The organism is Thalassobacter stenotrophicus (genome assembly GCF_001458315.1).
GTDB classification, from domain to species: Bacteria; Pseudomonadota; Alphaproteobacteria; order Rhodobacterales; family Rhodobacteraceae; genus Thalassobacter; species Thalassobacter stenotrophicus.
In genome coordinates this window covers 113520-170559 of the sequence record NZ_CYRX01000009.1, presented here as the reverse complement: position 1 = coordinate 170559, position 57040 = coordinate 113520, and the positions used below count along the sequence as shown (strand labels likewise).

The 57040-nt window shown below is 57.4% G+C and carries 59 protein-coding genes and 1 tRNA gene (1 of these 60 running past the window's edge); 20 read left to right on the top strand and 40 right to left on the bottom strand.

Annotated elements, in window-relative coordinates:
• The 25 genes from rplB to THS5294_RS02815 form a co-directional block, all read right to left on the bottom strand.
• On the bottom strand, window positions 1-17 hold the 5' end (the start) of the coding sequence (rplB, locus tag THS5294_RS02940) for a 50S ribosomal protein L2 (RefSeq protein WP_038008637.1). The gene continues 826 nt to the left of window position 1, outside the view; only the first 17 of its 843 coding nucleotides appear in the window; the start codon lies at window positions 15-17; the stop codon falls past the left edge of the window.
• 263 nt (window positions 18-280) lie between these two features.
• The gene (locus THS5294_RS02935; RefSeq protein ID WP_058122559.1) at window positions 281-1480 is read right to left on the bottom strand and encodes an acyltransferase family protein; all 1200 of its coding nucleotides are present in this window, start codon (window positions 1478-1480) and stop codon (window positions 281-283) included.
• Window positions 1481-1928: 448 nt separating this feature from the next.
• Window positions 1929-2225, bottom strand: coding sequence for a 50S ribosomal protein L23 (locus tag THS5294_RS02930; RefSeq protein WP_038008638.1), 297 nt, complete (start codon window positions 2223-2225; stop codon window positions 1929-1931).
• On the bottom strand, window positions 2222-2839 hold the full coding sequence (gene rplD / locus THS5294_RS02925) for a 50S ribosomal protein L4 (RefSeq protein WP_038008640.1): 618 nt from the start codon (window positions 2837-2839) through the stop codon (window positions 2222-2224). The genes THS5294_RS02930 and rplD overlap by 4 nt, the downstream gene beginning before the upstream one ends.
• Complete coding sequence (gene rplC / locus THS5294_RS02920) at window positions 2836-3564, bottom strand: 50S ribosomal protein L3 (protein ID WP_038008641.1); 729 nt, start codon at window positions 3562-3564, stop codon at window positions 2836-2838. The genes rplD and rplC overlap by 4 nt, the downstream gene beginning before the upstream one ends.
• Window positions 3564-3884: a 30S ribosomal protein S10 gene (rpsJ, locus tag THS5294_RS02915; RefSeq protein WP_038008643.1), complete on the bottom strand. Its 321-nt coding sequence runs from the start codon at window positions 3882-3884 to the stop codon at window positions 3564-3566. The genes rplC and rpsJ overlap by 1 nt, the downstream gene beginning before the upstream one ends.
• A 312-nt stretch (window positions 3885-4196) precedes the next feature.
• Window positions 4197-5372 (bottom strand): elongation factor Tu, encoded by a 1176-nt coding sequence (gene tuf, locus THS5294_RS02910; RefSeq protein WP_058122555.1) that lies wholly within the window; start codon window positions 5370-5372, stop codon window positions 4197-4199.
• Between the two features lie 89 nt (window positions 5373-5461).
• The gene (gene fusA, locus THS5294_RS02905; RefSeq protein ID WP_058122558.1) at window positions 5462-7579 is read right to left on the bottom strand and encodes an elongation factor G; all 2118 of its coding nucleotides are present in this window, start codon (window positions 7577-7579) and stop codon (window positions 5462-5464) included.
• 69 nt (window positions 7580-7648) lie between these two features.
• Window positions 7649-8119 carry a 30S ribosomal protein S7 gene (rpsG, locus tag THS5294_RS02900; protein ID WP_038008936.1) on the bottom strand — a complete coding sequence of 157 codons (471 nt, stop codon included), beginning with the start codon at window positions 8117-8119 and terminating at the stop codon, window positions 7649-7651.
• Between the two features lie 12 nt (window positions 8120-8131).
• Window positions 8132-8503 (bottom strand): 30S ribosomal protein S12, encoded by a 372-nt coding sequence (rpsL, locus tag THS5294_RS02895; protein WP_038008934.1) that lies wholly within the window; start codon window positions 8501-8503, stop codon window positions 8132-8134.
• Between the two features lie 432 nt (window positions 8504-8935).
• Window positions 8936-9805 carry a DMT family transporter gene (locus THS5294_RS02890; RefSeq protein ID WP_306434195.1) on the bottom strand — a complete coding sequence of 290 codons (870 nt, stop codon included), beginning with the start codon at window positions 9803-9805 and terminating at the stop codon, window positions 8936-8938.
• Between the two features lie 211 nt (window positions 9806-10016).
• The gene (gene rpoC / locus THS5294_RS02885; RefSeq protein ID WP_038008933.1) at window positions 10017-14240 is read right to left on the bottom strand and encodes a DNA-directed RNA polymerase subunit beta'; all 4224 of its coding nucleotides are present in this window, start codon (window positions 14238-14240) and stop codon (window positions 10017-10019) included.
• A 70-nt stretch (window positions 14241-14310) separates the two neighbouring features.
• On the bottom strand, window positions 14311-18465 hold the full coding sequence (gene rpoB / locus THS5294_RS02880) for a DNA-directed RNA polymerase subunit beta (protein WP_058122557.1): 4155 nt from the start codon (window positions 18463-18465) through the stop codon (window positions 14311-14313).
• Window positions 18466-18727: 262 nt separating this feature from the next.
• Window positions 18728-19102: a 50S ribosomal protein L7/L12 gene (gene rplL, locus THS5294_RS02875; protein WP_038008929.1), complete on the bottom strand. Its 375-nt coding sequence runs from the start codon at window positions 19100-19102 to the stop codon at window positions 18728-18730.
• Between the two features lie 72 nt (window positions 19103-19174).
• Window positions 19175-19687 carry a 50S ribosomal protein L10 gene (gene rplJ / locus THS5294_RS02870; RefSeq protein WP_038008927.1) on the bottom strand — a complete coding sequence of 171 codons (513 nt, stop codon included), beginning with the start codon at window positions 19685-19687 and terminating at the stop codon, window positions 19175-19177.
• Window positions 19688-20055: 368 nt separating this feature from the next.
• Window positions 20056-20754 (bottom strand): 50S ribosomal protein L1, encoded by a 699-nt coding sequence (rplA, locus tag THS5294_RS02865; protein ID WP_038008926.1) that lies wholly within the window; start codon window positions 20752-20754, stop codon window positions 20056-20058.
• Window position 20755: 1 nt separating this feature from the next.
• Entirely contained in the window at window positions 20756-21205 is a 450-nt protein-coding gene (rplK, locus tag THS5294_RS02860; protein WP_038008923.1) for a 50S ribosomal protein L11, read from the bottom strand.
• Between the two features lie 124 nt (window positions 21206-21329).
• Window positions 21330-21863 carry a transcription termination/antitermination protein NusG gene (nusG, locus tag THS5294_RS02855; protein WP_038008922.1) on the bottom strand — a complete coding sequence of 178 codons (534 nt, stop codon included), beginning with the start codon at window positions 21861-21863 and terminating at the stop codon, window positions 21330-21332.
• Window positions 21864-22064: 201 nt separating this feature from the next.
• On the bottom strand, window positions 22065-22259 hold the full coding sequence (secE, locus tag THS5294_RS02850) for a preprotein translocase subunit SecE (protein ID WP_038008920.1): 195 nt from the start codon (window positions 22257-22259) through the stop codon (window positions 22065-22067).
• Window positions 22260-22357: 98 nt separating this feature from the next.
• A tRNA-Trp gene (locus tag THS5294_RS02845) sits at window positions 22358-22433 on the bottom strand.
• Window positions 22434-22929: 496 nt separating this feature from the next.
• Window positions 22930-24105 carry an elongation factor Tu gene (gene tuf / locus THS5294_RS02835; protein WP_058122555.1) on the bottom strand — a complete coding sequence of 392 codons (1176 nt, stop codon included), beginning with the start codon at window positions 24103-24105 and terminating at the stop codon, window positions 22930-22932.
• A 127-nt stretch (window positions 24106-24232) separates the two neighbouring features.
• Window positions 24233-24820 (bottom strand): hypothetical protein, encoded by a 588-nt coding sequence (locus THS5294_RS02830; protein ID WP_233486389.1) that lies wholly within the window; start codon window positions 24818-24820, stop codon window positions 24233-24235.
• A gap of 66 nt (window positions 24821-24886) precedes the next feature.
• Complete coding sequence (locus tag THS5294_RS02825; protein ID WP_058122553.1) at window positions 24887-26035, bottom strand: M48 family metallopeptidase; 1149 nt, start codon at window positions 26033-26035, stop codon at window positions 24887-24889.
• Complete coding sequence (locus THS5294_RS02820; protein WP_058122552.1) at window positions 26032-27240, bottom strand: DUF898 family protein; 1209 nt, start codon at window positions 27238-27240, stop codon at window positions 26032-26034. The genes THS5294_RS02825 and THS5294_RS02820 overlap by 4 nt, the downstream gene beginning before the upstream one ends.
• A 9-nt stretch (window positions 27241-27249) precedes the next feature.
• Window positions 27250-29547 (bottom strand): DNA topoisomerase IV subunit A, encoded by a 2298-nt coding sequence (locus THS5294_RS02815; RefSeq protein WP_058122551.1) that lies wholly within the window; start codon window positions 29545-29547, stop codon window positions 27250-27252.
• A 186-nt stretch (window positions 29548-29733) separates the two neighbouring features.
• Here THS5294_RS02815 and THS5294_RS02810 point away from each other — a divergent pair, with 186 nt between their 5' ends.
• From THS5294_RS02810 to THS5294_RS02785, 6 genes are all read left to right on the top strand, one after another.
• Window positions 29734-30150: an SH3 domain-containing protein gene (locus tag THS5294_RS02810; protein WP_133244413.1), complete on the top strand. Its 417-nt coding sequence runs from the start codon at window positions 29734-29736 to the stop codon at window positions 30148-30150.
• A 57-nt stretch (window positions 30151-30207) separates the two neighbouring features.
• Entirely contained in the window at window positions 30208-31032 is an 825-nt protein-coding gene (locus THS5294_RS02805) for an SDR family NAD(P)-dependent oxidoreductase (protein WP_058122549.1), read from the top strand.
• A gap of 33 nt (window positions 31033-31065) precedes the next feature.
• Window positions 31066-31275 (top strand): HIG1 domain-containing protein, encoded by a 210-nt coding sequence (locus tag THS5294_RS02800; RefSeq protein WP_038008020.1) that lies wholly within the window; start codon window positions 31066-31068, stop codon window positions 31273-31275.
• Window positions 31275-31847: a cob(I)yrinic acid a,c-diamide adenosyltransferase gene (locus tag THS5294_RS02795; protein WP_058122548.1), complete on the top strand. Its 573-nt coding sequence runs from the start codon at window positions 31275-31277 to the stop codon at window positions 31845-31847. The genes THS5294_RS02800 and THS5294_RS02795 overlap by 1 nt, the downstream gene beginning before the upstream one ends.
• A 308-nt stretch (window positions 31848-32155) precedes the next feature.
• Window positions 32156-32917: an electron transfer flavoprotein subunit beta/FixA family protein gene (locus THS5294_RS02790; protein ID WP_038008018.1), complete on the top strand. Its 762-nt coding sequence runs from the start codon at window positions 32156-32158 to the stop codon at window positions 32915-32917.
• 1 nt (window position 32918) lies between these two features.
• On the top strand, window positions 32919-33845 hold the full coding sequence (locus THS5294_RS02785; RefSeq protein ID WP_058122547.1) for an electron transfer flavoprotein subunit alpha/FixB family protein: 927 nt from the start codon (window positions 32919-32921) through the stop codon (window positions 33843-33845).
• A 64-nt stretch (window positions 33846-33909) separates the two neighbouring features.
• Here THS5294_RS02785 and THS5294_RS02780 read toward each other — a convergent pair whose 3' ends face one another.
• Entirely contained in the window at window positions 33910-34728 is an 819-nt protein-coding gene (locus THS5294_RS02780) for a DUF6473 family protein (RefSeq protein ID WP_058122546.1), read from the bottom strand.
• Between the two features lie 164 nt (window positions 34729-34892).
• Between THS5294_RS02780 and THS5294_RS02775 the strand changes: the two genes are divergently transcribed.
• The gene (locus THS5294_RS02775; protein WP_038008015.1) at window positions 34893-35768 is read left to right on the top strand and encodes a 3-hydroxybutyryl-CoA dehydrogenase; all 876 of its coding nucleotides are present in this window, start codon (window positions 34893-34895) and stop codon (window positions 35766-35768) included.
• Here the strand turns inward: THS5294_RS02775 and THS5294_RS02770 are convergent.
• The 7 genes from THS5294_RS02770 to THS5294_RS02740 all read right to left on the bottom strand — a co-directional run bounded on the left by THS5294_RS02770 (window position 35765) and on the right by THS5294_RS02740 (window position 41211).
• Complete coding sequence (locus THS5294_RS02770; protein WP_370736564.1) at window positions 35765-36634, bottom strand: lysophospholipid acyltransferase family protein; 870 nt, start codon at window positions 36632-36634, stop codon at window positions 35765-35767. The genes THS5294_RS02775 and THS5294_RS02770 overlap by 4 nt on opposite strands.
• A 19-nt stretch (window positions 36635-36653) precedes the next feature.
• Window positions 36654-36923, bottom strand: a complete 270-nt coding sequence (locus THS5294_RS02765; protein ID WP_038008012.1) for an HPr family phosphocarrier protein — start codon at window positions 36921-36923, stop codon at window positions 36654-36656.
• Window positions 36920-37318 (bottom strand): PTS sugar transporter subunit IIA, encoded by a 399-nt coding sequence (locus tag THS5294_RS02760; protein ID WP_038008054.1) that lies wholly within the window; start codon window positions 37316-37318, stop codon window positions 36920-36922. Before THS5294_RS02760 ends, THS5294_RS02765 begins: the two co-directional genes overlap by 4 nt.
• Before the next feature lie 9 nt (window positions 37319-37327).
• Entirely contained in the window at window positions 37328-38230 is a 903-nt protein-coding gene (gene rapZ / locus THS5294_RS02755) for an RNase adapter RapZ (RefSeq protein ID WP_058122545.1), read from the bottom strand.
• A gap of 81 nt (window positions 38231-38311) precedes the next feature.
• Entirely contained in the window at window positions 38312-38785 is a 474-nt protein-coding gene (locus THS5294_RS02750) for an HPr kinase/phosphorylase (RefSeq protein WP_072936702.1), read from the bottom strand.
• Complete coding sequence (locus THS5294_RS02745) at window positions 38786-40513, bottom strand: sensor histidine kinase (protein ID WP_058122543.1); 1728 nt, start codon at window positions 40511-40513, stop codon at window positions 38786-38788.
• Entirely contained in the window at window positions 40510-41211 is a 702-nt protein-coding gene (locus THS5294_RS02740; protein ID WP_038007999.1) for a response regulator transcription factor, read from the bottom strand. The genes THS5294_RS02745 and THS5294_RS02740 overlap by 4 nt, the downstream gene beginning before the upstream one ends.
• Before the next feature lie 292 nt (window positions 41212-41503).
• On the opposite strand from THS5294_RS02740, the gene THS5294_RS02735 reads away from it, so the two are divergent.
• Complete coding sequence (locus THS5294_RS02735; RefSeq protein ID WP_058122542.1) at window positions 41504-43102, top strand: phosphoenolpyruvate carboxykinase; 1599 nt, start codon at window positions 41504-41506, stop codon at window positions 43100-43102.
• Between the two features lie 27 nt (window positions 43103-43129).
• On the opposite strand, the gene THS5294_RS02730 is transcribed toward THS5294_RS02735, so the two are convergent.
• Complete coding sequence (locus tag THS5294_RS02730) at window positions 43130-43885, bottom strand: sulfite exporter TauE/SafE family protein (protein WP_058122541.1); 756 nt, start codon at window positions 43883-43885, stop codon at window positions 43130-43132.
• Between the two features lie 198 nt (window positions 43886-44083).
• Between THS5294_RS02730 and THS5294_RS02725 the strand changes: the two genes are divergently transcribed.
• From THS5294_RS02725 to rimO, 3 genes are all read left to right on the top strand, one after another.
• Window positions 44084-45772, top strand: a complete 1689-nt coding sequence (locus THS5294_RS02725; RefSeq protein ID WP_058122540.1) for an acyl-CoA dehydrogenase family protein — start codon at window positions 44084-44086, stop codon at window positions 45770-45772.
• A gap of 107 nt (window positions 45773-45879) precedes the next feature.
• Window positions 45880-46884, top strand: coding sequence for an NAD-dependent epimerase/dehydratase family protein (locus tag THS5294_RS02720; RefSeq protein WP_058122539.1), 1005 nt, complete (start codon window positions 45880-45882; stop codon window positions 46882-46884).
• A 41-nt stretch (window positions 46885-46925) separates the two neighbouring features.
• A complete protein-coding gene (gene rimO / locus THS5294_RS02715) occupies window positions 46926-48296 on the top strand; it encodes a 30S ribosomal protein S12 methylthiotransferase RimO (protein WP_058122538.1) in 1371 nt (456 codons plus the stop codon).
• 4 nt (window positions 48297-48300) lie between these two features.
• Here the strand turns inward: rimO and THS5294_RS02710 are convergent, their stop codons facing one another.
• The 5 genes from THS5294_RS02710 to THS5294_RS02690 form a co-directional block, all read right to left on the bottom strand.
• Window positions 48301-48639, bottom strand: a complete 339-nt coding sequence (locus tag THS5294_RS02710; protein WP_369793317.1) for a YigZ family protein — start codon at window positions 48637-48639, stop codon at window positions 48301-48303.
• A gap of 5 nt (window positions 48640-48644) precedes the next feature.
• On the bottom strand, window positions 48645-49004 hold the full coding sequence (locus tag THS5294_RS02705) for a diacylglycerol kinase (protein WP_058122537.1): 360 nt from the start codon (window positions 49002-49004) through the stop codon (window positions 48645-48647).
• Window positions 49005-49063: 59 nt separating this feature from the next.
• Complete coding sequence (locus tag THS5294_RS02700; protein WP_058122536.1) at window positions 49064-49357, bottom strand: DUF6455 family protein; 294 nt, start codon at window positions 49355-49357, stop codon at window positions 49064-49066.
• A 75-nt stretch (window positions 49358-49432) separates the two neighbouring features.
• The gene (locus THS5294_RS02695; RefSeq protein WP_058122535.1) at window positions 49433-49681 is read right to left on the bottom strand and encodes a DUF6455 family protein; all 249 of its coding nucleotides are present in this window, start codon (window positions 49679-49681) and stop codon (window positions 49433-49435) included.
• A gap of 82 nt (window positions 49682-49763) precedes the next feature.
• On the bottom strand, window positions 49764-50474 hold the full coding sequence (locus THS5294_RS02690) for a M48 family metalloprotease (RefSeq protein ID WP_058122534.1): 711 nt from the start codon (window positions 50472-50474) through the stop codon (window positions 49764-49766).
• 63 nt (window positions 50475-50537) lie between these two features.
• On the opposite strand from THS5294_RS02690, the gene THS5294_RS02685 reads away from it, so the two are divergent.
• The 5 genes from THS5294_RS02685 (at window position 50538) to THS5294_RS02665 (ending at window position 53756) form a co-directional block, all read left to right on the top strand.
• Complete coding sequence (locus THS5294_RS02685) at window positions 50538-50930, top strand: thiol-disulfide oxidoreductase DCC family protein (RefSeq protein ID WP_058122533.1); 393 nt, start codon at window positions 50538-50540, stop codon at window positions 50928-50930.
• A gap of 21 nt (window positions 50931-50951) precedes the next feature.
• A complete protein-coding gene (locus THS5294_RS02680) occupies window positions 50952-51194 on the top strand; it encodes a DUF8831 family protein (RefSeq protein WP_058122532.1) in 243 nt (80 codons plus the stop codon).
• 9 nt (window positions 51195-51203) lie between these two features.
• Window positions 51204-52301 carry a histone deacetylase-like amidohydrolase gene (locus THS5294_RS02675; protein ID WP_058122531.1) on the top strand — a complete coding sequence of 366 codons (1098 nt, stop codon included), beginning with the start codon at window positions 51204-51206 and terminating at the stop codon, window positions 52299-52301.
• A 107-nt stretch (window positions 52302-52408) separates the two neighbouring features.
• Window positions 52409-53122: a CoA transferase subunit A gene (locus THS5294_RS02670; RefSeq protein ID WP_038007966.1), complete on the top strand. Its 714-nt coding sequence runs from the start codon at window positions 52409-52411 to the stop codon at window positions 53120-53122.
• A 4-nt stretch (window positions 53123-53126) separates the two neighbouring features.
• On the top strand, window positions 53127-53756 hold the full coding sequence (locus tag THS5294_RS02665; RefSeq protein WP_058122530.1) for a CoA transferase subunit B: 630 nt from the start codon (window positions 53127-53129) through the stop codon (window positions 53754-53756).
• A gap of 15 nt (window positions 53757-53771) precedes the next feature.
• On the opposite strand, the gene THS5294_RS02660 is transcribed toward THS5294_RS02665, so the two are convergent.
• A complete protein-coding gene (locus THS5294_RS02660; protein WP_058122529.1) occupies window positions 53772-54578 on the bottom strand; it encodes a lytic transglycosylase domain-containing protein in 807 nt (268 codons plus the stop codon).
• A 293-nt stretch (window positions 54579-54871) separates the two neighbouring features.
• Here THS5294_RS02660 and THS5294_RS02655 point away from each other — a divergent pair, with 293 nt between their 5' ends.
• From THS5294_RS02655 to cpaB, 4 genes are all read left to right on the top strand, one after another.
• Window positions 54872-55054 (top strand): hypothetical protein, encoded by a 183-nt coding sequence (locus THS5294_RS02655; RefSeq protein ID WP_058122528.1) that lies wholly within the window; start codon window positions 54872-54874, stop codon window positions 55052-55054.
• Between the two features lie 185 nt (window positions 55055-55239).
• Window positions 55240-55449 (top strand): hypothetical protein, encoded by a 210-nt coding sequence (locus THS5294_RS02650; RefSeq protein ID WP_038007961.1) that lies wholly within the window; start codon window positions 55240-55242, stop codon window positions 55447-55449.
• 204 nt (window positions 55450-55653) lie between these two features.
• Window positions 55654-55878: a Flp family type IVb pilin gene (locus THS5294_RS02645; protein WP_052068319.1), complete on the top strand. Its 225-nt coding sequence runs from the start codon at window positions 55654-55656 to the stop codon at window positions 55876-55878.
• A gap of 270 nt (window positions 55879-56148) precedes the next feature.
• The gene (gene cpaB / locus THS5294_RS02640) at window positions 56149-56976 is read left to right on the top strand and encodes a Flp pilus assembly protein CpaB (protein WP_058122527.1); all 828 of its coding nucleotides are present in this window, start codon (window positions 56149-56151) and stop codon (window positions 56974-56976) included.
• The last annotated feature ends 64 nt before the right edge of the window (window positions 56977-57040 follow it).

The window sequence follows — 57040 nt, the reverse complement described above, 5'->3', positions numbered from 1 at the left end:
TACGACTTTAGTGCCATGTTTACTGTCTTCCGTTGTCTGGGCGAGAGCCTGCGCTCCCGCTATGTAAAGCCCCCCGGAGGTGGCCGGCGAATGCGGAACATTGCGCTGTTGAAGGCGCTTTGTTCCGGGTCATTTTGATGCACAGTTACACACCCGTCCGACCAAACGCACAGCCCCGGACGAATCCGGGGCGTGTTGCGATGATGTCTGTTAGGAGCATTGCGCGATGGGGTCAAGCGGTTGGGATCCGAAAAGCCCTCCAAACCGCAGCCATCGTGGCCTATCGCGGAAAGGCATCAGCGCGGGGGTATTCTGGTGCCGGTCCGCCCCTACCGTGCTTGGACGCTGTCGTGCGCCGAGGAGTGGTCAAATATTGACGCATAGGCTCCTCCACGAAACGCCACATAAGATACCCCGCACCTAGAGTGATGGCTATGGTAAGAGGCCACCAAAAGAGCGGAACCGCATTGTCGGGATAGCCCCCAACCCGCTCAATACCCTTGAAGAGAGTGATCGCAACAAGCGCGTGCACCATGTACACCGAATAGCTGATCGTGCCGAGAAAGATCATCCAGCTGGGGGGCTGGAACTGTCCGATGAACAATAGCCCAACCAGCGCGGCCCCAGCGAGGACGAATGCCCAATCCTGACCAGTCAGCAGGCACAGCATCATCCCCCCTATGATCACGCCGAGCGCGAGCATCGATGTCCGCGAAGACAACCGCCCCACCCCACTGAGGCAACGGCAGACGATAAGGCCCAAAAGGAACTCAGGCAGGACACGCAGAAACGAGAAATTATACGTAAGGCTGGTCAGCTTTTGGCCACGCGGGTTGCTGGGAAAAATGTGTTCGGGCGCAAGTTCAACAGCGATGATGATCGCAAGGAAGACCGCTACACCCGCGCGAACCAAAACTTTGCGCGGCCAGACCAAGCATGGGTAGGCCAAGACCGGAAACAAAGCATAGGCGGCAATCTCGGCACTAATGGACCAGGAGGGGTAATTAAGGGTTAATTCCTCCAACACGCCAAACCCATGCAGCGCAAAGAGGTTGGCGACCAAAACCGTGCCAAGATAGTATTCAGGCGCTTGCCCCAATCCGGCAGCCGCACCGCCGTACAAAATCGCCACGGCTGCAATCAAGGTCACAAAGTGAACAGGATACAAACGGGCAAACCGCTTCCAGAGAAACAAGCGCCATGAAAAACGCTTGTCTGCCAACGCCGCTCCGTAAACGTGGAAAATGACCGCGCCCGACAGCACGAAAAACAGATCCACCGCGAGGTAGCCGTTTGCAACAAATGCCCCACCAAGCGATGTCTCAAAACGCTGGTCAAAATGAAAAAGGACCACCCATACGCACGCAAACGCGCGCAGGGCGGTCCAAGCTGAAATGTCTTGATGCAAATGGCCAGTAGACCGCAGAGGGCCCGCGCCTTGTGAGGAGTTGGAAAATTCCGAAGCGGGAGAAATGGTCATACTCAGCCTTATTTTTCAAATGCATACTCGGCCTGTCTTCACCAAAATAGGCTAGCCGATTTGTCTGTTTTGCGGCGGGATGCTTAATAATTCGTTATTGAAAACAGCAAGATACGTGCCAAAAAAGTTGATTTAACTTAAGACACATTAACCCAGCGGCAGGGCCAACAACCGGGCAACTGCTAACTCAGGCAGCCCAAAGGGTTTTCGCAGGATGCAAAGCGCATTTCGTGAATTTAGAAAGATGAAGATGCGCCGAAAACAATCGTTTTAGGTGTCAAATAATCACAAGATAGCGCTGAAATTATTCATTAGGCCACCGGAAGGTCCCCACTTTTCGCCATTCGTTAACTTCAAACGGCGCGCATAAACGACACGAAACCTCAAAAACGAAAAACCCCGGCCACTTTCGCGGCCGGGGTTTCCAATTCTAGCGAAGCTCGAAAGCTTACAGACCAGTGCTTACGTCGATCGTGTTGCCCTCTTCGAGCGTCACGTAGGCTTTCTTGACGTCTTTACGCTTGCCGAGCTGACCCCGGAAACGCTTGACCTTGCCTTTGGTGATCGTCGTGTTGACCGCCTTCACCTTCACACCAAAGAGGCTTTCAACGGCTTCTTTGATCGCAGGTTTGTTCGCATCGATGGCAACTTCAAACACGACAGCACCGTTCTCAGAAGCCATAGTGGCTTTCTCGGTGATGATCGGCTTGCGCACCACATCGTAGTGTTTTGCTTCCGTGCTCATGACAGGCGAGCCTCCAGTGCTTCGACAGCTGCTTTCGTGAGCACAAGCGTGTCACGGCGCAGGATGTCGTATACGTTTGCACCCATGCTCGGCAAAATGTCGAGCCCGGTGATGTTCGCAGCTGCGCGGGCGAAGTTTTCGTCCACAGTTGCTCCGTCGATCACCAATGCGCGCTTCCAGCCCAGCTCTTTGATCTGCTTGGCCAATGCTGCGGTTTTACCAGCAGTGGATGCGTTCTCGATCACAACCAGTTCGCCCGCTTTTGCTTTTGCGGACAGCGCGTGGCGCAGACCCAGCTTGCGGAATTTTTTGGTCAGCTCGTGGCCGTGGCTGCGGGGCGTTGGGCCCTTGTAGACACCACCACCGCGGAAGATCGGTGCCGAGCGAGCGCCGTGGCGTGCGCCACCGGTGCCTTTTTGGCGATAGATCTTCTTGGTCGAGTAGCTGACTTCCGAACGGGTCTTGACCTTGTGGGTGCCGGCTTGTGCGTTGTTACGCTGCCAACGGACCACACGGTGCAGGATGTCCGCACGGGGTTCCAGACCGAACAGGTCCTCGGAGAGTTCAACGGAACCAGCTTTGCCGCCGTCCAGATTGATCACATCAAGTTTCATGCTTCACCCCCTTCAGCGGGCGCATCAGCGACAGGCGCTTCAGCAGCAGCAGTGGATTTCAGACCAGCTGGGAAAGGCAGACCCTCAGGGGCCTTCTTTTTCACAGCGTCCTTGACCGTAACCCAACCGCCTTTTGATCCAGGGACAGCGCCCTTGATCATAACGAGGCCACGCTCAGCGTCGGTTTTCACGACTTCGAGGTTTTGGGTCGTCACGCGGGCAGCACCCATGTGACCGGCCATTTTCTTGCCTTTGAACACGCGACCTGGGTCCTGACACTGGCCCGTAGACCCGTGCGAACGGTGCGAAATCGACACACCGTGCGTGGCGCGAAGACCGCCAAAGTTGTGACGCTTCATAGCACCGGCAAAGCCTTTACCAATCGAGGTCCCGGTCACGTCGACCTTTTGACCTTGAAGGAAGTGCTCAGCCGAAAGCTCTGCACCGACTTCGATCAAGCCGTCTTCTTCAACGCGGAACTCAACCAGCTTACGCTTGGGCGCAACGTTGGCTGCGGAAAACACGCCGCGCATCGCTTTGGATGTGCGCTTTGCTTTCGCGTCACCAGCACCGAGCTGAACAGCTGTGTAGCCGTCGCGGTCCATGGTGCGTTGTGCAACGACCTGGAGGTTGTCGAGGTGGAGAACGGTCACAGGGATCTGCTTACCGTCTTCCATGAACAGCCGGGTCATGCCCAGCTTTTTGGCGAGGATACCGGCACGCATCAGCTTGTCTCCATCACGGAGATGTCCACGGCCACACCAGCTGCGAGGTCGAGCTTCATCAGCGCGTCAACGGTCTGGGGGGTGGGATCAACGATGTCCAGCATCCGCTTGTGCGTGCGGATTTCCCACTGATCGCGCGACTTCTTGTCGATGTGCGGACCACGCAGGACGGTGAATTTTTCGATCTTGTTCGGCATCGGAATCGGGCCACGTACGTTGGCGCCGGTGCGTTTGGCCGTGCTTACAATTTCTGCAGCACTTGCGTCGAGGACGCGGTAGTCAAACGCTTTCAACCGAATACGGATGTTTTGGCTCTTCATGAGGGAAGGCCTTTCGTATCAGCATTTGGGTCTGAGAGGAGGACTTCGGACCACCCGCTGCCCTCGTCGAGACCACGACAAAAAGAGGGCCACGCGAACGTGACCCAATGTCGTAACGCGCGTATAGGGGGAGTCGCATGTTGGCGCAAGTGCTGAGTGCGGGCTGGTTTCGTTTGCAGCCATGATTACGAGGCTTCCACTAGGGCGGACCACTTATGCCGCTACACTACCCTTCCCCGCACACAAAAAAGGCCGCCCAAGGTGGGCGGCCTTTTCTATTTCTGCCGTAGGGCGTTTGCGAACAAACAGGCCTTACTCAGTGATGTTCGACACCACGCCGGCGCCGACTGTGCGGCCACCTTCACGGATAGCAAAGCGCAGGCCTTGCTCCATGGCGATCGGTGCAATCAGCTCAACGTTGAACTTCAGGTTGTCGCCGGGCATCACCATTTCAGTGCCTGCGGGCAGCTCAACCGTGCCGGTCACGTCCGTTGTACGGAAGTAGAACTGGGGACGGTAGTTCGCGAAGAATGGCGTGTGACGGCCACCTTCTTCTTTGGTCAGAATGTAGGCCTCAGCTTCGAACTTCGTGTGGGGCTTCACGGACGCGGGCTTACACAGCACCTGGCCACGCTCAACGCCTTCACGGTCAACACCGCGCAGCAGGGCGCCAACGTTGTCACCAGCTTCACCACGGTCCAGCAGCTTGCGGAACATTTCAACACCGGTACAGGTTGTTTTCGATGTGTCGCGAATACCAACGATTTCGATCTCGTCGCCAACGTTCAGAACGCCACGCTCGATACGGCCCGTCACAACAGTCCCGCGGCCAGAGATCGAGAACACGTCCTCGATGGGCATCAGGAACGGCTGGTCAACAGCACGTGCAGGCGTTGGGATGTAGGCGTCAACCTCTTCCATCAGCTTGCGGATCGAGGACTCACCGATGTTCTCGTCGCGGCCTTCGAGGGCTGCAAGAGCCGAACCGGGCACAACGGGGATGTCGTCGCCGGGGTACTCATACGAGGACAGCAGCTCACGGATTTCCATTTCAACCAGCTCGAGCAGCTCTTCGTCGTCCACTTGGTCGACTTTGTTCATGTACACGACCATGTAGGGGATACCCACCTGGCGGCCGAGCAGGATGTGCTCACGTGTTTGGGGCATGGGGCCATCGGCTGCGTTCACAACCAGGATTGCGCCATCCATCTGCGCCGCACCGGTGATCATGTTTTTGACGTAGTCGGCGTGGCCGGGGCAATCAACGTGGGCGTAGTGACGGCCTTCGGTCTCATACTCAACGTGTGCAGTCGAGATCGTGATGCCGCGGGCTTTCTCTTCGGGCGCGCCGTCAATCTGGTCATACGCTTGGAAGTCGCCAAAGTACTTCGTGATCGCTGCCGTCAGGGTCGTCTTGCCGTGGTCAACGTGGCCAATCGTGCCAATGTTAACGTGCGGTTTAGAACGTTCAAACTTTTCCTTAGCCATGGGTGGCTCCTCTGTTTTCTTGTGATGCGGCGGACAAAATCCGCCCTACTGGGACGTGGTAGGGCGGGACTTGCGTCCCGCCGCACCGCTTAGGCGTATTTTTTCTGAATTTCTTCAGAGATGTTGTTTGGCACAGCTTCGTAGTGATCGAACTGCATCGAGAACTGCGCGCGTCCGGAGGACATGGAACGCAGGGTGTTGATGTAGCCGAACATGTTCGCCAGTGGCACCATGGACTCGATGGCAATCGCGTTGCCGCGGTTGTCTTGGCCCTGAACCTGCCCACGACGGGAGGTCAGATCGCCGATGATACCGCCAGTGTACTCTTCAGGCGTGATCACTTCGACTTTCATGATGGGCTCGAGCAGTTTCGCGCCAGCTTTGCGCATGCCTTCACGCATACACATACGAGCTGCGATCTCAAACGCCAGAACACTGGAGTCAACATCGTGGAACTTACCGTCGATGAGCGACACTTTGAAGTCGATCACGGGGAAGCCAGCCAGAGGACCGGAGTCCATGACCGATTTGATCCCTTTTTCCACACCGGGAATGTATTCCTTGGGTACGGAACCGCCGACGATTTTGCTCTCGAAGGAGTAGCCTTCACCGGGCTCTGTGGGTGTGATGATCAGTTTCACCTCACCGAACTGACCGGACCCACCAGATTGTTTCTTGTGGGTATAGGTGTGCTCAACCTCGTGACCGATGGTCTCACGGTAGGCAACCTGCGGCGCACCGATGTTCGCTTCGACTTTGAACTCACGCTTCATGCGGTCGACGAGAATGTCGAGGTGCAATTCGCCCATGCCCTTCATGATCGTCTGACCGGACTCGAGGTCGGTTTCGACGCGGAAGGATGGATCTTCCGCCGAAAGACGCTGCAGCGCGATGCCCATTTTCTCTTGGTCACCCTTGGTTTTGGGCTCCACGGCGATCTCGATCACCGGGTCAGGGAAGGTCATCGTTTCCAGAACAACTGGATCGCTTGCAGAGCAAAGCGTGTCACCAGTCGTGGTGTCTTTCAGACCACCAAGCGCGATGATGTCGCCAGCAAAGGCCTCATCGATCTCTTCGCGGTTGTTGGAGTGCATCATCATCATCCGGCCAACGCGCTCTTTCTTCCCCTTAGTGGAGTTGAGCATGTTGTCGCCTTTGGAGAGCGTACCGGAGTAAATCCGTGTAAACGTCAGCGAACCAACGAAGGGGTCGTTCATGATTTTGAACGCAAGGCCAGAGAACGCCATTTCATCGTCCGCACGACGCGGGATGTCACGGGTTTCAGTCTCATCGCCGGGTTTGAAGCCCATGTAGTCGACAACGTCCAGAGGGCTGGGCAGATAGTCGATCACAGCGTTGAGCAGAGGCTGCACGCCTTTGTTTTTGAACGCGGATCCACCAAGCACGGGCACGAATGCCATCGCCAGTGTACCCTTGCGCAGCAGAGCGCGCAGTGTTGGTACGTCGGGCTCATTGCCTTCGAGGTATTCCATCATGGCTTCGTCGTCCATTTCGACGGCAGCCTCGATCATTTTACCGCGCCATTCGTCAGCCATGTCCTTGAGGCTGTCACGCACAGGCACTTTGATCCAGGACGCACCCAGATCTTCGCCCTGCCAGAGCCACTCTTCCATGGTGACGAGGTCGATCAGACCTTCAAGCTCGGTTTCTGCGCCGATTGGAATACCGACGGGCACAGCGTTTGCGCCTGTACGGTCTTCGATCATGCGCACGCAGTTAAAGAAGTCTGCGCCGATTTTGTCCATTTTGTTCACGAACACCATCCGTGGAACCTTGTAGCGGTCAGCCTGACGCCACACGGTTTCGGTCTGGGGCTCAACACCAGCGTTCGCATCCAGCACGCAAACCGCGCCATCAAGAACAGCCAGCGAACGCTCAACTTCAATGGTGAAGTCAACGTGGCCGGGAGTGTCGATGATGTTCAAGCGGTGCTTGGGGCTGTCGGCTTCGGTGCCGTTTTCAGTGCGTTCCCAGAAGGTGGTGGTCGCAGCAGAGGTGATCGTAATACCACGCTCTTGTTCCTGCTCCATCCAGTCCATGGTCGCTGCACCGTCGTGCACCTCACCGATGTTGTGGGATTTGCCGGTGTAATACAGGATCCGCTCCGAACAGGTGGTTTTACCTGCGTCGATGTGGGCCATGATCCCAAAGTTACGATAGAATTCGAGGGGATAGTCGCGTGCCATTGGCTCGGTCCTCAAGAGGGAGAAGAAAAAGGAAGAAGGAGGCCCTGAGATGGGCCTCCCAATATTCGATTACCAGCGGTAGTGGCTGAACGCTTTGTTGGCGTCGGCCATTTTGTGCGTATCTTCGCGCTTTTTCACGGCGGAACCGCGCGACTGGACAGCATCAATCAGCTCACCAGCAAGACGCTCTTCCATCGTGTTCTCATTGCGGCCGCGCGATGCGGTGATGAGCCAGCGGATGGCGAGAGCTTCGCGGCGCTCGGGGCGCACTTCGACGGGCACCTGGTAGGTGGCACCACCCACACGACGCGAGCGAACCTCAACAGCAGGCTTCACGTTGTCGAGGGCTTCGTGGAAAACCTCAACGGGGGCGCGCTTGAGTTTGGCTTCGACACGGTCGAATGCACTGTAAACAATGCGCTCGGCAGTGGATTTTTTACCGTCCAGCATGAGGTTGTTCATGAACTTAGTCAGAACTGTATCACCATACTTGGCGTCGGGCAGAACGGGGCGCTTTTCAGCGGCGTGACGACGAGACATCTATAGACCCTCTTATTTAGGACGCTTGGCGCCGTATTTCGAACGACGCTGACGGCGGTCTTTGACGCCTTGCGTATCGAGCACACCACGCAGGATGTGATAGCGCACACCGGGAAGGTCTTTTACACGACCGCCACGGATCAGAACCACAGAGTGCTCCTGAAGGTTGTGGCTTTCACCAGGGATGTAGGAGATGACCTCGAAACCATTCGTCAGGCGCACCTTGGCCACTTTCCGCATAGCCGAGTTCGGCTTTTTGGGAGTGGTGGTGTAGACGCGCGTGCAGACGCCGCGTTTCTGAGGGCATTGCTCGAGGTGCTGCGACTTCGAGGTTTTACGCTTTGGCTGCCGCGGCTTGCGGATCAGCTGTTGGATTGTTGGCATTCCGGGGTCCCCGTGTTGCACCAGGTCAAATTCTCATATGGCCCCACAAGGGTGATGTGCCAAAAGCCAAAAGCCGCCTGTGCTTGACATCCGATCTAAGCACCGCGGTTGCGTTACAGAGGGTGCGCGTAACATTAACACGGACCGTGACCACACATATCTGGCAAGAGCACATGAGGAACGATAGGTCGGACCCCTGGCCAAGTGCGCGTGGTTTAGGGGGATTCACGCAAGGTGTCAACAGCCGCCTCCCGCCTATGCCAAAGGCGGCATGCACCCCCCTGCCCTAGCGCCGAATTTACCGCAATATCAGGGCGCAACGTCCGCGCAAGGGGCCGGTGCGCATCGGCTATATCTCCATATGCCTGAGGGCAGTTGGCGCAAGCCCAATAGGCAGTCACGGTCGATTCTAACTGGCCCTGATTGGAGGCTCTAGCCAGCGGGGTGCACGCGTTCCCGCCACAGAGTATAAATGCCCGTGGCAACGATGATCCCGCTGCCAAGCAACGTCAGGCCATCGGGCCATTCACCGAACACCACCCAGCCAAGAAGCAGTCCCCAGACCAAGGCAGTATAGCGGAACGGCGCGATGAAACCGATCTCACCCACACGCATCACCATTATGGAAAAGAGATAACCGCCGAGGATGAACACCGATGCGCCAACGATCTGCAGCCCCTCAAATGCGCTGACCGGAGCCCAAGGGCGGAACAGCGACCCAACAAACCCGAGACAGCAGATCGCCAAAGCAGTCCATACCGCAATCTGCAAAGAGGGCACGTCAGCGGACAACTTGCGCGTCACGACATCGCGTAACGTGATGCCTGCAACGGCGGCCAATGCAAGCAGCGCGTAAATGTTAAAACCGTCGCCTCCTGGCCGTACGATCAACAGAACACCCGCAAACCCCACAAGGATCGCGACCCAGCGGCGCCACCCGACCGCCTCTCCCAGAAATAACGCGCCAGCCAGTGTGATGGTCAGCGGAACGGCCTGCAGGATGGCTGTCACGTTCGCCAGCGGCATATGGGTCAGTGCTATGATGAAGGGGATGAATATGCAGACTTCAGCCAGGATGCGTAGGGCCACAAGACCGCGATCCGCGCGCGAAATGGGCCGGGCAAAAGCTCCCATGCGCCACGCCAACAAAGCGACCAGAACCGTAGCAGACACGCCGCGCAGGAACACCATCTGAAACAGGGGGATCGTCTCGGCCACCAGCTTAATCAGCGCATCATTGAACGTGAAGGCAGCCATGGAAGCCGCCATCAATGCAGCCCCCCGCAAGTTATCAGTCATCATTGGCAGATAGCTCCGAGCGCATCGGCGTGCAGGCTTATGCCCCATCCACTGGCGCGGGCCACTGGCGACGTACAGATCAACATGCAGGGCCCCCCTTAGGTGCATTAACCTAGCTGTAACCTACGCTTGCAATGGGGGAAAGAACCTGCGGCGCGTAACAAAAAAGGCCCCCACGAAACGTGGAGGCCTTTCTCTAATCATGTCGGACCAATTAATCGGCCGAGGGCATATCGCCGAACACAGCATCCGCTTCTGAAGCGACTGGTGCAGCCAAGGCAGCGGCAGCTTCTGCCTCTGCGCGGGCCTCTTCGATGACTACGCTGTCACGCTTTTGAGCAATGCGGCGCATCTCTTGGGTCGCGCCACCGGTACCAGCTGGGATCAGACGGCCCACGATGACGTTTTCCTTAAGACCGACGAGCTTGTCTTTCTTACCCTGCACGGAGGCCTCGGTGAGGACCCGCGTAGTCTCCTGGAAGGAGGCGGCAGAGATGAACGAACGCGTTTGCAGCGATGCCTTAGTGATCCCGAGAAGGATCGGCTCACCCTTAGCGGGACGACCGCCACGGGCTTCGGACTTCGCGTTGGCTTCAAGGAACTCGGCCTTGTCGACGTGCTCGCCCTTGAGAAGCGTGGTGTCACCGCTTTCGAGGATTTCCCACTTCTGCAGCATTTGACGCACGATCACTTCGATGTGCTTGTCGTTGATCTTCACGCCTTGCAGACGATACACGTCCTGCACTTCGTCGATCAGATACTCAGCCAGCGCCTCAATCCCGAGGATGCGGAGGATGTCATGGGGGGCTGGGTTGCCGTCCATGATGTAATCACCCTTCTGGATGAAATCGCCCTCTGCAACCGGGATGTGCTTACCTTTGGGCACCATGTATTCGATGGTGTCCATGTTCTCATCGGCAGGCACAATCGCGATGCGACGCTTGTTTTTGTAGTCGCGGCCGTATTTCACGTAACCATCGGCTTCTGCGATGATGGCGTGGTCCTTGGGGCGACGGGCTTCGAACAATTCCGCAACGCGTGGCAGACCACCCGTAATGTCCTTGGTTTTGGCGCCTTCACGCGGGATACGCGCCACAACGTCACCGGCGTCGATTTTCTGGCCATCTTCGACCGACAAAATCGCATCCACGGACATTGCGTAGCTAACAGGGTTGCCTGCGTCGTTGCGCATTGGCTCACCGTCTTCGCCCACAACGATAACCTCAGGCTTCAGCTCGTTGCCTTTGGGGGCGGAGCGCCAGTCGGTCACGATCTTCTGGGTCATGCCTGTCGCGTCATCGGTCTCATCCCGGACAGAAATGCCCGCGTAAAGATCGACGAACTTCATGGTCCCGGCTTTCTCCGCGATGATCGGCAGAGTGTAGGGATCCCATTCGAACAGCTTGTCGCCGCGGGCGATTTTCGCGCCCTCTTTGACGTGCAGCTTGGTGCCGTAGCCCAGCTTGTGGCTGGCGCGCTCTTCACCCTGTTCGTCCATGATGGCGAGGGTCATGTTACGACCCATCACGACGATTTCGCCTGCCGAGTTTTCCAGAACGAGGGCGTTGCGGAATTCGGCAACACCATCATGGCTGGCTTCCTGGAAGGACTGCTGACCACCTTGGGCAACGCCGCCGATGTGGAACGTCCGCATCGTTAGCTGTGTACCGGGCTCACCGATGGACTGTGCGGCGATGATGCCGACAGCTTCACCAAGGTTCACCTGCGTACCCCGTGCAAGGTCACGACCGTAACACGCGGCGCAAACGCCTTCTTCAGCTTCACAGGTCAGAGGCGACCGCATCCGCATCGAGGCAACACCGGCCGCCTCAATGGCGTCGGCTTTACGCTCGTCGATCAGCTCACCTGCAGACACGATGATCTCATCTGTGCCGGGCACAAACACGTCATCCGCCGATGTCCGGCCAAGAACACGCTCACCGATCGAGGCCACGACTTCACCGTCGTTAACAGCCGCAGAAGCAGTGATCGCCTTTTCAGTACCACAGTCGGGCAAACGCACGATGCAATCCTGCGCCACGTCGACCAGACGGCGTGTCAGGTAACCGGAGTTCGCTGTTTTAAGCGCCGTATCCGACAGACCCTTACGCGCACCGTGGGTGGAGTTGAAGTACTCCAACACGGTCAGACCTTCTTTAAAGTTCGAAATAATCGGGGTCTCGATGATGTCGCCGTTCGGCTTTGCCATCAGACCGCGCATCCCGCCCAGCTGTTTCATCTGTGTGACCGAGCCACGCGCACCGGAGTGGGCCATCATGTAAACCGAGTTCGGCTCGTTCTCGGCACCGTTCGCGTCGCGACCGGATTCCGAAATGGTGGTCATCATGGCTTCGGTGACTTTGTCGTTACACTTCGACCAAGCATCTACAACTTTGTTGTACTTTTCACCCTGAGTGATCAGGCCGTCCATGTACTGTTGTTCAAAGTCTTTAACCTGATCGCGGGTTTCGTCCACGATTGGCCACTTGGTGTCGGGAATCACCATGTCGTCCTTGCCGAACGAAATGCCCGCCTTGAAGGCTTCGCGGAAACCCATTCCCATGATCTGGTCACAGAAGATAACAGACTCTTTCTGACCCGAATAACGATAAACGGTGTCGATGACCCGCTGCACGTCTTTCTTCCGCAAAAGCTGGTTTACCAACTCAAACGGTGCCTTGGCGTTCAGGGGCAGCAACGCACCCAGACGCATCCGACCAGGTGTGGTCTCAAAGCGCTTCATGACCTCTTGGCCATCGTCATCGATCTGCGGAATACGCGCTTGAATTTTGGCGTGCAGGTGCACTTCGCCAGCATCCAGAGCGTGCTGCACTTCGTCCACGGAGGAGAAGACCATGCCTTCGCCCTTCATGCCTTCGCGCTCCATCGTGATGTAGTAGAGGCCGAGAATCATATCCTGCGAAGGAACAATGATCGGCGCGCCGTTTGCGGGCGACAGAACGTTGTTCGTGGACATCATCAGCACGCGTGCTTCAAGCTGGGCTTCCAGCGAGAGCGGCACGTGAACAGCCATTTGGTCACCGTCGAAGTCGGCGTTAAACGCGGAACACACGAGCGGGTGCAGCTGGATGGCCTTACCTTCAATCAGAACGGGTTCAAACGCTTGGATGCCCAAACGGTGAAGCGTCGGCGCACGGTTCAGCAGAACGGGGTGTTCGCGGATCACCTCATCGAGGATATCCCACACCTCGGGACGCTCTTTTTCGACCAGTTTCTTGGCCTGTTTCACGGTGCTGGACAGGCCTTTGGCCTCCAGACGTGAATAGATGAATGGCTTGAACAGCTCCAACGCCATCTTCTTGGGCAGACCACATTGGTGCAGCTTCAGCTCAGGACCCGTCACAATGACCGAACGACCCGAGAAGTCGACGCGCTTGCCCAAAAGGTTCTGACGGAAGCGACCTTGCTTACCCTTCAGCATGTCGGACAGCGATTTCAACGGACGCTTGTTGGCACCCGTGATGACGCGACCACGACGGCCGTTGTCGAACAGCGCATCCACGGATTCTTGCAGCATCCGCTTTTCGTTCCGCACGATGATATCGGGCGCGCGCAGCTCAATCAGGCGCTTGAGACGGTTGTTCCGGTTGATCACGCGGCGGTACAGATCGTTCAGATCCGAAGTCGCAAAACGACCACCGTCAAGCGGCACCAGTGGGCGCAGTTCCGGTGGGATCACGGGGATCACGGTCAGAACCATCCACTCGGGACGGTTGCCCGATTCAAGGAAGCTTTCGACGATTTTCAGACGCTTGATGATCTTCTTAGGCTTCAGCTCACCTGTGGCCTCTTTGAGGTCCTCACGCAGGGTCGCGGCTTCTTGCTCAAGATCGATCGCGGCCAGCATTTCGCGGATCGCTTCGGCACCGATGTTTGCTTGGAACGCGTCGGCGCCAAAGGCGTCTTGCGCATCCATGAACTCTTCTTCGGACATCAACTGACCATAGGTAAGGTCTGTGAGCCCGGGCTCAATCACGACGTAGTTCTCAAAGTAGAGAATACGCTCAAGATCGCGCAGGGTCATGTCCAACATCAGGCCGATGCGCGATGGCAGCGACTTGAGGAACCAAATGTGTGCAACGGGCGATGCCAGTTCGATGTGACCCATCCGCTCACGGCGGACCTTTTGCAGCGTAACTTCAACGCCACATTTCTCGCAGACAACACCGCGATACTTCATGCGCTTATATTTGCCGCACAGACATTCGTAGTCTTTGATCGGGCCAAAGATACGCGCACAGAACAGGCCATCACGCTCGGGCTTAAACGTCCGGTAGTTGATGGTTTCTGGCTTTTTGATCTCACCATAGGACCACGACAAGATGCGCTCGGGCGATGCGAGCGACACCTTGATTTCGTCGAACACTTTAGTGGGCGCGACGGGGTTGAATGGGTTGTTTGTAAGTTCCTGGTTCATTTTGATACCTCAATGGGGGTGGAAGGAAAAAGAGGGGGGTGGCGGGAGCAAGTCCCGCCCAATGCGCGGCTTATTCCGCCGCGATCCCGCCCTCGTCTTCCTCCGCATCCAGGAGTTCCATGTTCAAGCCAAGGCCGCGGACTTCTTTGACGAGAACGTTAAAGCTCTCTGGCACGCCGGCCTCAAAGTTGTCCTCACCCTTCACGATGCTTTCATAGACCTTGGTCCGACCCGCGACGTCATCCGACTTCACCGTCAGCATTTCCTGCAAGGTGTAGGCGGCGCCGTAAGCTTCCAGAGCCCAGACCTCCATCTCACCGAAGCGCTGACCACCGAACTGTGCCTTACCACCCAGCGGCTGCTGCGTAACAAGCGAGTACGGCCCCGTGGAACGGGCGTGGATTTTGTCGTCCACGAGGTGGTGCAGTTTCAGCAGGTATTTGACGCCGACCGTCACCTGACGCGAGAATTTCTCACCGGTACGACCATCGAAAAGATCCGACTGACCCGAAGTGTCGAAGCCCGCGCGTGTCAACGCGTCGTTCACATCAGCCTCTTTCGCGCCGTCAAAGACGGGTGTTGCGATTGGCACACCACGTGTGACGTTGCCTGCCGCTTCAAGGACCTGATCCTCATCCATGCCACCAAAGGCATCGGAATAGACCTGATCACCGTAGGCGATTTTCAGGGCATCACGGACAGGCGTCATATCGCCGGAACGTTTGTACTCACCCAAAGCATCGTCGATCTGGATCCCAAGACCGCGCGCAGCCCAACCCATGTGGGTTTCAAGGATCTGACCCACGTTCATACGCGATGGCACGCCGAGCGGGTTGAGCACGAAGTCAACGGGGGTACCGTCGCCGAGGAATGGCATGTCTTCCATGGGGACAACCTTGGAAATCACACCTTTGTTCCCGTGACGACCAGCCATTTTATCACCGGGCTGAAGCTTACGCTTCACAGCGATAAAGACTTTGACCATCTTCATCACGCCTGGGGGCAGATCATCGCCACGGCGTACTTTCTCGACTTTGTCCTCAAAGCGCGCTTCAAGCGTCCGCTTCTGGATTTCGTACTGCTCGTTGAGGGCCTCAACCTGTTGCGCATCGGCTTCTTCACCCAGCGCAAGCTGCCACCACTGACCACGGCTCAATGTGCCAAGCAGGTCTTCGGTGATTTCGGAGCCTGCTTTGATCCCTTTGGGACCTTTTACAGCTTCCTTGCCGATGATCATGCTCTTGAGACGCGCGTAGATGTTGCGGTCCAAAATGCCCATCTCATCGTCGCGGTCACGTGCAAGCCGCTCGACTTCTTCACGCTCGATCTGGAGGGCACGCTCGTCTTTTTCCACGCCATGGCGGTTAAAGACACGGACTTCCACAACGGTCCCGAAATCGCCGGGCTTCACGCGCAGAGAGGTGTCGCGCACGTCGGAGGCTTTCTCACCAAAGATGGCGCGCAGGAGTTTCTCCTCCGGCGTCATCGGGCTTTCGCCTTTTGGCGTGATTTTACCCACCAGGATATCGCCAGGTTCAACATCAGCACCGATGTAAACGATGCCCGCCTCGTCGAGGTTGCGCAGCGCTTCCTCACCGACGTTGGGGATGTCGCGGGTGATTTCCTCAGGTCCGAGCTTCGTATCACGGGCAGCGACTTCGAATTCTTCGATATGGATCGAAGTAAAGACGTCATCACGTGCGATCCGCTCGGAAATCAGGATCGAGTCTTCGTAGTTGTAGCCGTTCCAAGGCATAAACGCGACGACCACGTTTTTACCAAGCGCCAGTTCACCAAGATCGGTCGAGGGGCCATCGGCGACAACTTCGCCCTTGCCCACACGGTCGCCCACTTTCACAAGCGGACGCTGGTTGATGCAGGTGTTTTGGTTGGACCGCTGGAATTTACGCAGGCGGTAGATATCCACGCCAGCATCGCCCAATTCAAGGTCTTCGGTGGCGCGCACAACAATACGCTGGGCGTCGACTTGGTCGATCACACCACCGCGTTTCGCCATGATGGCCGCGCCAGAATCCTTGGCCACAACGCTTTCCATGCCAGTGCCCACAAACGGAGCATCGGCCTGCAACAGAGGCACAGCCTGACGTTGCATGTTCGAGCCCATCAGAGCGCGGTTAGCATCGTCATTTTCGAGGAACGGGATCAGCGCCGCAGCAACCGAAACCAACTGCTTGGGCGAAACGTCGATCAGGTCAACGTTGTCACGCGATTGCAGCATGTAGTCGCCGGCTTGACGGGTCGACACGAGGTCATTCTTGAACCGCATCTCATCATCGAGTTGCGCGTTCGCCTGCGCCACTGTGTGACGCATTTCCTCGGTCGCGGACATGTAGCTGACTTCGTCAGTCACCTGACCATCAACCACCTTCCGGTAGGGTGTTTCGATAAAGCCATACTTGTTCACGCGGGCGAACGTGGCCAGCGAGTTGATCAGACCAATGTTCGGGCCTTCCGGTGTCTCAATCGGGCACATCCGGCCGTAGTGTGTTGGATGCACGTCGCGGACTTCAAAGCCAGCACGTTCACGTGTCAAACCGCCAGGTCCAAGCGCGGAAAGGCGACGTTTGTGCGTCACTTCGGACAGCGGGTTCGTTTGGTCCATGAACTGCGACAGCTGCGAAGAGCCGAAGAATTCACGTACAGCCGCTGCTGCAGGTTTTGCGTTGATCAAATCTTGCGGCATCACCGTGTCGATTTCGACAGACGACATACGCTCTTTGATCGCGCGCTCCATGCGGAGCAGGCCGACGCGGTACTGGTTTTCCATCAGTTCGCCAACGGAGCGCACACGACGGTTCCCAAGGTGGTCAATATCGTCGATATCGCCCTTGCCGTCACGCAGCTCAACCAGCGCCTTGATGCACGATACGATGTCTTCGTGACGCAGCGTACGCATGGTGTCTTCGGCATCCAACGCCAGACGCATGTTCATTTTGACCCGGCCAACAGCGGACAGATCATAACGCTCGGAATCGAAGAACAACGTGTCGAACAGGTTGCTTGCAGATTCAACGGTGGGCGGCTCGCCCGGACGCATCACGCGGTAGATATCCATGAGCGCGGTGTCGCGGCCCATGTTTTTATCTGCCGCCATGGTGTTGCGCATGTAGGGGCCGACGTTGACGTTGTCGATATCAAGGACGGGAATGTCCGTGATGCCAGCGTCCATCAGTTCCTTCAGCGTACCACCGGACACTTCGCCTTCTTTGTCGAGTTCCCACGTCAGCTCATCACCAGCTTCGACGTAGATCGCGCCGGTGTCTTCATCGATGATATCGCGCGCAACGAACTTGCCGAGGATGTTGTCGAACGGCACCAAAAGCTCGGTGACTGTGCCTTCGTCGATCAGCTTCTTAACTGCGCGTGGGGTGATCTTTTTGCCAGCTTCCGCAACGACTTCACCTGTGGCCGCATCCACAAGGTCGTACGTTGGGCGAGTGCCGCGCACACGCTCTGGGAAGAACTTGGTCGACCAGCCTTGGCCTTTAACCAGGCTGTAATCAACTGTGTCGTAGTAGGCATCCATGATCGCCTCTTGGTCCATGCCGAGGGCATAGAGCAGGGTCGTCACGGGCAGTTTGCGGCGACGGTCGATGCGCGCAAACACAAGATCTTTGGCGTCAAACTCAAAGTCCAGCCACGAGCCGCGGTAGGGGATAATGCGGCAGGCGAACAACAGTTTGCCGGAGGAGTGGGTCTTGCCTTTGTCATGGTCAAAGAACACGCCGGGCGAGCGGTGCATCTGGGACACGATCACACGCTCGGTGCCGTTCACAACGAACGTCCCGTTTGGTGTCATCAGGGGCATGTCGCCCATAAACACGTCTTGCTCTTTGATGTCCTTAACGGACTTCGCACCTGTGTCCTCGTCCACATCAAACACGATCAAACGCAGCGTCACTTTCAGCGGCGCGGAGTAAGTCATATCGCGCTGCTGACACTCTTCAACGTCGTACTTCGGCTTTTCCAGCTCGTACTTTACGAACTCAAGGATCGCGGTTTCGTTGAAATCCTTGATCGGGAAAACCGACTGAAAAACACCCATGATACCTTCGCCGTCGAGAGGCTGCGTGGAATCACCGGACTTCAGAAAAAGATCGTAAGAAGATTTTTGAACCTCGATAAGGTTCGGCATCTGCAGAACTTCGTCAATTTTGCCGAAGTATTTACGGATACGTTTGGTGCCTGCGTGCGTTTGAGCCATGTGCGGTGCTCACCTTTCACTCGTAGTTTTCGCTGGCACGGCGTGGTTGGGGCGCCACGTCATGCCGCTTGCGAAACGAAAAGAGCCAGACAATTCTTGCGTGCCTTCCCAGGGGCTCGCTTCCGTCTGGCAACCTCTTCTTGAAAAAACCCTTCAGACCCAAAGGGGCTTTTCAAGACAGGTATGGCTGGACCCGGAATACCCGGGTCCAGCCGCATTAATTAGGGTTGATGGAGAAGGCCTTAAATCCTCCCCTCCCCAATTACTTAACTTCGATCTCTGCGCCAGCTGCTTCCAGCTTGCCTTTGATCTCTTCAGCTTCTGCAGCGTCGACGCCTTCTTTGACGGCTTTGCCACCAGCTTCAACGAGCTCTTTAGCTTCTTTGAGGCCCAGGCCAGTGATGGCGCGGACTTCTTTGATGACGTTGATTTTCTGAGCGCCAGCGGCTTTCAGGATAACGTCAAATTCGGTTTGCTCTTCAGCAGCTGCACCGGCGTCTGCTGGGCCAGCCATCATCACTGCGCCGCCAGCTGCGGGCTCGATGCCATACTCGTCTTTGAGGATGGTTTTCAGTTCTTGTGCTTCGAGAAGGGTCAGACCCACGATCTCTTCTGCAAGTTTTTTCAGATCAGCCATTGTACTGTTTCCGTTTGATTAGATGTGTTCCAACGTCTTGGAGGTATTCCCCACGACGATATGAAAAGTGCCTTATGCAGCTTTCTCTTCGATGGTCGAAAGAATGCTCGCGATGTTCGAAGCAGGCGCGCCGATGGCTCCTGCGATGTTGCTGGCTGGCGCACCGATGCAACCCACGATGGAAGCAATAAGCTCCTCGCGAGATGGCATTGCTGCGACGGCTTTCACACCGGCAAGGTCCAGTGCCGAGTCACCCATAGCACCACCAAGGATCTCCAGCTTGGAGTTTTCCTTAGCGTAGTCGTTAACCACTTTGGCAGCTGCCACAGGGTCTTCCGAATAGGCGAGTACGGTCATGCCCGTCAGATAGTTGGCGATGCTTGCGCAAGGCTTTCCATCAAGGGCGATTTTGGCGAGCTTGTTCTTGGCAACGCGCACAGACCCACCCGCTTCACGCATTTTAGCGCGCAGGTCTTGCATTTCGGCAACTGTCATACCCTCGTAGTGGCTTACCACAACGACGCCAGAGCTTTCGAAGATCTGGCCGAGTTCCTCGACCAGTTTCTCTTTCTGGGCTCTATCCACAGTTATACTCCAAGTTTGGAGGGAGACCCTCCGGCTCAAGACTTTGCCCCAACAGATGCCGGGACATGATGTCCGAACGGGTCGTCGCAAACGGATGTCCGGGTGATTTCTCACATGGACCGAATGTCTCTTCCCGTCTCAGGCAGGACTTACGGAATTGGCTTTTGGCCGCATACCACCCACCGTCTTGGACGAACAAAGACACCACATACGAATCGCACGGGGTGTCCTTAGGTGGTCGTTTAGTCGGTCTAGGCAGGAAAGAAAAGGACAAGGCCAAAGAAACATCGCCCCAGCGGCGAGCATACGCTCAAAAGCAAAAGGGCGCGCCATTGGCACGCCCCCTTGAATACCTGCAATGTGAGGGCTTAGTTGCCCGCAGCATTGTCCACATTGATCGTCACACCGGGGCCCATTGTCGAGCTGAGTGCGATTTTCTGCATGTAGGAGCCTTTGGCGCCCGTAGGCTTGGCTTTTGCAACGGCCTCAACGAAGGCACGTACGTTCTCAACCAGTTTGGCTTCGTCGAAGGACGCTTTGCCAACACCAGCGTGAACAACGCCGGCTTTTTCTGCTTTGAACTGAACCTGACCGCCTTTGGCGTCTTCAACGGCTTGTTTGACGTCCATCGTCACCGTGCCAACCTTGGGGTTGGGCATCAGGTTCCGGGGGCCAAGCACCTTACCAAGACGACCAACGATGGGCATCATGTCAGGTGTCGCGATGCAACGATCGAAGTCGATTTTGCCGGACTGAACCTGCTCCATCAGATCTTCTGCGCCGACGATGTCAGCACCGGCGGCAGTTGCTTCGTCAGCCTTGGGGCCACGTGCGAACACAGCGACGCGAACTGTTTTACCAGTGCCATTTGGCAAAGACACAACGCCACGAACCATTTGGTCCGCGTGACGAGGGTCAACGCCCAGGCACATTGCGATCTCGACGGTTTCATCGAACTTGGCGGTGGCATTGCCTTTTACCAGTGCGACGGCGTCCTCAACGGACAGGTTGTCCTTGCCGGCTGCTGCTTCGCGGGCGGCGCGGGTGCGTTTTCCGAGTTTTGCCATCTTACTTTACCTCGATGCCCATGGACTTCGCGGAGCCCAGGATAATCTGCATAGCACCTTCAACGGAGTTCGCGTTGAGGTCTTTCATTTTGGCTTCGGCGATTTCACGCACCTGAGCCACGGTCACGGAGGCAATAGTCTCACGGCCGGGGTTCTCAGCGCCACGAGGACGGTTACGCTTGCCGACGGGCTTCAGGCCAGCCGCTTTTTTCAGGTAATAAGACGCAGGCGGCGTCTTGATGTCCATCGTGAAGGACTTGTCCTGGTAATACGTGATCACGGTTGGGCACGGCGCACCGGCCTCCATTTCCTGTGTCTTGGCGTTAAACGCCTTACAGAATTCCATGATGTTGATGCCGCGCTGACCCAATGCGGGGCCAACTGGGGGCGAAGGGTTCGCTTTCCCGGCGGGAATTTGCAGCTTCATCTTGCCTGCAAGTTTCTTGGCCATGAGGCCTCTCCTTTTCCAACAAGCCTGTAACGCGTCACAGACTTCTTACAGTTGTGTGGTCTGGTCCGGCACGCGCGCGCGCCTCGCCTCCCACGAGTGATGCCGGGGCGACCCCGGCAGACAATCAGGCCGTCTTGGTGACCTGAGTGAATTTCAATTCAACGGGCGTTGCACGGCCAAAGATCGACACAGATACCTTGAGGCTCTGCGCCTCGTCGTCCACATCTTCGACCTGACCAGAGAAGCCTTCGAACGGCCCATCGGTCACGTTGACGTTTTCACCAACGTCGAAGCTGATCAGGCTGCGTGGCGCCTCTTGACCTTCTTCGACACGGTTCAGAATGCCGTTCACCTCAGCATCGCGCATCGGCATTGGGCGGCCTTGCGGGCCCAAGAAACCAGTGACGCGGTTGATCGAGTTGATCAGGTGATAGCCCTCATCGGACATCTCCATACGGACCAACACATAACCGGGCATAAAGCGACGCTCAGTGGTGACCTTCTTGCCACGGCGAATTTCGAGAACTTCTTCCGTCGGAACCAGAACCTCTTCGATTTGGTCCTGAAGCTCGTTCTCTTCTACCGCTGTTCTGATCTGCTCGGCCACGCGTTTCTCGAAGTTCGAGAGCACCGACACGGAGTACCACCGTTTTGCCATTCTGCCTTTACCCCAAACCCGGCGAGCGGGCTGAAAAGTTCCATCATCGCGGGCAACAAAGCCCCCTTCGCCCCGCCATATACTGAGCGCGGCTCGAATCGAAAGCGCTGAGATGTCGGGAGTTTGCGTGACCTACCCGCCCTGCCCCTGTCATGCAAGGGCCTCGGCGGAAAATAGACCTGTCCGTTTAGAAGGGCCGACTTAGAAGGACGTCAGAACCAGCTCAAGGATGGTCCGAATACCAAGGTCAACGAAAAAGAAAAACGTCGCCATAACAACGGCCAGGATGAACACCATGATCGTCGTTGTCGTGACTTCACGGCGACCGGGCCACGTGATCTTACCCACTTCCGAACGGACTTGCTGGACGAACTGGATCGGGTTGGTGGTGGCCATCGGGGCTATCCTTTTTGACATCTGTCGCGGAGATAGCGACCTGGGCTGCGAAATACAAGATCGCAGAGCCGCACACCTTTGTCATGTGCGATTTGATCTGGCAGGGGCATCAGGATTCGAACCCGAGGCCTGCGGATTTGGAATCCGCTGCTCTACCAACTGAGCTATACCCCTACAGATCGACGCGTACTTAGCTTGCCCTTAAGAGGCTTGCAAGCGCAATTGCCGTGGTTGTGAATAGTCTGCGCAAACCGAAGATGTTAATCTAATTCCATGAAACAGTTTACGCACTTTAGAACCCCGCTTTACGTTGCGGTCGCCTGCGCCCTGATCGCTGGGTGCGCCGCACCTCCGCCCGGCGCGCACCCCGGTCGCTATCAACTTGTCAAATCGATTGAGCCGGAATTACGGCTGCTTGGCGTCCCTACTGATGGCCTAGACACCTATCGGACCATTCGCCTTGCCCAACTCAAGGCGATTATAGATGAACGCCCGCCTGAGCACTCTGCACAGCGCACGCGCGCAATGGTGGTCATCAATAAAGCTCGCGCAGAACCTGGGTATAGTAAGTAGACCCTTCTTACACTCCCCTCCCCGCACACGAAAAAGGCCGCCCGGTGTGGGCGGCCTTTTCTATTTCTGCCATAGGGCGTTTGCGAACAAACAGGCCTTACTCAGTGATGTTCGACACCACGCCGGCGCCGACTGTGCGGCCGCCTTCACGGATAGCAAAGCGCAGGCCTTGCTCCATGGCGATCGGTGCAATCAGCTCAACGTTGAACTTCAGGTTGTCGCCGGGCATCACCATTTCAGTGCCTGCGGGCAGCTCAACCGTGCCGGTCACGTCCGTTGTACGGAAGTAGAACTGGGGACGGTAGTTCGCGAAGAATGGCGTGTGACGGCCACCTTCTTCTTTGGTCAGAATGTAGGCCTCAGCTTCGAACTTCGTGTGGGGCTTCACGGACGCGGGCTTACACAGCACCTGGCCACGCTCAACGCCTTCACGGTCAACACCGCGCAGCAGGGCGCCAACGTTGTCACCAGCTTCACCACGGTCCAGCAGCTTGCGGAACATTTCAACACCGGTACAGGTTGTTTTCGATGTGTCGCGAATACCAACGATTTCGATCTCGTCGCCAACGTTCAGAACGCCACGCTCGATACGGCCCGTCACAACAGTCCCGCGGCCAGAGATCGAGAACACGTCCTCGATGGGCATCAGGAACGGCTGGTCAACAGCACGTGCAGGCGTTGGGATGTAGGCGTCAACCTCTTCCATCAGCTTGCGGATCGAGGACTCACCGATGTTCTCGTCGCGGCCTTCGAGGGCTGCAAGAGCCGAACCGGGCACAACGGGGATGTCGTCGCCGGGGTACTCATACGAGGACAGCAGCTCACGGATTTCCATTTCAACCAGCTCGAGCAGCTCTTCGTCGTCCACTTGGTCGACTTTGTTCATGTACACGACCATGTAGGGGATACCCACCTGGCGGCCGAGCAGGATGTGCTCACGTGTTTGGGGCATGGGGCCATCGGCTGCGTTCACAACCAGGATTGCGCCATCCATCTGCGCCGCACCGGTGATCATGTTTTTGACGTAGTCGGCGTGGCCGGGGCAATCAACGTGGGCGTAGTGACGGCCTTCGGTCTCATACTCAACGTGTGCAGTCGAGATCGTGATGCCGCGGGCTTTCTCTTCGGGCGCGCCGTCAATCTGGTCATACGCTTGGAAGTCGCCAAAGTACTTCGTGATCGCTGCCGTCAGGGTCGTCTTGCCGTGGTCAACGTGGCCAATCGTGCCAATGTTAACGTGCGGTTTAGAACGTTCAAACTTTTCCTTAGCCATGGGTGGCCTCCGTATAATCGCCCGCGAGGACACATCCTCACGACAGGTGTTTCGAGAAGTGGCTGGGCCAATGCCCCCGCCCCACATCGCGCGCGGCTTAGACCCCTGGTGGGGAAAAATCAAGCGGTCATTCGAGCTGTGCTTCGACCTCTGACGTCTGAGCCGCAGGAAGTGGCGGCAGCGCCAGCCATTCGGGGTTGGTCAGGATCCAATTTTGGATGGCTCTCGCGGCATTTCGCGACAAGGCGCGCATCTGCTCTTCTTTGGTTTTTGTGAACCCCGAGCCAATGATCGTGGTCGCGTTCGCGCCCTCAAATACCGTGATACGCTCAGGCTCAGCGTGCAGTTTGCGAGCTTCGGCATCGTCCCAGACGTTCGCCGACAACACGAGAATAGATTTGGGTGCCAAAAGCACCGGAATGCCCGGAGGCGCAAGCGCGTAGCCATCCACGTTTACTGCGATATGAAAATCACGCCCCCCGGCATAACCCGAAAACCGGCGATCGATCTCAGCCCCAAGGACGTCTTGCCATTCGGCCGGTGTTGCGGAGCGCGAGGGCGGCACAAGGCGCGCGTTGTCCGCGACCACGATGTTCCACTTCATCTGAAACGACCCCATGTCGGGCTGCTGATAGATCAAGGGATCTTCTGAGGCGCAGGCCGAAACAAATAGTACGGCCAAAATCGTCAAAGTTTTGCGAAAAACGCCCATCATGCTCTCCAAAATTTAGGCCATGGGGTAGCCCACGATACCCGCCCGCGCAACGGTTGCTTGGTTCGGCTAGGGCGCGTCATCCGACACAACACTGCAAATATCGCGCAGGGCTTGCCATTCTGTGTCTGACAAAGCGGGTGCAGTCGCGGTGCCGGTGTCCGCCGCAGCGGCGGCTTGGATCCGGGCGGCCATCTCGGGGTGCGAAGACAGATGCGCCAAGACGCCTGTAACTTCCGGATGATCTTCGGACATCCGGGCAAACAAGCTGCCCAAGGCGGCGGGTGGCAGGCCCACGTCAGTCAACCGCTCCTGCGCGTAGACGTCTGCCTCTGTTTCAGCTGCACGTGAATAACCTGAACTGATGATACCAGCCCCCAAACCCGCCGCCCCTGTGAAATCACCAGACAAGAGCGAGACGATGACAAAGGTCGTCATCCGCTCCAACACGCTGGCGACAGAATGGTCCAACACGACGTGACCCAATTCATGGGCGAACACGGCCGCGACTTCATCCGGGCTCTCGGAGAGTTGGATGAGCGAATCGAAAAACGTAATGTAGCCCCCGGGCAAAGCATAGGCATTGGGGATTTGGTTGGCGCGATCATCCAAAACCGCCACCTTGAGCGGATAGGGCAAGGCAACGCCATCGGCGATACGCGCAGTGATCTTGTTCATCGCAGCCACCCCATCAGGCGCTGCACAGAACTTTAACGGCGTATTGCTGGGCGAAAACGCGCTGCGGGTCAGTTCGAAATGGGTCTCCCCCATTTTCAGCTCAGCACGCACATTGGTGAAACCCGCCAGAACGCCCGCAAGCATCGGCAACACCACCAAGATCAGAGCGGCCACGGATACAGCGCCAACTGTGGCCGCCGTGATCGCTTGCCGCCACTTTGAGGGTGGACGCAAAGGAGTGCCTAGGTTCGGGCAGGCCCGCGCCACCATCGCGCAAGCGACCGGATCCCGCAGGACCAAGCGCGCGCTGGTGTTGTCGTCTAACCCGATCGTCAGCGTGTCGTAATTCGACTGATCCGGCAGCGTGCGCACCGCAGCGCAAGGCCACAACACGACGTTCTGCCCGTCAGGCAGATCGAGGACCAGCACATCGCCGTAATCGCCATGATCTTCGCGAACGGCAACACGCTGCGCTAGCGCACGCTCACCGTCATAGTAGTCGCCGAAATGCTCATCCGAGGGGGGCTGGGACGTATTCATATGCCGCCCCCAAAATCAAAGAAGCCCGCCAGCCCATCCGCATCTGCCATGTGATGATCCGCCCCACGCCGGGTCGCGGCAATCACGCTGGCATCATGCACCAGCAGCGTTTCAGCCGCATGCCGCAACATCGGGAACGTCACAAACACATGTTTGAACTGCGCCCGCAGGACGAAAAAGCTGAAGTAGATCAGAATGGTGCTCGCGAGGATGATCCATTCTGGCAGGTTGAACAGCGCCCCCAGTGAGAATTCCTCGGTCAGGATGTCTTGGGAGGGAAGGCTCGCCCCCAAGGCCCCAAAGATCGCGAACAGCATCGCCACGAGGATCGGTACAAGGATCGAAAGAATAAGGAAGATGATCAGGTTGCCGAGTAGATGGATTTTGATGATCTTGCCCGTGCGCGGATGAATTTCGAGTTCAGTCCCGCCGGAATAAAGCGTCTCGGACATCAACATCCGAAAGCTTGCAACCCGGTAGTAAATCCACCCAAAGACCATGCCCGGCACTGTAATAAACAGCCAGCCTAGGTTACCGGGCGTTCCGTTAAAGGACGCCGCAGCGGGCAACCCAATTGTCGCCAAACCAAAGACCAAGAACGGTAGGTAGGCCGCATAAAGCATAGTGAACCGGCCACTTTGGAAAAACGGCTGATCCCCAAACCACGTGCGATCCACCATAAATTTGCGCAACCGAAACGTCGCCAGTGGCAAAAGCAAGCCGAGCGACGCAATCGCCAGCCCATAGTAAAGGAACGCCCGCCACATGTAGCCAAACGCGCCGGGTTCCATAGAAAACGTGAGCCCGCGCCATGACGTGTGGTTTACCAGATACCTTCGGCCCCGGTACTGGGCGATGAAATAAAGCGGTAGGATCAGCGCAAGGGCCGCGATAAATCCGGGCGTCGTGTCACCGGTGAGATTGAGGCTCGCGAAGAGGATGAGCATCATCACGAGGCCCACGTAGAACACCAGGAGCACAGCCGCGACAAAGAAACCGATCAGTTTTTCGAGCGGTTGGCCCGTGTATTCTAACGGCATACCGCCCGGGCGCACACTAGACCACAGCCACCGGCGCAACCGGGTCCGCGCCCAAAATGAATAAAGCCCGAGGGTCACAACCATCAAACTACCGGTCTTGAGCACCAACCCCAGCAGGTCGATCCGCGCTCCTTTTACGGCAGTTTCCAGCGTGTCATCGGCCATCTCGGTGCCTTAGGTAAAGGTGTTATCCCGCGGAAAGCCACGTGGCGCCATCCGCCCGGCCGAAGCACGTTTGGATGTCCATTCGCTTAGGTCTGTCTCGGTACGGGTCCGGCCCGCGGGATCGAGCCAGCTAAGGCCATCGGCGAGCGTGAAGGTCCGCGCATCCGTGAGGCCGCCGTCCTTATACTTTTGCAATCGGACGCCCTTGCCGCGTGCCATTTCCGGCAATTCATCAAGTGCGAAAACCAACATTTTGCGGTTTTCGCCGACGACGGCGACATGATCACCTGCCACGGGCGCACAGACGGTCGCGCGCACATCACCTCGCACGTTAAGCACCTGTTTACCCGACCGCGTTTGGGCCACCACATCGTCCTGCGCGACGACAAATCCGTCACCCGCACTTGAGGCAACCAACAGCTTACCCCCAGCGCGGTAAATCAGAATGTCCGTAATCTCGACCTCGTTGGGCAGGTCTACCATCAGGCGCAAAGGCTCACCCATGCCGCGCCCGCCGGGCAAATTCGCGGCCAGAACGGTGTAGAAACGCCCATTAGAGCCAAACACCAGCAGCTTATCCGTGGTCTCCGCATGGAACATAAAGCGGGGACCATCGCCGTCCTTGAACTTTAGCTCACGCGCAAGATCGATGTGCCCGGTCATTGACCGCACCCAAGCCATCTTGGAGCAGACGACCGTGATCGGCTCACGCTCAATCATCGCCTCAAGCGGGACTTCTGCGATCTCTAGGGCCTCTGCAAAGGTTGTGCGGCGGGCACCGCCCTCAACACCTTTGCCGAATAGTTTACGCGTTTCGCGCAATTGATCCGCGATCGCCTTCCATTGGACGTCATCATTTTCCAGCAGGTCCTCTAGACCCGCGCGCTCCTCCATCAAAGCATCACGTTCCGTGAGCAGCGCCAACTCTTCGAGCCGTCGCAAGGCGCGCAGACGCATATTGAGGATCGCTTCGGCCTGAACCTCGCTAAGGGCCTCGGACCGGTCGGTCGGCAAGGGGCTGATGTAGTCGGCTTCATCCTGCGCGCGCGCATGGCTGACGCCCCAGTCCTCGAACATCAACGCCCGCTTTGGCGCATCATCGTATCGAATAATATCAATGACGCGATCCAGATTGAGGAAGGCCACGATAAAGCCCTCAAGCACCTCAAGCCGGTGATCGATCTGAGCCAAACGGTGCCGTGAGCGGCGCTGTAGCACAACGCGGCGGTGGTCCAAAAACGCCTGCAAAACCTCACGCAAGCCGCAAACCTTTGGGGTCACACCGTCGATCAGCACGTTCATGTTCAACGAGAACCGCGTTTCCAGATCGCTGGCCCGGAACAGGGTCGACATCAAAACGTCGGGGTCCACGTTCTTGGTTTTCGGTTCAAGCACGATGCGGATGTCATCCGCGCTTTCGTCGCGCACATCCGCAAGGATCGGCACCTTTTTGGTCTGAATGACCTCGGCCAGCTTTTCGATCAGGCGGGATTTTTGCACCTGATACGGGATTTCGGTCACGACAATTTGCCATTGCCCACGGCCCAAATCCTCAACTTCCCAACGGGCGCGCAACCGGAAAGAACCACGGCCAGTCCGATACGCCTCAAGCACGTTTTCGCGCGGCTCAACCAGCACGCCACCGGTTGGAAAATCCGGGCCGGGGATCATGTCGACCAGCGTTTCATCACGAACATTGGGGGTCTTGATGAGGTGCAGACAGGCGGTGATCAACTCTTCGAGGTTATGAGGCGGAATATTGGTCGCCATCCCGACCGCGATCCCGGACGAGCCGTTTGCCAATAGGTTCGGGAACGCCGCAGGCAGCACGACGGGTTCACGCAACGTGCCATCGTAGTTGTCACGGTAATCAACGGCGTCTTCGTTGAGCCCCTCCAGCAGAGCCTCCGCCGCGGCGGTCATACGCGCCTCGGTGTACCGGCTAGCGGCGGGGTTATCGCCGTCGATGTTACCAAAGTTCCCCTGCCCGTCCACGAGCGGATAACGAACCGCGAAATCCTGCGCCAAGCGCGCCATCGCGTCGTAAATCGCAGCGTCACCATGGGGGTGATAGTTGCCCATCACGTCGCCCGAAATCTTGGCGGACTTCCGGAAGCCACCCGTCGGCGACAGACGCAATTCGCGCATCGCAAAGAGGATGCGTCGGTGAACTGGCTTCAGCCCGTCCCGCGCATCCGGCAACGCCCGGTGCATAATCGTGGACAGCGCATACGTCAGGTAGCGCTCCCCAATGGCGCGCGACAGTGGCTCTGCAATGGCTTCGGGTGTGTCGATGGGATCACTCATGTACTTGGTCTACTGTAGGCGATTTCCAGCGTAAACAGACAACGCGGCCAAAAAATGGTAAGTTAGTGTTCAAAGATTCGTAGCGCTGCCTTTTGCTGCACATTTATTTTATTTTGACCATTTACGGAGGGCTGCGTTTTGCTTCGCCTTTCTATCATATTGATTGCTACCCTTTGGGCGGGCTTCATGATTTGGGGCACGCCCAGCGACACGACACCCCAATCGGGCCAAAACCTAAGGGACAACGCCCCGCGCGCCGCGAGCGTGTCGATATATTCGGAGCCCACGATTTTGTCTGTGGATCGCCCCACGCCAACAACTGCGCGCGCCGCACCGCCCCCGGTGCTGGCCCTTCAAATCGCCACGGAACCAACGACACCAGAAAAGATAGTGCCGATGGAAGAGTTACCTCTATTTACGGTCACCGGAAGCCGCGTAAACCTACGCACCGGCCCCTCGACCCAGACAGATATTGTGATGTCCCTCTCGCTGGGGAGCGTGATCGAAGCGCTCGGCCCGGAAAAAAACGGTTGGATCGAGATCAGAGACCTAAACACGGGGCTGTCCGGCTACATGTCGGCCCAGTTTCTCGAATTGCTGTAAAGCATCCATTGACCCCACTGAGCCTGCCCTTACGTTGCCCCACGAAAAGAGGGCGCCATGCAAAAATCCATATTGATCACAGGGTGTTCCAGCGGCATCGGTCTAGACGCAGCACACACACTGCGCGACCGGGGTTGGCAGGTCTTTGCGGCCTGTCGAAAGCAAGTTGATTGCGACCGGCTCTCGGATGAAGGCTTCATCGCCCCACGGTTAGACTACGAGACCCCCGAAACCATCGAGGCAGCCCTCAAAGATGTTCTGAAGCACACCGGTGGCACGTTGACCGGGATCTTTAACAACGGAGCATATGCAATCCCCGGTTTGGTCGAAGACCTACCCACCGACGCGCTACGCCAGATTTTTGAAACTAATTTCTTTGGCTATCATACCCTGACCCGCGCCGTGATTCCGGTGATGCGCGCGCAGGGCCATGGCCGCATTGTGCAATGCTCCTCCATCCTCGGGTTCTCACCGCTGCCGTGGCGCGGGGCCTACAACGCGACCAAATTTGCACTGGAGGGGTTAACGGACACGTTGCGACTAGAAATGCGTGGCACGCAGATTTTCCCGGTTCTGATTGAGCCCGGCCCCATCACAACCAAGATCCGAGAAAATGCGATTCCCCATTTTGAAAAGTGGATCAACTGGGAAAACAGCGCCCGGGTGGATGATTACAAAGCGCTCAAACAGCGACTTTATACGTCATCTGGGCCTGACCCATTTGAGCTGCCCCCCACTGCTGTGACCAAAAAACTGATCCACGCCTTAGAGGCACCAAGGCCACGCGCACGCTATTATGTGACCTTTCCCACCTACTTGATGGGCACGCTTAAACGGCTTTTGTCGACTTCGGGCATAGATTTTGTGGCCAGCCGGTTCTAGACCGCTACGTCACGGCCAAAGAGAGGAATAAACATGTTCAGCGATCCCTTGTTCTACATAGCAGCGGCTGCATGCCTTGTTGTGGCGGGCATCTTGTTGTTCGGCATCGGTGGCTTTGGCTCCGGTGGCGGCTTTAATAAAAAACACGCCAATAAAGTCATGCGGCTCCGGCTTTATGCCCAGTTGGGGGCCGTAGCCCTGATGGTTGGTTTTCTCTTACTACGCGGCGTCGGAGGTCAATAATGGTCGTTCTATCAAAGATTTACACTAAAACGGGTGATGCAGGCGAAACTGCTCTGGGCAACGGGTCACGCGTGGCAAAGCACTCACTGCGGGTCACGGCCTATGGCACTGTGGATGAAACAAACGCCACAGTTGGCCTTGCGCGGCAGCACAGCACCGGTGAAATGGACGCCCAATTGGCCGCGATCCAGAACGATCTGTTCGACCTTGGCGCAGACCTGTGCCGCCCCGACATGGAAAAAGACGCCGAGAGCGAATATCCACCGCTGCGCGTGTCTGAAACACAGGTCCAGCGGCTCGAAGCCGAAATCGACGTTATGAACGCGGCACTTGAACCCCTGCGCAGCTTTATTCTGCCCGGCGGCAGCGCATTGGCCGCGCAACTGCATCTGTGCCGGACCGTATCGCGCCGTGCCGAACGTTTTTCGGTTGAGCTAGCGACAGTCGAAGCGATTAACCCAGCAGCAGTGAAATACCTTAACCGCTTGTCTGATTGGTTCTTTGTTGCAGGCCGCATTGCGAATGACGGTGGCAAAGATGACGTTCTTTGGGTGCCCGGCGCGAATAGATAATTGATCCCTGTGCGCATCGCTTTGACCGCGAAAAAGGCGATGCGCAAAGGACAAAATGGGACATAAAACGGCGTAAATGACCCAGACAGTGGTGTTGGCTTTGCCCTCTACATTGGCTCGCAAGCATCACGATAACTACGCCCAACATGCTACGACACACCACAGGCCTAGGGCCGGAAACATCGCCGCGTCACAGTGGCAAGTTGTAAAAATTTACTCTATGCCGCGCAGTGCACAGTGGTTATCAATGCGATGAAATTTTCGGGCAATATTTCACGAAAGCCCGAGTCGAACAGGAGAAACGCGCAATGAAGGTCCTCGTACCGGTGAAACGCGTGATCGATTATAACGTAAAAGTTCGCGTCAAAGCGGACGGAAGCGGTGTCGATCTCGCGAACGTCAAAATGTCCATGAACCCCTTTGATGAAATCGCGGTCGAAGCTGCGATCCGCCTGAAAGAAGCGGGTCAAGTAGACGAAATCGTCGTCGTTTCCGTTGGCGTTGCAAAGGCACAAGAAACGCTGCGCACCGCTTTGGCGATGGGCGCAGATCGCGCAATTTTGGTCGAGGCCACCGACGACGTTCACACCGACATCGAGCCTCTTGCCGTCGCAAAGGTCCTCAAGGCGCTGGTTGAAGAAGAGCAGCCCGGCCTCGTGATCTGCGGCAAGCAAGCCATCGATAATGATATGAACGCCACCGGTCAAATGCTCTCGGCCCTGCTAGGTTGGAGCCAAGCGACCTTCGCCTCCGAACTGGCGATTGAAGGCGAAAGCGCAACCGTGACACGCGAAGTGGACGGCGGCTTGCAGACAATCAAGGTCAAGATGCCTGCCGTTGTGACCGTGGACCTGCGCCTCAATGAGCCGCGCTACGCGTCTTTGCCCAACATCATGAAGGCAAAGAAAAAACCGCTCGACACCAAAACACCAAGTGACTTGGGCGTTGACGTAACCCCACGCCTAAGCGTTGTCACAACAACTGAACCAGCAGCGCGCGCAGCTGGCGTCAAAGTTGGTTCCGTGGACGAACTTGTTTTGAAACTCAAAGACGAAGCAGGAGTGATCTAAGATGGCTGTTCTTCTTATTGCAGAAGTCTCGGGCGGCACTTTGGCCGTGGACGCAACCGCCAAGGCACTCACTGCTGCCAAAGCAATGGGTGACGTAACCGTACTGTGTGCTTCCGCGGGATGCGGCGGCGCGGCAGAGGCGGCAGCGAAACTCGACGGTGTGAGCAAAGTTCTCTGCGCTGATGACGCAGCTTACGGCCACGACCTTGCGGAGCCTCTTGCGGATTTGGTTGTCGGCATGGCCGGTGACTACAGCCACATCGTGGCACCCGCGACAGCAACTGCTAAAAACGTGATGCCCCGCATCGCAGCCCTGCTGGATGCAATGGTGATCTCGGACGTCACGGCCGTTGTGGACGCAGACACCTTTGAGCGCCCCATCTACGCCGGTAACGCGATCCAAACGGTCAAATCGGCAGACGCTACAAAGGTTCTGACAGTTCGCACAGCGACGTTTGATGCAGCTGGTGAAGGCGGCTCGGCGTCGGTGGAAAGCATTGCAGCAGCGGCCAACTCCGGAATTTCGGAGTGGGTAGAAGACAAGGTTGCCGCGTCCGACCGGCCCGAGCTGACCTCCGCTGGGATCGTTGTCTCTGGTGGTCGCGGCGTTGGCTCCGAGGACGATTTCAAGATGATCGAAACCCTCGCGGACAAGCTGGGCGCCGCCGTTGGCGCGTCCCGCGCTGCAGTCGACTCGGGCTACGCTCCGAACGATTGGCAGGTCGGCCAGACTGGTAAAGTCGTCGCGCCCGAACTGTACGTTGCGGTCGGTATCTCGGGTGCAATTCAGCACCTTGCCGGCATGAAAGACTCCAAGGTTATCGTTGCAATCAACAAAGACGAGGAAGCGCCAATCTTCCAAGTTGCTGACTACGGTCTGGTTGCTGATCTGTTCGACGCAGTACCAGAACTTCTCGAAAAGCTCTGATTACGCTGAAAACTTTACTGGAAACGGCCCGCATCAGTGCGGGCCGTTTTCTTTTGCGCTAATCTCAAGCGAAAGCGGCAACACCCGCCAGTTTCTCCGCGATCTCTACGTGACACGCCGGGGGCAAAAGTTGCTTTGCCACGGGCACCTCCATCTCGGGTACTTTCATTCCGTGGATACCCGCATTGGCACGTGTTTGCGCAGGGTCGTACCGCAACACATCCTCAACCAATGGTCGTAAATCGTCGACCATGCGCTCAGACACAAAAAGCGGCTCTGGCCCAAGTTCCGCGCCATGTGTGGGCGGGGTTTCATCCGGCAACCACAAAAGCATTTTGCGCCCAGTAATCCGCGTCAGCAGCAAACGCATACGCGCCGTCCAGGCCGCAGACAGTTCCTGCTCAATCATCCGGAACTTATCCGGCGAACAGGCTTTTAACGTCACTAACATGTGCCGCGTGAAATGGAATTCGCTAAAATCAACGTCTTGAAACAGATTTTGCATTAGGGCTGAGGGCTTCAAGAAGCGGTCGTTGCGGCGAGGATGAACGTGATAGAAACGGTTCGACATGTTATGCGCCGGCAAAACCTGGACAATTGTCATATCCGCCTCTGAGGCCATATCCAGCACCGTCGCATCAGCCGCAAAAACATCCACGCCAGCATTCATTTGACCAAAGTTCACGCAAGGCAGGCCAATCTTATCTTCCAAAAGTTCGGAAAACGGCCGTTCCACGTAGCGACCATACGTTTCAGAACCCCCAATAACCGCGACATAGGGTGTTCGACGATCCTTCTTTGGACCCCGAAACAGTGTTTTCGATGCGCCGTAGGTGCACGGGTAATACTCAAGCGCGGGCTGCGCCATTCTTTCATAGGTCATCTACCTATTCCCACCAATGTTCGACTCACCCAAGCCCGACATTGCAGCAAAGCCGTTACCGATTGCCTAACCGAGTAATTTACCATTCTTTTTCAACAACACCGTGGCTTGTGACCCTTCGCTATCCCGCGTAATTTAACCCCACACACGGCAGGAGAGCCCGAATGGATATTCAGAAAATCGGCATCGTCGGCGCAGGCCAGATGGGCAACGGCATTGCACATGTGTGTGCATTGGCGGGTTACGATGTGATTCTAAATGATATTTCCCAAGACTCACTCGACGCCGCGATGACCACGGTTCGCAAAAACCTCGAACGCCAAGTCAGCCGTGAAAAAATCACACAAGCCGATCAGGATGCGACCCTGGGCCGGATTTCAACCACGTTGCGCCTCCCGGATTTGGGCGCGACGGACTTGGTCATTGAGGCCGCGACGGAGCGTGAAACAGTAAAGCAGGCGATTTTTGAAGACCTTCTGCCTCACCTCCAACCACACACAATCCTGACGTCTAACACGTCGTCTATCTCGATCACCCGCCTCGCGAGCCGTACAGACCGGCCTGAAAAATTCATGGGCTTTCACTTCATGAACCCGGTGCCGATCATGAAATTGGTCGAGCTGATCCGTGGGATCGCAACAGACGAACCGACCTTCTCGGCCTGTCGCAAGGTGGTTGAACGGCTGGGCAAAACCGCTGCCACTGCAGAAGACTTCCCAGCATTCATCGTTAACCGCATCTTGATGCCGATGATCAATGAGGCGGTCTATACGCTCTATGAGGGTGTCGGGAACGTTAAATCCATCGACGAATCCATGAAGCTTGGCGCGAACCACCCAATGGGGCCGCTTGAACTCGCGGACTTCATCGGGTTGGACACATGCCTTGCGATTATGAACGTGCTACATGACGGTCTAGCGGATACCAAATACCGCCCCTGCCCACTGCTCACGAAATACGTTGAGGCCGGGTGGCTTGGTCGCAAAACGGAACGTGGCTTCTACGACTATCGTCAGAATCCGCCTGTCCCAACCCGCTAATCTTTCAGGGTTTTTTCCCGCAACCAAGCGACAAACCCACGTGGGTTTGAAGCCCAACTAGCGATCTCAGATCGGTCAATGGGTGCGCGCACAATAGGGGCCTGTGGTTTGTTCAACGCATAAACCACTTCATGCAGCAGCAGACCCTGACGCAGGGTTGCCGAAAGAATATTCGCAATCTGATACCAACGCGAGTTTTGTCCCGGAAAGAACACAGGCACGACAACAGCTTCGGATTTCTGGATCATTTTCGCGGTGAACGGATTCCATTCCTTTTCAACCGCTGGTCCAAAATACGTCTCCGAGGCTGCTACGGCGCCGGATGGAAACAGGACGATCACACCGCCATTTTCCAGATGCGCATTCGAGGCTTTGCGCATCTCAAGATTTTTCTTCAACGAATTCTCTTCGTGCGGAAACGGCACCGGGATCATGAATTCTTCGATCTCGGGGATCCCAGTCAGCAAGGAACGCGTCAAGATTTTGTAATCTGTTCGCACCCGACCGATCAATTCAGCCAACACCATGCCGTCCACCAAACCATGCGGATGGTTGGCCACAACAATAACCGGGCCCGTCTTTGGGATGCGCGCGATTTGTTCCGCGGGAGTGATCAGATCAATCCCCATGACCTTGAGCGCATGCGCCCAAAACCCCTGCCCGGTTTGTACACCCTCCCGCTCAAACCGACGGATCAGGCGCAACAGTCGAATTTTGCCCGTCGTCCACTCCATCACGCGTATTGTATTGGCTTTCCACGGGTTTTCGAACGTATTGGCGTAGGAAAGGCGCTTTTTATCATAGGCCACGTAATTGGGGTCCGTGACCCCATCCGCGCCGTCTAATTCGTGCGTATTGTCCACCAAAGCTAACGGGGCTCCCGGTTCAGACGTCTTCCCCAAAGCGCGCGGCTACCAAGTCGGCCAATGCATCGGCCAAGGCATCCGCTTGTGCGCCCGAAGTTTCGACCTCAATAGTCGTTCCCTTGGATGCTGCCAACATCAAAAGCCCCATGATTGAATCGCCAGACGCCTCAAGCCCGTCTTTGCGGACCGTGGCAGAGGCATCAAAACCTTCAACACACTCAACAAACTTAGCTGAAGCCCGTGCGTGCAGGCCTTTTTGGTTCACGATGGATAGGGTTCTTGCCGTCATGCGTTGCCCGCCGTTGCATCAAAACTGTTGATGTACCGTCGTCCGGCATCGCGCGCCAAATCGACCGCCTCACCGACTGAGCGCCCACGAGACTTGGCAAGCTTAATCAGAGCCGGAAGGTTCGCGCCGTACAGAATACGCCGATCGGCGGCCATGCACGCAGGCAACGATAGGTTCGAGGGGGAGCCGCCAAACATGTCAGTGACGACCACAACACCGTCGCCGGTATCAACATCATTCGCCGCTGCACAAATTTCAGATTTTTTCACATCTCTGTCGTGATCAGGCTCTATGGCTATCGCAACAATACCGGTCTGCTGGCCAACGACATGTTCAATCGCAGCCAGGTACTCCCGTGCAAGCCCCCCGTGGGCAACGATGACGATCCCAATCACCTGTGGGTTCTACCTCTTCCCCGGGCGCCACGTCTGTCCGCTGCGCCGCTCCAATTCCCTGTGTCTTAAAGACACTCTCCAGCCGCTTTCCGCAAGGGTCGCTGCGAGGCTTTCCGCTACGGCAACGGAGCGGTGTTGCCCCCCTGTACAGCCCAACCCAATCGTAAGATGCGATTTCCCCTCGGCCTCGTAGGCAGGCAAAAGCATCAAAAGCAGGTCCTCAACCTTCGCACGAAACGGTAAATAATGCGTGTCTTTCGCGATATACGCGGCAACTTCTTGCGACTGGCCCGTTTTTTCCCGCAAATCGGGTGCCCAGTGCGGATTGCGCAAGAAACGCACGTCAAACGCCAAATCGAGGCCGAGAGGCAACCCACGCTTATAGCTGAAACTTTGAACCGATACCGCAAGCCGTGTCGCCGCCGAGACCGCGAATATGCGATCAACCTCTGCACGCAACTCGTGAATATTAAGCTGACTGGTATCAATAAAATGATCGGCCTGCTCTTTGAGCGGCTCTAGCAAGAGCATTTCTTGCGCAATGCCACCCTCTGTGTCCTGACCATCCGCAGCGGGATGCCGCCGCCGCGTTTCGGAATAGCGGCGCAACAGAACATTTGGCGCGCAATCAACATAGAGCACATTCAAATCAACCGCCGGGTTTGCCCGAAGCTTTGTGATCAGATCGGTAAACCGCTGAACACTAAAATCTCGGTTGCGCGTATCGACCCCAAGCGCCAGCGGACGACCCGTCGAAGGCCCATTCAAAACGCGCCCCACCAGCGACAACGGCAGGTTATCAATCACCTCATATGCAAGGTCCTCAAGGGCAGCAATCGCAGTGGATCGCCCCGCGCCAGCAGGGCCGGTCACGAAAACAACAGGGGTTGGGTCTGGTGCCACGTCGGTCATTAAGCTCGCAGTATTATTGTTTGATAGAAGGATAGCGGTAACAGATCCCGAAGCAAATGAAACGGTGCCGCAGATAAACCGCTAGCCGCGCAGGGTCCGCCCCCCATGGCGCAACAACAATACGGCTTTGGCCGCCAGCCCAGTATCGTAAGACGCGCGATAGATCGGAACCTCACACTCATCAAAGATCACAGCTTCTTCAGGGGGAAAGCGCGGAGCGGCATTCTCTCCCAGCACAAGGCAGCACGTCAGTTTTGCAGAGCGTTTCAAAGGGATTGGGAGAAGACCGAACCCGCGCATCTCTAACTGCTCAGGCGCATTTTCTGACGGCATGCAAATCAGTTTTCCACCCGAATTCAGTTTGATTTCCACGGCATCATCACACACCAACGCACATCCCAAAGCGATCATCTCAGCCGCGAGCGTGCTTTTCCCAGCGCCACTTTTACCAAGGATCAAAAGCCCGTGATCCCCGTGTGCGATACAGGTGGCATGGGCACGCCAATGCCCCTGACCCCGCACCGCGCACAAACTATCCGCTTGGATCAAAGTCACTTAAATCGGCAAGCCAACCACGAACCGCGCGCCTAGCGGCTCGGACGTGAGGTCCAAATCGGTGGGACGAATATTCTCAGCCCAGATCACACCACCGTGTGCCTCAACAATCTGCTTCGAGATGGCCAAACCAAGCCCCGAATGATTGCCAAACTGTTGCTGCGGTCGCTCAGAATAGAACCGGTTGAACACCTTCGTCAAAGCCTGTTCTGGAATACCGGGCCCCGTGTCTTCGACCACGATCAGCACGCGATTGTCACGCTGACGCGCCCAAATTCGCACCGCATCACCGGCATCACAAAACGACAGCGCATTGGTGATCAAGTTCACGAAAACCTGCGCAAGTCGCGCCTCAAGTCCCATGATCACGATTGGCTCTTTGGGTAGGTCCGCGATGAAATCAATATCACGCGCGCTTGCTTCCTCAGAGTGGTAAAGCGTCAGGTTATTGAGCATTTTGATGAGGTTGAAGGGTTCTTCTTCTTCCTTCACCAGCTCACTGTCCAGCCGCGACGCATTTGAGATGTCGGACACGAGCCGATCAAGACGCCGGACATCGTGGTCAATCACATCCAGAAGCGTGCTACGCTGATCCTCAGTCTTGGCCAAACGCATCGTCCCCACCGCAGAGCGGAGAGAGGCCAGCGGGTTCTTGATTTCATGTGCCACGTCGGCCGCAAATTGTTCGTTGCTATCGATCCGATCATAGAGCGCGGACACCATACCCCTTAGCGCCCCCGACAGCCGTCCGATTTCATCGGGGCGCGCAGTGAGATCTGGAATGCGCACCCGATTTGGGCTCATCTTTCGGGCATTTTTGTCCCGCCCAAGTTCAGCCGCCGCCGATAAATCCGACAGGGGATTGGCAATGGTTGAGGCGAGCAGAAGGCTCAGCCCGATCGAAACCATCAAGGCAATCACAAACATCTGCAGCACTTGTTCCCGCTGTGCGCGAGCCAGGGCGTCAATCTCTCCCGCGCGGCTTGTCACGGCAATTGAGCCCAGTGCAACAGCGCCTTTGCCGATGGGCGTGGCCACCGTATAGACAGTGCCGGTCTCAATCTCGCGGCCGCGGATGAGCGTCTCACTCTGGCCAATTTCACGGACCATTTCCAGCGCGACTTGGGACGTCGGCGTACTGATCACTGGGGTCTGCTCGGCCGACATCACACCGGCGACGCCGTCCCACACCCAGTTGAGCAGGTTGGTGATGACATTGGTCCGATCAGTGGTTTTTTGCAGCCCCCGGACGGTCCCTGCGGGCTGCGCATCAGCGGTCGTTTCCGCCACAAGCCTTTGACGGTCGTCAAACACATGCACCTCAACCCCGGCTGGCAAGTCGATAGCGGCCAGCACCTCGGTCACATCAACGTCTGCGAGGGACGCAAGCGACCCACTGGCAACACCCGGCAAGGACGCCTCAAAGATGTCGGCAATCAACTGTGCCTCAACCACCAAAGCCTTTTCGCGCTGTGTAACAAGGCTATCGCGCGAAGGGCTTAGAAACAGCACCCCAGCCACAAGCACCAAAATCGCCAACATGTTGAAAACGATGATCTTGCGCGCAAGCGGTGATCGGTTGAGTGAAATCATACCACGACGTTCGCGCGCCGAGACCAATTCGCTTTCTAAAGCACCAGTGGGGCGGTCCCAGTCTTCACCAAGAACCACCTCACTTTCAGGCCTGCGTCCGCGCGAAGCGGTTTGCATAATGGCGTCCGCCGTCATTCTTCGTTGTATCGGTACCCAATGCCGTACAGCGTCTCAATCGCGGAGAACTCGGCATCAGCCATGCGCATTTTCTTCCGCAACCGCTTGATATGGCTGTCGATTGTTCGATCATCGACATAGACCTGATCGTCATAGGCCACATCCATCAGTTGATCCCTGCTTTTAACAAATCCGGGACGCGTGGCCAATGCTTGCAACAGCAAAAACTCGGTTACGGTTAGGGTTACGTCGTTGCCCTTCCACTTCACTGCGTGCCGCAGCGGGTCCATGACCAGATCACCACGCACAAGCGCCTGTGTTTCCTCGGGCGTGTCGGTTTCATCAGAGGCAATAGCCTCCTGACGGCGCAAAATGGCGCGAATACGCTCGACCAGCAGGCGTTGCGAAAACGGTTTGCGCACATAATCGTCCGCCCCCATCCGCAGGCCCAACACCTCATCGATTTCGTCATCTTTGGAGGTCAAAAAGATCACCGGGACAGAGCTTTTCTGACGCAACCGCTGCAACAGATCCATGCCATCCATACGGGGCATCTTTATGTCCAACACAGCGAGTTCCGGCATCCGGCGCATAAATGCATCCAAAGCCGATTGGCCATCATTATATGTTTCGACCTCAAAACCCTCCGCCTCCAGAGTCATCGAGACTGACGTGAGAATATTTCGATCGTCATCGACCAGAGCAATCCGCGACATGTGCAATGTTCCTTATTCTGCCCAATTTGCCTAAATTTTCGCTTACTGTCGGACTTTCACTAGAGAGAATCAACAAAAAACGAATCAGCCGCGGTGATCCTGCCCCGTACAAGGCCTGATCAAAGTTAATAGCCCCATAATTTGCGCTAACAGCGGCAATTTGGTTGCGCTAACTGCGCGCTTGCGTCCTGTTCAAGTCAAAATACGTCATGATATAGCCACGGAACGTAGTCACATTGGCTGCTGTTTGTATTTCGACCTAGAGCGGGACAACACCCGCGGGAGCAAGATCATGATCATCGGACGCGTTAACCCAGCGCACACGCTGGAAACCCAAGGCATTTCCGGGCTCGGGTCGGTCTATTACAACTTGCTTGAACCGGCGATCATCCAGCAGGCGATTGAACGCGGCGAAGGAACACTCGGCAAGGGTGGCGCGTTCATGACGACCACTGGCAAATACACCGGCCGTTCGCCCAAAGATAAGCACGTGGTGAAAACCGCAGACGTCGTTGATACGATCTGGTGGGACAACAACGCCGCGATGTCGCCCGAAGGGTTCGACGCGCTCTACGAAGACATGCTCGCCCACATGAAAGGTCGCGATTATTTCGTACAAGACCTGTTTGGCGGCGCGGACCCTGCGCACCGCTTGGACGTTCGGATGGTGACCGAGCTTGCATGGCACAACCTGTTCATCCGCCACCTTCTGCGCCGCCCTGAGCCCGCAGAGCTGGAAACTTTTGCCCCCGAATTCACAGTCATCAACTGCCCCACGTTCAAGGCCGACCCAGAGCGTCACAACTGCCGCTCCGACACGGTCATCGCCATGAACTTTGAGCGTAAGCTAATCCTGATCGGCGGCACCGAATACGCCGGTGAAAACAAGAAATCGATCTTTACGCTGCTCAATTACCTGCTGCCAGCTAAAGGCATCATGCCCATGCACTGCTCGGCCAACCACGCCATCGACAACCCCGTCGATTCGGCTGTGTTCTTTGGCCTCTCGGGCACCGGCAAGACCACTCTTTCGGCTGATCCCGGCCGCACCCTGATCGGTGATGATGAACACGGCTGGTCCGAGCGCGGCATCTTTAACTTCGAGGGCGGCTGCTACGCCAAAACGATCAACCTGCGCCGCGAAGCCGAGCCTGAAATCTACGACACGACGTCCAAGTTCGGCACCGTGATCGAAAACATGGTGTTCGACCCGAACACCTTTGACCTCGACTTTGATGACGACAGCCTGACCGCCAACATGCGCTGCGCCTACCCGCTGGAGTACATCTCCAACGCGTCAGACACCGCACTGGGTGGCCACCCCAAAAACATCATCATGCTGACCTGCGATGCGTTTGGCGTCCTGCCTCCCATCGCGCGGCTCACGCCAGCGCAGGCTATGTACCACTTCCTGTCGGGCTTCACCTCCAAGGTCGCAGGCACCGAGCGTGGCGTGACCGAGCCTGAGCCTACATTCTCGACCTGCTTCGGCGCACCTTTCATGCCCCGTCGCCCCGAAGTTTACGGTGACCTCCTGCGCAGCAAAATCGCCGAAAACGGCTCCACCTGCTGGCTGGTCAACACCGGCTGGACAGGCGGCGCGTATGGCACAGGTTCGCGGATGCCAATCAAGGCCACACGCGCGCTGCTGACGGCTGCTTTGAACGGTGATCTCGGGGATTGCGAATTCCGCCGCAACCCCAACTTTGGCTTCGACGTTCCCGTCGCATGCCAAGGCGTCGACGACAGCCTGCTTGATCCACGGACAACATGGTCCGACCCCGCAGCCTACGACGCACAGGCCGCGAAACTGGTTTCCATGTTCTCAGACAACTTTGCGCAATACGTCCCGTTCATCGACGAAGACGTCAAAGCCTGCGCGATCGGCTAATCATGTGCTGAGGCGGGCCTCCCCGCCTCACACCAAGCCTTTGCGGATCAGGTTCGCACCGGCCACCAGCAAGACAATCAAGATTGCCCGCCTAAACGCGACCGCGGGCAATCGGTCTTGCACCGCAAAGCCAACCCACATCCCCAACATGCTTGGTATCAACAGCGCGGCTGAAAATGGCGCGGTATCAAGATTGAGAATGCCGGATTTCAAATGCGCCACAAGCAGCATGAATGATCCAAGCCCATATATCACGCCTTGCACCACACCCTGCTGCGCGCGCGGCACGTCCGTCGCCAGCAGGTATAATACGGTGGTCGATCCCCAGTTGCCTGTAAGCCCGCCCATCGTGCCCGAAATAAGGCCCGCAATCCATTCGGTCCACCACCGATGCCGCTGCGCGATATGGAACGACACCCCCGCCAGTTGAATCACCGACAGCACGACCACCGGAATCCCAAGCACCAATGAGAAAACCTGCGGAGACAACGACGTGACCAACTGCGCCGCGAGCAAGATCATGACACATACCACGATCAAATAGCGCCAAAACTGCCGCGCCGCAGCAACCGCAGGCCCAACACCGGCTCGCAAGGTTTGCGTCACATTCGCCGCCACAATCGGCAAAATAATTCCGGCCAATGCCAGCTGCGGGTCCAAAAATGTCGATAGCCCGGAAATCATGATCAAGGGCAGCGCAAAACCCACCACCCCTTTGACAAAACCGCCAAAAAACGTGATCGCGACAGCAAGAGCAAAGGCCCCCAGCGACATAAGTTCCATGATGCGTGTCCCTGTTTTAGCTGCACTCAATGCAGTCTTGTGCTATCGTCACGGCAACCTACCTTCCAATGGATCAACGGACACCCAAAAATTCGCTGAGACATTTTAGTTCGCGATAGATTGCATATGCAGAATTTTCTTGCGCTGCACTTGCACAGTCGGTACGAAGACCCGACAAATTGATGCTAGGAGACGACCATGCCCCGTGACGCCGCCGAGAGCCACATCGAAACATCCGCCATTCTGCCAAACCTGCTTGCACTTACGGGTGATTCCGTCGCCGCAGCAGAGGCCCTTTTGGCCCGCGCCAAGGCGCTGATTACTGTCCAAGTTACCGACAATGATCGCATCTCCGGCCGTTTGATCGAAGAAAACCAGACCGCGACCCATGGCTTTGCTTGGCTGGCAACATACGTCGAATCGCTGCGTCAGATGCAGGGCTGGGCCGAGCGGATGGCCGCAGACGGCACCTTCAACGAGATGAACCAACTGATCCACCAGATCGCCTTTGGCGAATACCTGTGGCAGATGTACGGCGGCATCCCGATGAACCAGGGCGAAATGTTGCGCCCCCAAGACATTGGCCTCTCGCAAGGGGATCAGGCGGTGCTGATGACGCCTGCGGTCCAAATGCTCACACAGAACGGCAACACCCAAAACGCGCGGACCCGCCTTGTTGAGCTGATGCAAGAGGGTCAAGCTGAGGCGATGTTCGGCACCTCCGGCCTTGATGAAGAGCTGGAAATGATCCGTGAGCAATTCTTCCGCTACTCCAAGGAAAAGGTCGAACCCTTTGCCCACGAATGGCACCTCAAGGATGAACTGATCCCGATGGAAATCATCGAGGAACTGGCCGAAATGGGTGTCTTTGGCCTGACGATCCCCGAAGAATACGGCGGGTTTGGCCTGTCCAAGGCATCCATGTGCGTCGTTTCTGAGGAACTGTCGCGCGGCTACATCGGCGTCGGCTCACTGGGCACGCGCTCGGAAATCGCGGCTGAGTTGATCCTTGCTGGCGGTACCGAAGAACAGAAACAAAGCTGGCTGCCACGCTTGGCCTCTGCCGAAATCCTGCCCACCGCAGTGTTCACTGAGCCAAACACCGGTTCCGACCTTGGCAGCCTGCGCACCCGCGCCGTCAAGGATGAGAACGGCGATTACCAAATCACCGGTAACAAAACCTGGATCACCCACGCGACCCGCACGCAGGTTATGACTCTGCTGGCGCGGACCGATCCAGACACGACCAACTACAAAGGTCTGTCGATGTTCCTTGCGGAAAAAACCCCAGGCACGGACGAAAATCCATTCCCCACTGAGGGCATGACCGGTGGTGAAATCGAAGTGCTCGGCTACCGCGGCATGAAGGAATACGAGCTGGGTTTCGACAACTTCCACGTGAAGGGCGAAAACCTGCTTGGCGGAGAAGAGGGCAAGGGCTTCAAACAGCTCATGGAAACCTTCGAAAGCGCGCGCATCCAGACCGCAGCTCGCGCCGTTGGTGTTGCGCAATGCGCCCTCGACATCGCGATGCAATACGCGATCGATCGCAAGCAGTTCGGCAAGTCGCTGATCGAATTCCCCCGCGTTTCAGGCAAGCTGGCGATGATGGCTGTTGAGATCATGATCGCGCGCCAGCTGACCTACTTCTCGGCCCGCGAAAAGGACGAAGGCCGTCGCTGCGACCTAGAGGCAGGCATGGCCAAGCTGCTTGGCGCCCGCGTGGCGTGGGCAGCAGCCGACAACGGCCTGCAAATCCACGGCGGCAACGGCTTTGCGCTGGAATACAAAATCTCGCGCGTGTTGTGCGATGCCCGCATCCTCAACATCTTTGAGGGTGCTGCGGAAATCCAAGCCCAGGTGATTGCCCGCCGCTTGCTTGGCTAAACCGCCTCTTTTCTGAGCAGATCAAAACCCCCGGCGCTATTCCCTAGCGTCGGGGGTTGCTTTTTTCGGCCCTCAGCCACAGCTGTTAGGTCACGAGGGAGATCACCATGACAGATACGCGCCCTATCCTGCTCACTGGCGTCAGTGGGTTCATTGCCAAACGCATTGCCTATGACCTTTTGCAAAAAGGCTACCATGTGCGTGGATCTCTACGCAGCATGGACCGCGCGGATGAGGTGCGGGCCGCCGTCCAAGACCCCGGCGATGGGCGCCTCACCTTTGTTGAGCTGGACCTGACCCGTGATGCCGGTTGGGATGCTGCCGTCACCAGTTGTCAGGCGATCCTGCACACCGCATCCCCCTTTCCCCTAGCCTCACCCAAGAATGAAGAGGACCTAATCCGTCCTGCGGTTGACGGCACGCGCCGCGCGCTCAAGGCCGCGCGCATGGCAGGCGTGAACCGCGTCGTGCTGACATCGTCCATGGTGGCGATCCTCTATGCAGAGCGGCCTGCGGGCTACGCAGCCACCGCCGCCGATTGGACCGATGTCACCCACAAAAGCGCCTCAGCATATATCAAATCCAAAACCCTCGCGGAACAAGCGGCATGGGATTTCGTCAAACGAAACCCAGAGGTACAACTAACAACCGTGAACCCTGGCCTTGTGTGCGGCACGCCAATGGATAACCGCTTTGGCACCTCGCTTGAACTGATCCAGCGGGTCATGTCTGGCAAGGACCCGATGCTGCCGGATATTCCAATCCCCGTGGTGGATATTGAGGATGTCTCGGCCCTGCACATCATGGCGCTGGAACGCCCAGACACGATTGGCCAACGCATCATGGCCACGGATGACGTGCTGCGGATGCCCGCGATTGGCGCTCTGTTAGCCGCGACTTACCCAAAGCGAAAGATCGCAACCAAACCGGCACCGCGTTTTTTGCTCAAGGCGCTCGCGATGTTCGACACGTCGCTCAAAACCGCGATGCCCCAAGTGGGCCTGCCGATGCAGATCGACACACGCGCCACCACCGAAGGGCTGAGCTACCGCTTTGTGCCCTCGGACACAGCGATCCAACGCTCTGCTGAGGCCGTGATCAGCGGCGCTTAGTCCGTCTTCCCTCGGGGCGGCGCAGGGGGTATAGCCGCGTCATGGCTCAAAATCCTCCCTCGCTTCGGCCCGACCTCGCCCCCAAGCCCACCTTGCCCACGGACGCCCGCCCGGGGCAGCCGCGCATTGGTATGGTCTCTCTTGGATGTCCCAAGGCGCTGGTGGACAGTGAACGCATCCTGACGCGCCTGCGGGCCGAAGGCTACGCGATCTCACCCGATTATGCGGGCGCTGAGGCCGTGATCGTCAACACCTGCGGGTTCCTCGACAGTGCCAAGGCCGAAAGCCTTGAAGCCATCGGAGAGGCACTGGACGCCAATGGCCGCGTCATTGTCACGGGCTGTTTGGGCGCAGAGCCTGAGTACATCACCGGCGCGCATCCCAAGGTTCTCGCGGTGACCGGGCCCCAACAATACGAGCAAGTGCTGGACGCCGTGCACGCCGCCGTGCCGCCCAGCCCCGATCCGTTCGTAGACCTTCTGCCCGCCACTGGCGTCAGTCTCACGCCGCGCCACTACAGCTACCTCAAGATCTCTGAGGGCTGTAACCACACCTGTAAATTCTGCATCATCCCGGACATGCGCGGCAAACTCAGCAGCCGCCCCCATGCCGCCATCCTGCGCGAAGCCGAACGTTTGGTCGATGCAGGCGTGCGCGAACTGCTCGTGATCTCACAAGATACTTCTGCCTACGGTACGGACGTCAAAGGGCGCGATGCCAAACACCCCATCATCCCTCTGGCGCGCGATCTGGGCGAGTTGGGCGCATGGGTGCGGATGCACTACGTCTATCCCTACCCCTTCGTAAAAGACCTGATCCCGCTCATGGCAGAGGGGCTCGTGCTGCCCTATCTGGACGTGCCGTTCCAACACGCCCACCCCGATACGCTCAAACGCATGGCGCGCCCGGCGGCTGCGGAAAAAACGCTCGATAGGATCCGCGAGTGGCGCGATATCTGTCCCGACATTACCCTGCGGTCCACGTTTATCGTCGGCTACCCCGGCGAAACCGAGGCCGAGTTCCAAACGCTTTTGGATTGGCTAGATGAGGCGCAATTGGATCGCGTCGGCTGTTTTCAATACGAAAACGTCGATGGCGCACGGTCAAACGCCCTGCCCGATCATGTCGCCCCCGAGCTGAAACAAGAACGCTGGGAACGCTTCATGGAGAAATCCCAAGCGATTTCTGAGGCAAAGCTGGCCGCCAAAGTTGGCACCCGGATCGAGGTGATCGTCGATTCCGTCGACGAGGAAGGCGCGACCTGCCGCACCAAATCCGACGCACCCGAGATCGACGGCAACCTGTTCATCGACGAAGGGTTCGAAGGACTGACCCCCGGCATGATCGTTGAGGTCGATGTTGATGAGGCCGGTGAATACGATCTTTGGGGGCAAGTCGCCGCACAATCGTGAGGGCCTACGCCTCAGCCAACCACATCCTGACCGCGTCCTGCACATGCCGGAAGCGGTCGCCCCCCAAATGTTTCCCGCCGTACCAGCGCGTGACGACAACAACGGTGTCGTACAGGCCCTCACGCTCCAGCATCCGACAGATCACAAGACCCGCGCCGCTTTCGCCATCGTCATTCTTGACCGGCCCGCTCTCCAGCAAAAGCCCCCAAGTATTATGCGTGGCCCGCGCAAATTTCTTGTTCCGGCAAAGCGCTTTGACAAAGGCTTTCGCCTCTTCTGGCGATGCCGCGGGCCCGCCCGCAACCGCATAGCGCGAGCCGCGATCAGAAATCACGTTCTCCATGATCCTCACGCGAACAGCCCCACTAGGATCACAACCCACGCAAGCCCTACTGCAATCCCCGCGAGAGATGCCGCACAGGACCCAATGTCCTTTGCCTCCCCGGCCAAGGGATGCCGCTCCAATGAGATATAATCCACCACACGTTCAATAGCGGTATTGAGCAGTTCAATCACCAACACAAACGTCCCGCCCATCACGATGATGGCCACCTCAACCGCGCTGAGCGGCAGGATCAATGCCGCAAGCACCGAGATGCCGTGCATCAACGCCCAAGCCCGCAAGGCCGTTTCGCTTTTCCAAGCAACCCTCCAGCCAGCCCAGCTCCACGCTGATTTCTGTCGTAGTTCTTTTAGGGTGGCGCGCATCCGGGTCTTCTCCAAGCTTCACGCCTTGAGACCAGAAACACACGACGATGAAAAGAGGACTAAGGCTCAGCCTTCGCCACAGCGGGTGGAAGCTTGATCCACTCAAACACCTCCGCGTTCATGCACGCAGACGGCACGGTCTGCGCACCCCATTCGGATTTGCCAAGCCAACACTCACACTGCTGCACCCAATCGCATCCGCGACACCGATGCACCACATCAGCCCATTCCTGCGCACTTAGACGGCCATCCGCATAGGCCTGCACAAGGTCAGCACCGCTGGCCTTGGCCATGGAGACAGCCAGCCAATAGTGGCGGTTCAGCGTGCCCAAAGGGGTCAAGTGATGTGTCATCGCAACGATCCTTTCGTTGGATCAAGGATCACATGAAATGACCCTTCGCGCTTTGCGCAGGATCAAAGACGGCCCTCACATGCGCGAAATCGCACGCAGCGCATCCCAACGGCTTTCGTTGTTGCAGGTCTCGGGCACCTCGCCCGCGTCCAGCGCCTTGGTGCAGCCGCCTACATCCCCGCATCCACGGCAACGCAACAGCATATCGCTGGTGTCGCCCGCCGACAGGGTCCCCTTGGCTTCTTCGGCACGCAGGTCAAATCCCTGCGCCTCCGCCATACGGTTCATAAGATCTTGATGAAGTCTCGGATCGCCCAAAGCCATGATGCACCCTTTCTCGATGACGTCAGACAAGGGGTAAGGGCTGCGCGAAATCCCGGCTTTGACCTATATCAAAGCCGCCAGATCAGAGCCCCGCCGCAACCCGGCGCACCGTCGCCACACGCGCGGCATTGGGCGGGTGAGTCCCTAAGAACCGATCACCGGGGTCCGGGATCCGCGCAAAGAACGCAGCCCCCCGCAACGGATCGAACCCTGCGTCATGGGTGATCACTGTGCCCAGCGCATCGGCCTCTAACTCATGTTCTTTGGAAAATCCCCGCGCCCCAACCGTGGCCCCCGCACGTGATAGCTGGTCCACCACCGCAGAGTTTGCACCGGTGATCGCGCCCACAAGGCTGCCCAAAATCGCACCCCCAACAGCGGCTTGCCGTTGCTCGGCCAAATGTTCTTCGATGTGGTGGGCAGCTTCATGGCCCATAACAAAAGCGATCTCATCAATATTGCGCGCGTCCGCAATCAATGCCTGGGTAAACGTCAAAAGCGGACGCCCCTCGGGGCTGAGGGATTGGAACGCATTCTTGGGGGCGTTGGGGTTTGGGTCTACCCGGAACAGAAAATCACAATTCAGCCCGCGCGTCTGTGCACGGCAGGTCCGCTCCGCCACGGGTTCTAGGCGGATGCGCGCGGCGTTGTAGTTGCGCATGGCTTGCGCCGCACTGACCGGAGCACCCGCCTGCGGCAAGGGGGCCGCATTGACAGGGGGCGGCGCGGACGTCGGCTCTACGCAGGCCGATAGGAACAGAAGCGACAGACCTGCGACACACGTTCTCAACATTGCGGCTCTCCTTTTCGACGCGGTCTCGCGCCCTACTTGTGACCAAAGATATAGGAATTCACCGTGCAAGACAAAAGCCATACCGACACGCGAGTGCTGTACAACGCCCAGTGCCCCGTCTGCTCGTTTGAGATCAACCACTACGACGCCTACAGCAAGGCGCAGAACCTGCCGATCCGGTTTGACGATCTGAATGCGGATGTTCTGGCCGAATGGGATATGGACGCTGACACCGCGGCCAAGCGTTTGCATGTCCTACACAATGGTCAACTGATCGCAGGTATCCCCGCGTTCTTGGTTCTGTGGCAAGAGATGCCGCGCTACCGCCTATTGGGGCGGATCGTGGGCCTGCCCTGTATCCGGCACGCGGCGATTGCGGCCTATGACTATGTCCTCGCACCTGCGATTTACGCTTGGCACAAACGCCGCCAAAACCGCGCGGTTGCCAAAGGCTGATCTCGCGGGCAGTGTGATCTTATGTTTTCCATTGAGCACACTTTCGACGCCTCGGTCATCACCCTCGTGGATGAAGGCGTAGGCCATTTGACCGAAGACATCACGATCAATGCCTTTGAGGATTGCGTGACCATTGAACAGGTCGACCCCACCACGGACATTGTACGGCGGATCACCCTGTCCCTGTCACAGGTGCAGGATTTGGCCGCTGCATTGAACCTGCCCGAAGGGGTCTATCGGCTCAAACAGGCTGAGGCTGAATAAGGCACACGCATGACGGTTGGTTTCTTTCACGATGAGCGGTGCCTGTGGCACTCTGGCGGGAATTACGCGGGCATGTTGCCCGTGGGCGGCTTGGTCCAGCCCATGGTCGGGGGGCTGCCAGAGAACCCCGAAACAAAACGCCGCTTTGTGAACCTGATGCAAGTGACGGGCTTGGCGCGTGAGCTGACCTGGTCCACTGCCCCCGCCGCCAGCACTGAGGACCTGCTGCGCGTTCACCCCCAAAGCTATCTGACCGCCTTCAAGGAAATGTCGGAGGCCGGTGGCGGTGAATTGGGCCTGCGTACACCCTTTGGCCCCGACGGCTACGACATCGCAGCCCTTTCGGCCGGGTTGACCACAGCCGCTGTCCAACAGGTGCTGCGCGGTGAATTGAACCAAGCCTACGCGCTGTCCCGTCCGCCCGGTCACCATTGCCTGCCGGACTTTCCCAACGGTTTTTGCCTAATGGCCAACATCGCCATCGCGGTTGAGGCCGCGTTGCAACACAAGCTGGCCGGGCGCATCGCCGTGCTGGATTGGGATGTGCACCACGGCAATGGCACAGAGGCGATCTTTTATGACCGGCCTGATGTCCTGACGATCTCGGTTCATCAGGAACGGAACTACCCCAGCGACACTGGCGGGTTTGAGGCGCGCGGCTCTGGCTTGGGCGAGGGGGCGAACCTCAACATTCCGCTGCCACCCGGCGCGGGCCACAATGTATACATTAAATCGATGGAGCAGATCGTCCTTCCGGCACTGCGCGATTTCCAACCGGACCTGATTGTCGTCGCCTGTGGATTTGATGCCGCGATGATTGATCCGCTCAGCCGGATGATGGCCCGGGCCGAGACCTTTCGCGTGATGACCGCGATGGTGCAGGAGGCCGCGCGCGATCTGTGCGGCGGCAAATTAGTGCTGAGCCATGAGGGCGGCTATTCCGAGGTCTATGTCCCCTTCTGTGGTCACGCCGTGATGGAGCAACTCACGGGTACCACGATCACCGCACCCGACCCGTTTGAAGAACGCTTCCGCGACCGTCAGCCCAGCGCGCGTTTTGATCAATTCGCCTTTGGGCTGCTGGATGAAATGGCGCAGGCGCTTTAATCCACGCGACCCGCGCCAAACGAAACCGCCGCGGCGCAGCAATGTGTTTGACTTCGCATAGGCCACTGCGGCACCTTACCCGCGACCACAGTGAGGATCTCCTTCTTATGAATAAAGTATATGGCAGTGCGGCGGAGGCTCTTGATGGGCTTTTGCACGACGGCATGTTTATCGCGGCTGGCGGCTTTGGCCTTTGCGGTATCCCTGAGTTGCTCTTGGACGCGATCAAGGACGCAGGCACGCAAAACCTGACCTTCGCCTCTAACAATGCGGGCGTGGACGATTTCGGCATCGGGATTTTGCTGCAAACGCGCCAAGTTAAAAAGATGATCTCATCCTATGTGGGTGAGAACGCGGAATTCATGCGCCAGTATCTGTCGGGTGAGTTGGAGCTGGAATTCAACCCCCAAGGCACCTTGGCCGAGCGGATGCGCGCAGGCGGTTGCGGCATCCCCGGCTTCTATACCAAGACCGGCGTAGGCACCGTGATTGCCGACGGCAAAGAGCACAAAGACTTTCCCACCGGGCCAGACGGCGCGAATGAGACGTATATCATGGAAAACGGCATCTTTGCCGATCTGTCCATCGTCAAAGCATGGAAGGCCGACGCGACGGGCAACCTTGTGTTCCGCAAAACGGCCCGCAACTTTAACCCGCCCGCCGCGATGTGCGGCAAGGTCTGCATCGCAGAGGTTGAGGAAATCGTGCCCACCGGGTCGCTTGATCCCGACATGATCCACCTGCCGGGCATCTACGTGCACCGGATCGTTCAGGGCGATCACGAAAAACGTATTGAGCAACGCACTGTGAGTGAGGGTTAAGACTATGCCTTGGGATAGAAACCAAATGGCCGCCCGCGCGGCACAGGAACTGCAAGACGGCACCTATGTGAACCTTGGCATCGGTATCCCGACGCTGGTGTCCAACTATATCCCCGAGGGGGTTGAGGTCACGCTACAATCGGAAAACGGGATGCTTGGCATGGGGCCCTTCCCCACCGAGGACAACATCGACGCGGACCTAATCAACGCAGGCAAGCAAACCATCACCGAGCTGCCGCAAACCGCGTATTTCGACAGCGCGCAGTCGTTCGGCATGATCCGTGGCGGCAAGATTGCGATGGCGATCCTTGGCGCGATGGAAGTCGCTGAAAACGGGGACCTTGCCAACTGGATGATCCCCGGCAAGCTGGTCAAAGGCATGGGCGGTGCGATGGATTTGGTGGCCGGTGTGGGCCGTGTGGTCGTGGTTATGGATCACGCCAACAAGCATGGGCAATCCAAGCTGCTAAAGGAATGCACCCTGCCCCTGACGGGTAAGGGCGTGGTTGATCGGATCATCACCAACCTAGGTGTGCTGGACGTTGTGGACGGTGGGCTGAAGCTGGTTGAGCTGGCCGATGGCGTCAGCGAGGACGAACTGCGCAGCCTGACAGAGGCCACGCTGATCAACTAAGCCTGTCGCGCGGCCTTAGTTGCCGCGCGCAAGGTCTGCAAAATTGAAAACGCACCCGTCCGAGGGCAACTCGGGCGGTGTGATGCACAGATTGCGCGCCACGTTCCATGCGGCCAACACCTTTGGCACATAGGCGCGGGTTTCTGCGAAGGGCGGCACGCCGTCATGTTCCCGCACGGCGCCCTCACCCGCGTTGTAGCCTGCAAGGGCCAGCAACACGTCGCCGTCAAATTCCTGCATCAACCAATCAAGATAAGCCACGCCGCCTGCGATGTTCTGGCTGCCGATCTTGCTGTCTTCAACGCCAAAGCGCGCGGCGGTGGCCGGGATCAGCTGCATCAGGCCTTGCGCCCCTGCCGGACTGACCGCGTCCGTGCGCCCCGCGCTTTCAACCGCGATGACAGCAAGCGCGAGGGCGGGCGAAATACGGGTGCCCGCCGATTGCATCAACAACGCGGGCCCATGGTCTGTCGCGATCTTGGCCAACAACTGAAGGGACGGCGCCGCGATGCCCGACCCTTTGGGCGCGTTGGTCACGTGAATTGTGGCCTCGGTGAACCGGCCCGCCTGCCCGTGGTCCCGCCACGGTGGGATCACATCCCAAAACCACGGCTGTAGGTTTCCTGTCGGCGCGGATGGCAACACCGGGGCCGCAATCGGTGCGGTGGCGGGCGGCGCGGCAACGATGGTCGGCGTGATTTGGATGTTGATACGGTTGGTCGCGTCCGAAGCCGGGGGCGTGACGGTCTTGAACGTCCACTCGCTGGCCCAGCCGAGTTGCGGGGCCAAGGTCAGCCCCAAACAGATAATCAAACGTTTCATAAAGCTGCTCGTCCCTGATTTTAGCGTCAATAGACGCGGGATCTTGGGGCAGAGCGTGCCACACACGGGCCGGTTTGACCAATGCGGTAAGTATGTTTCACCCCAATATCAGTGCAAAACCGCAACAATCGGGCCATTTTTGCGCGATTAGACCGCATTTTCAGAAAAATGATCACAGCTTGCCACGATTGTGCCTTATTTCGCCGCACCTATTAAGGAATGGCGCGGCCAGACGGGTCACCAAAGACCCGCGATTTATTCCGACGCCTGAGGCAGAGCAATGAAAGAGGCATATGATGATGAAAGCATTTCTTATTGATGATTCCGGCGCGATGGCGCTTGATTGGCTCGTTTTAACGGCCGCCCTTTTGGGACTTGGACTTGCCATTTCGGCCGTCGTTTCGTCCGGGGTCGATCATTTATCGGCACAAGCCATGACGGGTGTCGCCACCCAGAGCGTTGTTTTATTTAAATAAAAAAGATGTGGCCGCCTGTATTTTGGCGGCCCTGTCCCGACTGAATGCCTAAAATTAACACCTAATTTATCGTTAATATGTCTAAAGCTCGCCCTAAAGCCGCCCCGTTCCATCGGCAAAACTGACTTATCGAACGGCGCAAGCGCCACGATTTAAAAAAACGAGCTACACCAAGGAATATCAAAATGCTGAAAAACTTTATTGCAAGTGAATCTGGCGCCGTAACCGTTGACTGGGTTGTTCTGACAGCCGCTCTCGTGGGTTTGGGTCTTGCGGTTATGACTGTTGTGTCGTCCGGCGTTGAACAGCTTTCGACCGACATCGACGAAGAGCTGTCCACAATGGGCACGCAATCCTACACCTTCCTCGGCTTTACCGGCGGTTCGGGCGGCTAAGCCCCCAACCTATGATCTTGTGGCCTCGCCTTTGTTAGGGCGGGGCTACCACGATAGCTAAAATTTGATAAAAAGGCGGTTAGAACTCTAGGTTTTTAGGGTTTTTTCGGCCCAATTCGCGCCGCATTGCGGGTGCCTTATGCCCTCATCCGACGAGCACAGATCAGCTCTGGATGAACGAAACTGAGCATAAGGAACGAGCACATGCTTCTGCACGCAATCAAGACATTCACGAACGACGAAGACGGCGCTGTCACGGTTGACTGGGTTGTTCTGACAGCGGCCCTTGTGGGCCTGGGTCTGGCCGTCATGGTCGTGGTCAAGGACGGGATTTCCGATCTGGCCGGCGACATCGACACCGAGTTGAAGAAAGACCACACCACATTCACAATCGATCTGTCTGGTTCGGGCTCCGGCTCGGGCGGCTAACGCCCCACGCACCAACCGACACGATCACAAACCGCGCGGGGGCCTTCCGCGCGGTTTTTCGTACTTGGGAGCTGCCCCATGGAAACAATAAGCAAATTTTCGGGGATTTCCCCACCAACGCCGCTTCAATTCCCCGCCCGGACCATCCTTTCGCCCAATTTCAGGCCCAGAAAACGGTCATGAGGCTCCCGCATGCCGTTCAATGGGTAGGTGCGTCGGGACCCCGCATGGATGAGGCAATGGCCCGGGGGGTCAGTTAGGACAGACACCATGAGACTCGTATTTGGATTGGTTCTCATAATCGGCGTGGGGCTTGCTGGATTTGCGGTCTACTTCGCCAAAGATCGGTTTGATCAATACCAATTGGCCTTGGCACAGCAAAAGGCCGCGATCATTCCTTTGACCGAAGTCTTTGTGACCAAACGCCAGCTGCGGTATGGTCAACAACTGACGCCCGATGATGTGCAGGCCGTGAAATGGCCCGCAGACGCGCTGCCACCCGGTGCTTTTACCGAGCTTGCGCAGATTTTTCCCGACGAAAACAAAGAGCCCCGCACAGTGTTGCGCGTGATGGAACGCGGTGAGCCGCTTTTGATCATGAAGGTCACTGGTCCCGGTGAAGACGCGGGCGTTGCCGCGCGGCTGAGCAAGGGGATGCGGGCCTTTGCCCTGCATGTGGATGTGATGTCCGGTGTGTCGGGCTTCCTGCGTCCCGGCGACAGGGTCGATGTTTATTGGACAGGCACCGGGGCCGAGGGTCAGGGCATCACCCGGTTGATCCACGCCAACCTGCAATTGATCGCGGTGGACCAAGTCACGGATGAAGAACGCAATAACCCTATCCTTGCCCAATCCGTAACCGTAGAAACCACCCCCGACGTGGTGGCGAAACTGGCCCAAGCCCAGGCAACTGGCCGCCTGACACTCGCGCTGGTGGGTGTGACGGATGATGTTGCCAGTGCTGAAGTTTCGGCCGACGCCAGCTCAATCGTGGGGGAACGCGCGATCGCTCCGGTGGCAGAGGCCAAGCGCACCTGCTCCATCCGGGAGCGTCGCGGTAAGGAAGTGGTCGTGATCCCCTCTCCCTGCCCCGAGTGACGGGGTCTAAGTCTAGGTGATTTCTGCCCAGCGCGCCCAAAATCTTGTGGCGCGCTGTTGCTGT

Bases quoted from the DNA above. Each gene is read 5' to 3' on its own strand.
- THS5294_RS02935 (WP_058122559.1), bottom strand. From the start codon at position 1,480: ATGACCATTTCTCCCGCTTCGGAATTTTCCAACTCCTCACAAGGCGCG.
- THS5294_RS02930 (WP_038008638.1), bottom strand. From the start codon at position 2,225: ATGAGCACGGAAGCAAAACACTACGATGTGGTGCGCAAGCCGATCATC.
- rplD (WP_038008640.1), bottom strand. From the start codon at position 2,839: ATGAAACTTGATGTGATCAATCTGGACGGCGGCAAAGCTGGTTCCGTT.
- rplC (WP_038008641.1), bottom strand. From the start codon at position 3,564: ATGCGTGCCGGTATCCTCGCCAAAAAGCTGGGCATGACCCGGCTGTTC.
- rpsJ (WP_038008643.1), bottom strand. From the start codon at position 3,884: ATGAAGAGCCAAAACATCCGTATTCGGTTGAAAGCGTTTGACTACCGC.
- tuf (WP_058122555.1), bottom strand. From the start codon at position 5,372: ATGGCTAAGGAAAAGTTTGAACGTTCTAAACCGCACGTTAACATTGGC.
- fusA (WP_058122558.1), bottom strand. From the start codon at position 7,579: ATGGCACGCGACTATCCCCTCGAATTCTATCGTAACTTTGGGATCATG.
- rpsG (WP_038008936.1), bottom strand. From the start codon at position 8,119: ATGTCTCGTCGTCACGCCGCTGAAAAGCGCCCCGTTCTGCCCGACGCC.
- rpsL (WP_038008934.1), bottom strand. From the start codon at position 8,503: ATGCCAACAATCCAACAGCTGATCCGCAAGCCGCGGCAGCCAAAGCGT.
- THS5294_RS02890 (WP_306434195.1), bottom strand. From the start codon at position 9,805: ATGATGACTGATAACTTGCGGGGGGCTGCATTGATGGCGGCTTCCATG.
- rpoC (WP_038008933.1), bottom strand. From the start codon at position 14,240: ATGAACCAGGAACTTACAAACAACCCATTCAACCCCGTCGCGCCCACT.
- rpoB (WP_058122557.1), bottom strand. From the start codon at position 18,465: ATGGCTCAAACGCACGCAGGCACCAAACGTATCCGTAAATACTTCGGC.
- rplL (WP_038008929.1), bottom strand. From the start codon at position 19,102: ATGGCTGATCTGAAAAAACTTGCAGAAGAGATCGTGGGTCTGACCCTT.
- rplA (WP_038008926.1), bottom strand. From the start codon at position 20,754: ATGGCAAAACTCGGAAAACGCACCCGCGCCGCCCGCGAAGCAGCAGCC.
- rplK (WP_038008923.1), bottom strand. From the start codon at position 21,205: ATGGCCAAGAAACTTGCAGGCAAGATGAAGCTGCAAATTCCCGCCGGG.
- nusG (WP_038008922.1), bottom strand. From the start codon at position 21,863: ATGGCAAAACGGTGGTACTCCGTGTCGGTGCTCTCGAACTTCGAGAAA.
- secE (WP_038008920.1), bottom strand. From the start codon at position 22,259: ATGGCCACCACCAACCCGATCCAGTTCGTCCAGCAAGTCCGTTCGGAA.
- tuf (WP_058122555.1), bottom strand. From the start codon at position 24,105: ATGGCTAAGGAAAAGTTTGAACGTTCTAAACCGCACGTTAACATTGGC.
- THS5294_RS02830 (WP_233486389.1), bottom strand. From the start codon at position 24,820: ATGATGGGCGTTTTTCGCAAAACTTTGACGATTTTGGCCGTACTATTT.
- THS5294_RS02825 (WP_058122553.1), bottom strand. From the start codon at position 26,035: ATGAATACGTCCCAGCCCCCCTCGGATGAGCATTTCGGCGACTACTAT.
- THS5294_RS02820 (WP_058122552.1), bottom strand. From the start codon at position 27,240: ATGGCCGATGACACGCTGGAAACTGCCGTAAAAGGAGCGCGGATCGAC.
- THS5294_RS02815 (WP_058122551.1), bottom strand. From the start codon at position 29,547: ATGAGTGATCCCATCGACACACCCGAAGCCATTGCAGAGCCACTGTCG.
- THS5294_RS02810 (WP_133244413.1), top strand. From the start codon at position 29,734: ATGATTTGGGGCACGCCCAGCGACACGACACCCCAATCGGGCCAAAAC.
- THS5294_RS02805 (WP_058122549.1), top strand. From the start codon at position 30,208: ATGCAAAAATCCATATTGATCACAGGGTGTTCCAGCGGCATCGGTCTA.
- THS5294_RS02800 (WP_038008020.1), top strand. From the start codon at position 31,066: ATGTTCAGCGATCCCTTGTTCTACATAGCAGCGGCTGCATGCCTTGTT.
- THS5294_RS02795 (WP_058122548.1), top strand. From the start codon at position 31,275: ATGGTCGTTCTATCAAAGATTTACACTAAAACGGGTGATGCAGGCGAA.
- THS5294_RS02790 (WP_038008018.1), top strand. From the start codon at position 32,156: ATGAAGGTCCTCGTACCGGTGAAACGCGTGATCGATTATAACGTAAAA.
- THS5294_RS02785 (WP_058122547.1), top strand. From the start codon at position 32,919: ATGGCTGTTCTTCTTATTGCAGAAGTCTCGGGCGGCACTTTGGCCGTG.
- THS5294_RS02780 (WP_058122546.1), bottom strand. From the start codon at position 34,728: ATGACCTATGAAAGAATGGCGCAGCCCGCGCTTGAGTATTACCCGTGC.
- THS5294_RS02775 (WP_038008015.1), top strand. From the start codon at position 34,893: ATGGATATTCAGAAAATCGGCATCGTCGGCGCAGGCCAGATGGGCAAC.
- THS5294_RS02765 (WP_038008012.1), bottom strand. From the start codon at position 36,923: ATGACGGCAAGAACCCTATCCATCGTGAACCAAAAAGGCCTGCACGCA.
- rapZ (WP_058122545.1), bottom strand. From the start codon at position 38,230: ATGACCGACGTGGCACCAGACCCAACCCCTGTTGTTTTCGTGACCGGC.
- THS5294_RS02745 (WP_058122543.1), bottom strand. From the start codon at position 40,513: ATGACGGCGGACGCCATTATGCAAACCGCTTCGCGCGGACGCAGGCCT.
- THS5294_RS02740 (WP_038007999.1), bottom strand. From the start codon at position 41,211: ATGTCGCGGATTGCTCTGGTCGATGACGATCGAAATATTCTCACGTCA.
- THS5294_RS02735 (WP_058122542.1), top strand. From the start codon at position 41,504: ATGATCATCGGACGCGTTAACCCAGCGCACACGCTGGAAACCCAAGGC.
- THS5294_RS02730 (WP_058122541.1), bottom strand. From the start codon at position 43,885: ATGGAACTTATGTCGCTGGGGGCCTTTGCTCTTGCTGTCGCGATCACG.
- THS5294_RS02725 (WP_058122540.1), top strand. From the start codon at position 44,084: ATGCCCCGTGACGCCGCCGAGAGCCACATCGAAACATCCGCCATTCTG.
- THS5294_RS02720 (WP_058122539.1), top strand. From the start codon at position 45,880: ATGACAGATACGCGCCCTATCCTGCTCACTGGCGTCAGTGGGTTCATT.
- rimO (WP_058122538.1), top strand. From the start codon at position 46,926: ATGGCTCAAAATCCTCCCTCGCTTCGGCCCGACCTCGCCCCCAAGCCC.
- THS5294_RS02710 (WP_369793317.1), bottom strand. From the start codon at position 48,639: ATGGAGAACGTGATTTCTGATCGCGGCTCGCGCTATGCGGTTGCGGGC.
- THS5294_RS02705 (WP_058122537.1), bottom strand. From the start codon at position 49,004: ATGCGCGCCACCCTAAAAGAACTACGACAGAAATCAGCGTGGAGCTGG.
- THS5294_RS02700 (WP_058122536.1), bottom strand. From the start codon at position 49,357: ATGACACATCACTTGACCCCTTTGGGCACGCTGAACCGCCACTATTGG.
- THS5294_RS02695 (WP_058122535.1), bottom strand. From the start codon at position 49,681: ATGGCTTTGGGCGATCCGAGACTTCATCAAGATCTTATGAACCGTATG.
- THS5294_RS02690 (WP_058122534.1), bottom strand. From the start codon at position 50,474: ATGTTGAGAACGTGTGTCGCAGGTCTGTCGCTTCTGTTCCTATCGGCC.
- THS5294_RS02680 (WP_058122532.1), top strand. From the start codon at position 50,952: ATGTTTTCCATTGAGCACACTTTCGACGCCTCGGTCATCACCCTCGTG.
- THS5294_RS02675 (WP_058122531.1), top strand. From the start codon at position 51,204: ATGACGGTTGGTTTCTTTCACGATGAGCGGTGCCTGTGGCACTCTGGC.
- THS5294_RS02670 (WP_038007966.1), top strand. From the start codon at position 52,409: ATGAATAAAGTATATGGCAGTGCGGCGGAGGCTCTTGATGGGCTTTTG.
- THS5294_RS02665 (WP_058122530.1), top strand. From the start codon at position 53,127: ATGCCTTGGGATAGAAACCAAATGGCCGCCCGCGCGGCACAGGAACTG.
- THS5294_RS02660 (WP_058122529.1), bottom strand. From the start codon at position 54,578: ATGAAACGTTTGATTATCTGTTTGGGGCTGACCTTGGCCCCGCAACTC.
- THS5294_RS02655 (WP_058122528.1), top strand. From the start codon at position 54,872: ATGATGATGAAAGCATTTCTTATTGATGATTCCGGCGCGATGGCGCTT.
- THS5294_RS02650 (WP_038007961.1), top strand. From the start codon at position 55,240: ATGCTGAAAAACTTTATTGCAAGTGAATCTGGCGCCGTAACCGTTGAC.
- THS5294_RS02645 (WP_052068319.1), top strand. From the start codon at position 55,654: ATGCTTCTGCACGCAATCAAGACATTCACGAACGACGAAGACGGCGCT.
- cpaB (WP_058122527.1), top strand. From the start codon at position 56,149: ATGAGACTCGTATTTGGATTGGTTCTCATAATCGGCGTGGGGCTTGCT.